Source organism: Myxococcales bacterium (assembly GCA_016716835.1).
GTDB lineage: Bacteria > Myxococcota_A > Polyangia > Haliangiales > Haliangiaceae > JADJUW01.
The window spans coordinates 1095759-1153429 of sequence record JADJUW010000001.1 but is presented as its reverse complement, the minus strand read 5'-3'; the positions used below and the strand labels follow the sequence as shown (position 1 = coordinate 1153429).

Below are 57671 nucleotides of genomic sequence, written 5' to 3'. Positions count from 1 at the left end.
GGCCTTCGTGGCTTGCCGGTGGGGCGGTAGGCACCCTCGAGCGCGCGCCGCGCTTCGTGCTTGCACAGGCCCCTGTAGCGCTTGGCGATGACCTGCGGTTGCAGTACCGCCGGGCGCCGCTGCGTGCTATCTAGCGCGCGTGTTCACCGGGCTCATTGCGGATGTTGGCGTGCTCGCCAAGGCGCACGACGCTGGGGGCGCGGTGTGCTTTTCGGTGCGCCCGCAGGCGTGGTCGGTTGGCGAGCTGACCATTGGCGAATCGATTGCCCATAGCGGCGTGTGCCTGACCGTGACGGCGATTGACGCCGCGCAAGGCACCTATGACGTGCTGCTGGGGCCCGAAACCTTGCGCTGCACTAACCTTGGTCGCGCGGCGGCGGGTGCCCGCCTGAACCTCGAACGCGCCATGCTCGCCTCGGATCGCCTCGGAGGTCATATCGTCGCCGGCCACATTGATGGCGTAGGCACCGTCACGGCGCGGCAGCCCGACGGCAGCAATCTCCGCTTTGACATTGCGCTGGCGCCCTCGCTTGCACGCTACGTCGTCGCCAAGGGCTCGATTGCTATTGATGGCATCAGCCTAACCGTCAATCGCGTCAGCGATGATGACGTCTCGGTCTCGATCATTCCGCACACCGCGGCCGCTACCACGCTCGGTCAGACCCACGTGGGCGACGTCGTGAACATCGAAGTCGATCTGATCGGCAAGTACGTCGAGCGCTTGCTCGGCGAACACCTGCCCGCCGCCACCAAAGGAGCCACGTCATGATCCTAGATCCCATCTCGCGCGTCGCCAAGGCGATCGAAGACATCAAGGCCGGACGCATGGTCATCTTGGTTGATGACGAAGACCGTGAAAACGAAGGCGACTTTGTCATGGCGGCGTCCAAGGTGACGCCAGAGGCGATCAACTTCATGGCCACCTACGGGCGCGGCCTCATCTGTTTGGCGGTAGATGGCGCCACCGTCGACAAGCTCGAGTTGCCGATGATGGTGCGCGAGAACCGCGCTAGCATGGGCACGGCGTTCACGGTTTCGATCGAGGCCCGTCATGGCGTTTCCACCGGCATCAGCGCCAAGGATCGCGCGACCACGATCTTGGCCGCGATTGCCGACGACGCGCACCCGCGCGATTTGGTCTCGCCCGGTCATGTCTTTCCGCTGCGCGCGCGCGACGGCGGCGTCTTGGTGCGCACGGGGCAGACCGAGGGCTCGGTCGATTTGGCGCGCCTAGCTGGCGAAAAGGCGGCGGGCGTTATCTGCGAGATCATGCGCCCCGATGGCGAGATGGCACGCATGCCCGAGCTCGAAGAAGTGGCGGCGACGCATGGCCTGCTCATCTTGTCGGTGGCCGACCTCATCGCCTATCGCCTGCGTCACGAACGCATCGTCAAGCGCACGCATCAATTGCAGTTGCGCCCCTCGTGGCTCGGGCCTGGCTCGCCCTACGATGTTTATATCTACGAGGCGAGCGTAGAGCCCACTGAATACGCGGCGTTCGTGCGCGGCGACGTGCATGCGGCCTCGGCGCGCGGCGAAGACATCTTGGTGCGCGTGCAAACCACAGATTTGTTAACCGATGCCATAGGTAGCCGGCGTGAGACGCAGGCGGCTTTTGCCGCGGTCGAGGCCGCGGGCATCGGGGTGGTGATGTTGGTGTCGCGCCCTGAGTTGGTGCATTTCAAGCGCTCCGCCGAAAAACTCGCCCATCCAAGCCGCGGCGCCGTGGCGACCCAGACCGCCGGCAGCGAGGCCTTGCGCGATTTTGGCCTGGGGGCGCAGGTGCTCGCCGACGTGGGTTGCAAACGCATCATGCTGCTCTCTGATGTCGAACGGCGCATTGTCGGCATCGAGGCCTTCGGCATCGAGCTCGTCGGCCGCAAGCCGCTCCTGGGCGCAGCGTAGGCCTCATCCAGACGCCCCTTTACTTTGGGAGGGCCATTGTGTAGTCACGTGGCATGCCCGCGCAACTGTCAGGAACTCAGGACGGCACCGGGCTGCGCGTCGCCATCGTCGCCAGCCGCTTTAACGACGTCGTCGTCGAAGCGATGGTCGCCGCGGCGTCGCGCACGTGCCTTGAAAAGGGCGTGAAGGCCGACGATTTGTTCGTCATTCGCTGCCCGGGTGCATGGGAGCTACCGGGCCTTGTCGGGCGTGTGCTCGATCAGGGCGGCATCGATGCCGTCGTCGCGTTAGGCGCGGTGGTGCGCGGCGGTACGCCGCATTTTGATTATGTCGCCGGCGAGACGTCGCGCGGCCTAATGGCCCTAGCGACGGGGATGGTGCCGGTGGCGTTTGGCCTCTTGACCACCGATACCATGGAGCAGGCGCTCGAGCGCGCGGGCGGCGCGCACGGCAACAAGGGTCACGATGCGGCGCTCGCCGCGCTAGAGATGGCAACGCTATATCGCGCGCTGCCGAGCGCGGGCATGGGGCGACGGCGATGAGTGACGCCACGTTATCGCGCGCGATCAAGCAAAAGGCGCGCACGTACGCCCTGCAACTGTTGTATGCGCGCGATGTCGCGCATGACGCTGGCGCGGCCGCGGTAGAAAGCGACGTGGCGCCGGCGTGGGCGGAAGGGTTTGAGGTTGACGTGCCCCCCGAGGGCGTGGCTTATGCGCAAGCCCTTTGTCAGGCGGTCGACGACCGGCGCGCTGAGATCGACGCGTCGATCGTGCAACACTCGCGGAACTGGCGGCTCGAGCGCATGTCGCGCATCGATCGCAACATCTTGCGCCTGGGCACCGCCGAATTGCTCGCCTTCGCCGACACGCCGCACGGCGTCGTCATCAATGAGGCGATCGAGCTCGGCAAGCGGTTTGGCACCGGCGAATCCGGCGCCTTTATCAATGGCATCCTCGATCGCATCGCCAAGGGCGTTGCCGGCACCGCCGTCACATAGGTGGCAGCGCCGTAATCACGTAGTCGACGCCGGAGCTGTGGCAGCTGGCGCACGAGTCGGTGCCGCGCGCCCAGAAGGCCGGGTCGCGATAGTCGCTGCCGAAAACTTCATACCAAACCCAGGCGTCGCGGCTGGCTTCGTCCCGGTCCTTGATGGCGATGGCAAAGCCGCGCAGGTCGCCATTGGCCTCATAGAGCTCTTTGACCAGCGTGCTGCCGCGTGGGTGGGTCGCGTTGCCGTCCGCCAAGGATTGTGCGACCAGCGGGTCAAAGTAGACGAGCTTGTCGCCATGGGGACCGGGACCATCCTCAATGGCCGCCTCTTTAACCCAGGACTTATAGGCGCCGTCTTCGATGAGATTGACGATCGCGTCGAGCGATGTAAGCTGTGGATCGGCGTCGTCGACCCCGACGTCGTTGTTGCCGCACCCGTAGGCGGCAATGGCAGTTAGGCAGCAGATGGTCAGTGTGTTGGCGCGCATGGCAGGTGCTACGCCGTCCGGAAGATGCGGTTACACCTTTTCGTGGCGGCCTGGCGCAGGGGTTTATGGCAACGTGTGTATGCTAACGCCATGGCAGTTCGAACAGGCCTCGACAAAGTCGCCGCCGGTGGGCTGGCGTGGCTCGCCGGCAAGCGCATTGGGCTCATTGCCAATCCAAGCGCCATCACCGCGGGCTATGTCCACGCGATCGATGTGTTGCGGGGGCAATCCACCATCGCGGCGCTATTTGGCCCCGAGCATGGCTTGCGCGGCGATGCGCAAGACATGATTTCCGTCGCGGGGGAGCGCGATCCTAAGACCGGCGGCGCCGTTCATAGCCTCTACGGTCACACCTACGAAACCCTCACGCCGACGGCCGCAGCGCTGCAAGGCCTCGACGCGCTGGTGTTTGACATCCAAGACGTCGGCAGTCGCTATTACACGTTTGTGTGGACGATGGTGCTCGCCATGCGCGCGGCGGCGGCGGCGCGCATTCCCTTTGTCGTGCTCGATAGGCCCAATCCGCTCGGTGGCGCGCGCGTCGAAGGCGGCGCCATCGCGCCCGGCTATGAGTCCTTTGTCGGCCTGGTGTCATGCGCCAACCGGCACGGCCTGACGGCTGGTGAAATCGCGCGTTGGCGCGCCGCCGCGGAACAGCTCGACGTCGACCTGCGCATCGTGGCCATGGATGGCTGGCGCCGCGCGATGTATTTCGAAGACACCGGCCTGCCGTGGGTGATGCCGTCGCCCAATATGCCCATGGTTGATACCGCGGTGGTCTATCCCGGGATGTGCCTCGTCGAAGGCACCGAGGCCTCGGAAGGGCGGGGCACCACGCGGCCTTTCGAGCTCTTCGGCGCGCCATTTTGCGACGGCGAAGATTTAGCGCGCGAGCTGACATCCTACCGCCTGCCGGGTTGCGTCTTCCGTGCCACGGGGATTCGCCCGGCCTTTCAAAAACACGCCGGCGTGGTGTGCGGCGCGGTGCAGCTGCATGTCACCGACCGCCGCACCTTCCTGCCTTACCTCACCGGCGTGGCAGCCTTGCGCGCCCTGCGCTGCGTCGGCGGCGATCGCTTTGCCTGGCGGGTCCGTGCCTATGAATTTGTCGACACGATTCCTGCCATCGATTTGCTATGCGGCAGCCCTATGGTGCGCACGTTGGTCGATGCGCGCGCGCCGCTGCAAGACATCGCCGCCACGTGGGCGGGCGAAGAAGTCGCCTATGCCGAGGCTCGCCGTGCCTGGTTGCTGTACGATTAGCGGATGCGGATAGGCTTGTTTGGCGGCAGCTTTAATCCGCCGCACGTGTGCCATCAGCTCGCCACCGTGGTCGCGCTCGAGTGTGGCCCATTTGACGAGGTGTGGTGGGTGCCAGCCTATCGCCACGCTTTGGGCAAGGACCTCGCGCCCTTTGCAGATCGGCTGGCCATGTGCCAGCTGGCCACGGCGGCGCTCGGGCCACGCGTGCGGGTACGCGAAGATGAGGCGCAGATTTTTGCCGATGGATCGCCCAGCCATACGCTGGTGCTCTTGCACCACCTGTTGCGCGCTGCCGCGGGAGGGGCGTCCAATTCATTTCGCCTGCTGATCGGTTCGGACATTTTGCGCGAGACGGCGGCCTGGCATCGATGGGATGAGGTCGCGGCGCTTGCACCGCCATGGGTCATCCCGCGGCAAGACTTTATTGCCAGCGATGACGCCACCTTGTCAGCTCACCAAGGCGCACCGGTGGCGCTGCCGGCGGTGGCGTCGCGCGAGATTCGGTCGCAATTGCAGGCGAGCGGCCGCGCCGCAGGCTTGCCGCATGGCGTGGCAGCCTATATCGTGCAACACGGGCTCTACCGGTGAAGACGAAACAACCTACCGTATTTGTGATCGGCGCCGGCGTCGTCGCTACCGCGATGGCCGGTGCGCTCCGTCGAGGCGGCGTGCCGGTGCTTGGCCTGTGGGCACGCAACGCTCATGAAGCGCGCGTTGCTGCCGCTGCTGCCGGCGTCGCGGCGTACGCCTCGCCGCCGGATCGCTTGCTTGAATGCGATGCGGTGATCATCGCGGTCAGCGATGATGCAATCGCCGAGGTTGCCGCGCGCGTCGTGGCCACCGGGCTTATCACCACACGGCACACCCTCATCCCTTGTTCAGGCGCTACCGCGGCGGCCGCCGCTTTTGGCGAGCTCGCGGCGCGCGTCGGTGGCGTCGCCACCATGCATCCCTTGGCTGCTATCGCGGCAGGTCGCGTCGGCATGACGCAACTGCACGGGCTCGCCTTTGGCGTGGAGGGCACGCCCCATGGCGTGGCGGTCGTGCATCAACTCGTCGCCGCGCTCGCGGGGCGCGCCTTGACCTTGTCGTCGAGTCAGATGGCGCGCTATCACCTCGCGGCTAGCTTTGGCTCGAATTTCGTCGTGACCTTGCTTGACCAAGCGGTTCTCCTTTTTACGCAAGCAGGCCTCGCCGCCGCTGACGCCCAACAGGCCGCCGCGGCGCTCGCGGCCGGCGCCATTGGCAATGTTCGCGACAAAGGCAGCGCGGCCGGCCTAACCGGACCCATCATGCGCGGCGACGTGCACACGGTACAGCGTCATCTTGAAGCGCTGTCGGATGCGCCCGCGGTGAGGCAGCTCTACGTCGCGCTGGCGCGCGCGACCGCGGTGCTCGCGCAGCGCGGCGGCTTGCCGCCGGCGCAGGCCGCGCAAATCGAGCAACTGCTGAGCGATAAGGCGTAGCATCAGCCCGTCTGCCCACGTACACTTGCGGCACGATGAAGCCCGCAATCTTCCGCATGTCGTCGACCCGCCCCGGTTTTTTTCGCGTGGCGGCAATGGGCCTGGCCCTGTTCTCGTTGCAGCTCGTTTGGCCCGCGCCCAGTGCGCTTGCCCAGCGCTCGCCCGAAAAAGTGTTCGGCGGTCAAGTGCTGCTCAGCGACAAGCGCTTTCCAACCGCGGACAAGAGCGTGGCCCGTTTTATCTCGCGCGTGAAGGTGAACCAGAAAAAATCAATCTGGGAAGACCCCGCGACGCAGGAGTGGTCGGTGCACATGCTGGCGTTTTTCAAGCAGGGGATGCCAGATCTCAAGTACACGGTGCATGTCTTTGACATCACGGAGCGCACGCGTCGGCTTGTCTCGTCGATGGATCAATATGCCGGCGATCGCGGCCTGATGTCGCTGAGCACCTCGCTCGTCTTGGCGCGCAAAGACCTTGGCGCCAACCGCAAGATCATGATCACCATCACGTCGGGCGGCAAAACCCTTGCGACCGGGCGCATTAACCTTCTCGGCAAAGTAATTAGGAAGGACGGCGTCGTTGATTTCAGCGACGCCGCGACGCAGCAGGCCTCGCAGTAGCACGAGGTGTAGGCGGCGGGCGCACAGCATGTCGCAGGGCCGCGGGCTCGTGACGAAGCGCCGCGTCGCCGGGTTGCAATTTATGGCAATTGCTCCCACGCTAGTAGGGTCGTGACTCGCAAGTTTCGGATCGTCGTGTGCCGCGGGCCGGAGTGCGGTGAAAAACGCGGCTCGGCTGCGATCGCTACCGCCTTCGTAAGTGCGTGCAAGCGTTTGGGCGCGCAGGATGTCGCGATGGAGTGGCAGAGCTGCTTTGGTCGCTGCAGCCAAGGCGTCAACGCCCTGGTGCGCGAAATGCCGCCCGCACCGGCTGCCGGTACGGGGCCGCGCTTTTCGCTGGCGACGCTGCCGGGCAAGAAGGGCACCCAGGCCCTCTACCAACGCCTCGACCTCGCCCGCGTCGAACGCATCGTTAAGAGCACGTCATTGGTGGCAGCATCGTGCGTGAATTTATCGAGCCGCCACCACCCGTCGTTCTGCCCCCCATCCCGTCATTTTTGCCTCCCACAGCAGCCGACGAAAGCGCCCACGATTGCGCGCCGTCAGCGGCACACGCCGACGCCGAGCGCGTTACAATTGCGCCCGACCGCCCGGCGGCAAAGGACAAATAAACGTGAAAACCTCCACTTCATTTCTTGTGGTCATCTGCCTCGTGGCCGGCCTGGCGGCTGCCGCAGGCTGCGGCAAATCGACCACTAAGCTGCAGGACACGCCCGAGACGCTGGCACGGCTCGAGACCTGTAACAAGACGCTCACCGAAGCCGAGCGGCGCATCGCCGCGCTCGAGACCTCGGCCGAGGCGGAGAGCCTAGGTGCGGGCGGCGACGTCGTCGTGCGCGTCGAAGGCGGCGATTTTGTGATCACGGCGGGACAGGGCGCTCGAGGCGGCGCCGGGCCACAACTCGATGACGCCACCTTGGCGGCGAATTCTAAGATCTTCATGGATTTCGTCAGCAAGTCGCGCACGGCGATCCAGCGTTGCTATGAGCAGGCGCTCAAGCGCAACGTCGCGCTCGGTAACAGCTCGGTCAAGCTTTCGCTCGCCGCAAATTTCTCGCCCGCGGGCGTCGTCAAGAAGTTGACGGTCAAGCCGACCGTCGATAGCGGCTTTGACAGTTGCCTCAGCGGCGTCGCCGGCAAATGGAAATTGCCGGTCGCCGTCGCCGGCTCGACCTATCAGGCCAACCTCGAGCTCCGACCCAATTAATGCGCGCGGCGTGCGTCGCGCGTCGCCCACGCTCAGCGGACCTGCATAGTCTGCCGACGTCGCAACGCGAGGCGCGCGAAGGCATTGCTCGTGACTTGCGCCAGCGCGATGAGTTCGCTGTCGCTCGGCGTGCGCGAGGTTAGTTCGGCGAGCGAAAATGCGATGGCGCGCTGGCGGAGCATGACCGGCACGATCACGACCAGTGGCATGAACTGCCCAAGCGCCTCGGCCGCAAACATTTGCGACGGTACATCGGGCAGGGGCCCGCGGTAGGGACGGCCACGCATGAGCGCGGCGCCAATGCTGGGAATCGCCGCCATCGGCGTGAAGCGCCCGGTGCTGGGATGCAGCGTGGCCGAATCGCCGCGCACCACGCAAAAAACAATATGGTCAGTGAACATCGAGCGCAAGAACTCAGCGATGGCGTCATCGCGGCTAGGCGCGGCCGCGATGGCACGCGACGCACTCGCAAGGTCGCGCGTTAGATGCTTGGTAACCGCAACGGTGGCGCGTGCGATGGCCTGGGCGGTGTCGTAGCCGACAACGGTGTCGCTGCGCGCGCGCGTGCGGCTTACCGGTGGCGGCGCGCTTGGCTCGGGGTCGTCGATGACAACGGCCGGGACGGGCGACGCGGATCCAAGCTGCTGCAAGTCGATCATGACCGGCGGCAAGTCGGTCAGCCGGCGTATGCGTGGACTCACCGCGTGGATCTCGCCGGTGCGAGGTGCCAGCTCGGTCGGGCTATTGGCGACGTCGGTAGCGACCGCGAGGCGGGTGGTCGAGACGCCGGCGCTTAGATCGGCATCGCCGCCCGCGGCCGGTCGGCGCGTCGCGTCGATGAGTTCTTCGGTAATGCGGGGGGCGCGCTTTTTGGGCAACACGAGCGGCTGCACGGTCTGCGGTGCGGGGTTCGTCGACGAGACGGTCGCCCGAGGCGTCGCCGCCATGTTGACGCTGCTGGGATCCGCGGGCACGAGGAGCGGCTCGGCCAAGGGCGTCACCACGCCATAGTATTTTGCCAGGCACCACGCAATTTGTGCCTGCATCGCGATGGTGCGCATGACATGACGGCCGGTAAAGAACGAGATTTCCTCCAGCGCCGCGTTATCGGACGGGTCTGAAAACGCCACGACCAAGTTGCCCTCGCCGTCGATGGCAAGCGGCATGACGCGAAACTCCACGGCCATATCGGCGGGCAGCGCCGCTAGCGCATCTCCTGCAATATCAGCGAGCATGGCCGGTGCCACGATTGGCAGCCGCAAGCGCTCGCGCAGCAGCAAGGTCAACGATTGATCGGAAATCGCGCCAAGCCTTACCAAGGCCTCGAGCAGGCTGCCGCCATCGCGTTGGCGCAGGCGGCGCGCATCGGCGATGCTCGGCGCCGCGATGGCGTCGATCGCGCATAGCCAGTCTGTTAGCTCGTGTCCCACGCGGTAGGCCTCTGGCTAGTTATAGCCGGTAAGGAGCGCGGGCGTGACTAGCAATTACCAGCTTATTGGTCATAATTAGGCGCTGGGCCATGCGGATCTATTTGGACTACAATGCGAGCGCGCCCGTCTTGCCCGAGGTGGTCACCGCCGTCCTCGCGGCCACCTCTCAGCTCGGCAATCCCTCCTCGATCCATGCTGAGGGACGCGCGACTAGGCAGCTCGTCGAGCACAGCCGCGCGCAGGTTGCGCAGCTTCTCGACGCCACGTCGGATGAGGTCGTCTTTACCAGCGGTGGGACCGAGGCCATTGCGCTCGGCGCGATTGGGCTCGCGCGTTGTGCGCGCGATCGCGGCGCGGCGTCGCTGGTGCTTGTCTGCGCGACCGTGCATCCAGCGGTGCGGGGCGCCCTAGCCCAACTCGCGCTGGAGGGCTTCCAGGTGCAAACGCTGCCCGTGGATGAGGCGGGCCGCTTGCAACCCTTTGCGGCGGCGCGCGCCGCCTTGGTTGCGATCTCGGCGGCGAATCACGAAACGGGCGTGGTGCAACCGTTGGCGCAGGTGCGTGCCTGGGCGGGCGATTCGCCGCTGTTTGTCGACGCGGTGCAGTGGGCGGGCAAGCGCGCCTTGAGCGAGGTCGTTGCCGTGGCCGATGCCGCGTCTATCTCGGCGCACAAGTTTGGCGGGCCCAAGGGCGTCGGCGCGCTGTGGGTAAAAGCTGGCTGGCCTCTGGCAGCGGTGATGCCAGGCGGCAACCAAGAGCGACAGCGCAGGCCCGGCACCGAGAATCTCGCGGGCATTGCGGGCATGGCCGCTGCCGCGAAGTGCGTCCCGGCGCGTTTGGCTCTGGCAGGGGAAATCAGCGCGGTCGCCGCGTCGCTGGAGGCCTCTGCTCGTGCCATCGCCGGCGCCCACATTAACGGTGGGCATGCCGAGCGGATTGGCAACACCGTCAACGTTCGCTTTGACGGTGCGCGCGGCGACGCGATCGCGATGGCGCTTGATGTCGCGGGCATCGCGGTCTCCAACGGGGCGGCGTGCACCTCGGGCTCCGTCAAGCCGTCGCCGGTTTTACTCGCCATGGGTCAGGATGACGCGATGGCGCGCGCGGCCGTGCGCTTTAGCCTCGGGCCTGGCACGACGCAAGATGACGTTCGCCGCGTGATGGAGGTGCTGCCTGGCATTGTCGCCCGCGCCCGCCAATTCGGCTGACCTCGGCGCGGTTGACGCCACCCGGGTTCGGGGGTATCCAGACCCTATGAATGACGTCGTAATTGTTGCCGCCGCGCGAACCGCGATTGGCTCGTTTTTGGGTGCCTTGACGACTGCCACCGCGCCAACGCTCGGCGCCGCGGCGATCAAGGGTGCCGCGGCGCGCGCGAAGCTCGCGGCCGCTGAGGTTGGCCTTGTGCATATGGGTTCGGTGCTGCAAGCCGGCCTGGGACAGGCACCCGCGCGGCAAGCGTTGATCAAGGCAGGCTTGGCGCAAAGCACGCCGGCGGTGACGGTCAACAAGGTGTGCGGCTCGGGTCTCGAAGCCGTGATCTCGGCGGCGCGCGCGATCGCGCTCGGCGATGTTGCGGTTGCCATTGCGGGCGGCATGGAGTCGATGTCGAACGCGCCGCACCTCGTGGCCGGCGCGCGCAGTGGCTTTAAGATGGGAAATTTTCAGGCGGTCGATTCCATGGTGCACGATGGCCTGTGGGATCCGTACAACAATCAGCACATGGGAAATTGCGGCGAGCTGTGCGCCAAAGAGCACAACATCACGCGCCAGGCGCAAGACGAATTCGCGGCCGAGAGCTATCGCCGCGCGCTCGCCGCGCAAAAAGATGGGCGGTTTGCCGGTGAGATCGTGCCGGTCGCCATTGCCAGCAAGGCCGGCGAGGTCGAGGTAGTTCTCGACGAGGAGCCTGGTCGCGGCAACATCGAAAAGCTCCCGGGCTTGCGCCCCGCGTTCGCCAAAGACGGCACCATCACCGCCGGCAATGCGTCGTCGCTTAACGATGGCGCGGCGGCCTTGGTCTTGATGTCGGCGCAGGAGGCGGCGCGCCGCGGGCTGCCCGTGCTGGCAAAAATCGTCGCGTCGGGTTACCACGCGCAAGCGCCCGAATGGTTCACCACGGCGCCGGCCGCGGCGATTAAGTCTGCGCTGACCAAGGCAGGCTGGGACGCCGCCTCGGTCGACCTGTGGGAAATCAACGAAGCCTTCGCGGTTGTGTCGCTGATCAACAATCAGATGCTTGCGCTCGACCCGGCCAAAGTCAACGTCTGGGGCGGCGCGGTCGCGCTCGGGCACCCCATCGGCGCCTCCGGCGCGCGCATCTTGGTGACCCTGCTATCGGCGATGGCGCAACGCGGGGTGAAGCGCGGTGGCGCCTCGCTTTGCATCGGCGGCGGCGAAGGCATCGCGCTACTTGTGGAGCGCCCGTGAGCGCGCAAATCAGCAAGCTCGGCGTCGTCGGCACCGGCCAGATGGGGCAGGGCATCGCGCAGGTTGCGGCGCAGGCCGGGCTTGACGTCATCATGGTTGATATCTCACCGGAGTTGGCGCAGGCCGCGGTGAGCAAGCTCGGCAAGACGCTGGCGCGCCTGGTTGAAAAAGGCAAACTCACGGCGGAGCTTGCCAGCGCCGCCACGGCGCGCGTGACCGCGGGGCAGGGCCACAGCTCGCTGTCGGCCTGCGACTTCGTCATTGAGGCCGCACCCGAAAACGAAGCGCTCAAGCTCGAAATATTTGCCAGCCTTGGCCGGTTGGTGCGCCCCGAAGCCATCTTGGCGTCAAACACCTCATCGATTTCGATCACTAAATTGGCCGCGGCGTCAGGCCGGGCCGACCGCGTCATCGGCATGCATTTCATGAACCCGGTGCCACTGATGAAATTAGTCGAAATCGTCCGCGGCTTGCCAACCAGCGACGCGACGTTTCACACCACGGAGGCGCTCGCGGCCCGCTTCGGCAAGACCTCCATTTCGGCGCGCGACATCCCCGGCTTCATCGTCAACCGCGTGCTGATTCCGCTCATCAACGAGGCGTGCTTTGGCTTGTACGAGGGCCTCGGCAGCGCCGCTGACATCGATACCGGTGCGCGCCTGGGCCTCAATCACCCGATGGGGCCGCTCGAGCTCGCCGACCTCATCGGCCTCGATACGGTGCTCGCGATCGCCGAGGTGCTGCATCACGAACTCGGCGACACCAAGTATCGCGCGTGTCCGTTGCTGCGGCAGTACGTCGCCGCGGGATGGGTCGGCAAAAAGGCCGGCCGCGGCTTCTACCGCTACGACGAAAACGGCCAGAAAATCGGCTGAAGCACCCCCTGCGGTCCCCAAAAAGGCGGCCATGGGCTATAAACCCATGGCTATGTCATACGCCAATATCTTGGTTGAGGTTCATGGGCCGCTTGGCGTGCTAACGATCAATCGGCCCGCGCAACGCAACGCGCTGTCTGCCGCCGTGCTCGCCGAACTTGAAGCCGGCGTGATCGAGCTCGAAGCTAACCCAGCCGTGCGCGTCGTCGCCTTGGCTGGCGCGGGGCCCAAGGCCTTCGTCGCGGGCGCGGATATCGCAGAGATGGCCGCCATGAATAGCGAGCAGGCGCAGGCGTTTTCGCAACGCGGCAGTCAGCTCGGCAAGGCCATCGAGCGCTCGCGCGTGCCCTATGTCGCGCTCGTGCATGGCGTCGCGCTCGGCGGCGGCTGCGAGCTGGCGCTGGCTTGTGACTTTATCTATGCCACGCCCGCTGCCAAATTCGGCCAACCCGAGGTCAAGCTCGGCGTGATTCCTGGCTTTGGCGGCACGCAGCGCCTGCTTCGCCGCGTTGGCCTCGCCAAGGCCAAGGAACTCTGCCTCACCGGCGACGTCATCACCGCCGAAGAGGCGTTGCGCATCGGCCTCGTCGATGCGTTGGTGCCCGACAGCGAGCTGCGCACGGCCGCGGACGCGCTCGCCGCCCGCATCGCGCTCAATGCGCCACTGGCCGTCGCGGCCTGCAAGCGCGTGCTCGATAGCGGCCAATCGATGGCGCTCGACGAAGGCCTGCGCGTCGAGACGCAGGCCTTTGGCCATTTGTTTTCCAGTCGCGATCAACGCGAGGGCATGGCGGCGTTTCTCGAGAAACGCGTGCCCGCCTACACCGGGTCGTAAGGAGCGCCTATGCAGTTTACCCTGACCGAAGATCAAGCCATGGCGCAGGCGACCGCGCGGCAGTTTGCGCGTGCCGAGGTCGCGCCCAAAGCCGCGGAGATCGATCGCAATCATCGCCATCCCAAAGAACTTGTCGCCGCGATGGCGGAACTCGGTTTCATGGGCATGGCGGTGCCCGAAGAATTTGGCGGCGCTGGGCTCGATACACTTAGCTACGCGCTGGCGATGGAGGAAATCTCGGCCGCCTGTGCCTCTACTGGCGTCATCATGAGCGTCAACAACTCGCTGGTGTGTGATCCCATCTTGCGTTTCGGCACGCCGGCGCAAAAGGCGACCTATCTCACGCCGCTGGCGTCGGGAGGGCTGCTCGGCTGCTTTGCGCTCTCTGAACCCGAAGCCGGCAGTGATGCCGCTGCGCAGCGCACCACGGCCGAGCGCGATGGCGATGGTTGGATCATCTCGGGGACCAAAAATTGGATTACCAACGGCCCGGTCGCCGACATCTGCGTGTTGTTTGCGATGAATGACAAGGCGCAGGGCCATAAGGGCATCACCGCCTTTATCTTGCCCATGGACGCCAAAGGCGTGCGATGCGGCCCACCTGATGACAAGCTCGGCATCCGCGGCTCGAAGTCGTCGCAAATTTTTCTCGACGACGTGCGGCTGCCCAACGCAAATCTGCTTGGCGAGGTTGGCGGCGGCTTTAAGGTCGCCATGTCGACGCTCGATGGCGGACGCATCGGCATTGCGGCGCAGGCCCTAGGCATCGCGCGCGCATGCCTCGATGACTCGCTGGGCTATGCGACCACGCGGCGCACGTTTGGCAAGGCGATTGGCCAGCACCAGGCCATCGGCTTTAAGCTAGCCGACATGGGCACCGAACTCGCCGCGGCGCGGCTGCTCACGTGGCGCGCGGCGTGGCTGAAAGACAAAAAGCAGCCGTTTACCAAGGAGGCGGCGATGGCCAAGCTCTACGCCTCCAAGATCGCCAATGATGCCGCGCGCGAGGCGGTGCAAATCTTTGGCGGCAACGGCTTTGTCACCGAGTATCCCGTGGAACGACATTTTCGCGATGCCAAGATCACGGAAATTTACGAGGGCACCAGCGAAATCCAGCGCATCGTCATCGCGGCGCAGCTGGCCAAAGAGGTGACGCCATGAACGGCGTCAAAGCCTTCGTCGTAGGCGCGGTCGCGTCGCTGGCGCTGGCTTGCGGCAAGCCCGCGGCCAAGGCGCCGGTCGGTGAGGTCGCGACAGAGGCTGAACCAACGCCAGCGTCAGCGGACGAACTCATCGCGCCCGAGAAGCTCGAGGCCGTCAACACGCTGCTGGCGCGCAAACGTTTCTCGACCTCGCGCTGCGTGCAAGCGGCGCAAGACGCGGGCGAGCTTAAGCCCTCGCAAAGTGTCAAAATCTCGTTGTCGTTCATGGTCGGCACGGCCGGCAAGGCGCACACATCAAAGGTGATCAGCGGCGCCGGCACGTCGAAGCTGCTCGAGACCTGTCTCATCGAATTTATCGAAGGCTTGCAATTCGAGGCCCTGCCGCGGGATGTCGAGTTCTCACAAACCTATTACTTCGCAGGCGTGTAAGGAACGATATGAACAGGCCTGGCGCAATCGCAGTGATTATTTTTGCTTTTGGCGGCTGCGGCAAGCCGGCGCGCGTCGCCGCACCCGCGCCCGTCGCCGATCGGGGCCCAGCGCAGGCACCCTATGAGGCGTCGCCGTCGGAAGAAGAGTTCGAAGTCATCTCTGGCGTCGGCACATTGTCTTCGGAGCAAGTGCTCGAGACCGTGGAGCCGCACGTCAAATCGATCACCGCGTGTGTCTACGCCCAAGCGTACGAGGCGCCCTGGCTGGGTGGCGACATTGAACTGCAGTGGGAGGTCGCACCTACCGGCGAGGTGACCACGGCGATCTTGCGCAAGAGCACGCTAGGCTCGTGGGCGGCGGAGACATGCATCCTCACCTTGGCGTCGCAGCTGTCATTCCCCAAGCCCAAAGGAGGTCCGGCAACGGTCGCGCTGCCGATGGAAATTCCCGCCGTCAAGCGGCCGCTAACACTTGATCCGTTGCGCGTGCGCGGCGCGCTCATCCTAGGGCTCATCAAGCTGGGAAAAACCTGGGGTGACCAAAGCGACGTGACGGCGACCGCCTACGTTGGCGGTCGTGGGCAGGTCTTGTCGGTTGGGTTTTCCCGCGCGCAACCGATTGATGCCACGTGGGCGGACTGTGCCGCCACGGAAATCGCCGCGTGGGTGATCACCGCCAATCGCGGTTACACCAGCAAAGTAGAATTTACCGCCGCGCCGTGAGCCGGCGCCATGTGAGGAGCCCGTATGCAATTTGAACTTTCGGAAACCCAGCAGCTCGTACAAGCAACGGCCCGTCAATTTGCCCAGCAGAAACTCGCGCCGCGCGCCATCGAGCGCGACATCCACAGCACGTTTCCCGTGGCTGAGTTGGCGCAGGCGGCCGAGCTAGGCCTGCTCGGCGTTGCGGTGCCGGAGGCCTACGGCGGCACCGGCGCGTGTGCCATCGCCTACGCGCTCACCATGCAGGAGCTCGCGGCCGCCGACGCGGCGGTGTCGGTCGCCATTGGCGTCACCAACATGGTCGCCGAGCTCATCGCCGCGGTTGGCACCGAGGCGCAAAAGCAAGCGCACGTCACCAAGATCGTCAGTGGCGGATATTGCGTAGGCGCGTTTGCCTTATCAGAAGCCCACGCGGGCTCAGACCCTGCAAGCATGAAAACCACGGCGGTGCGCCAAGGCGACGCCTGGGTCATCAATGGCACCAAGCAGTGGATTACCAGCGGCGATCGCGCGGGCCTGTTTGTGGTGTGGGCCGTCACCGATCCGGCTGCGGGCGCGCGCGGCATTTCGGCGTTCCTGGTGCGAGGCGGCACGCCGGGGCTTTCGGCCGGCAAGCCCGAAGATAAGATGGGCCTGCATGGCTCGACAACTGTGCCGCTCGCGCTCGACGGCGTGGTCGTGGGTGACGACGCGCTGCTCGGCAAGCTCGGCGACGGCTTCAAGCTCGCCATGATGGCGCTCGATGGCGGGCGCATCGGCATCGCCGCGCAAGCCGTGGGTATCGCGCGCGCAGCGCTGCGTCGCGCGACCGTGTATGCCACCGAGCGTCAGCAATTCGGCGTGCCGATTATTCGCCATGGCGCCATCATTGAAATGCTGGCGGATGCGGCGACCGAGCTTGAGGCGGCGCACTGGATGGTCATGCTCGCCGCCAGCAAAAAGTCGGCGGGGCAGCCGTTCAGCAAGGATGCGGCCATGGCCAAGCTCTTTGCCACCGAAAGCGCGGGCCGCATTTGCGACGTCGCGCTGCAAGTTCACGGCGGCTACGGCTACACGCGCGACTACGAGGTGGAGCGGGCCTGTCGCGACGTGCGCGTCACCCGCATCTATGAAGGCACCAGCGAGATTCAGCGCATCGTGATTGCGCGCCAGCTCTTGGCCGAAGCAAGCGTGGTATAAGGCCCCATGAGCAGCGAAACGCCTGTGACGCCCGGCGCGGCCAATTCTCGCAAGATTCGCATTTTGGTGGCCAAGCCGGGGCTAGACGGCCACGACCGCGGCGCGAAAGTCGTCGCGCGCGCCTTGGCCGACTCGGGCTATGAAGTGGTCTACACCGGGCTGCATCAAACGCCCGAAATGATTGCCGCCACCGCGATGCAAGAAGCCGTCGATGCGGTGGGGCTTTCGATTATGTCGGGTGCGCACATGACGCTTTTCCCCGCGGTGCTCGAAGCCTTACGCGCCAAGGGCCTAGGGGATGTCTGCGTCTTTGGCGGTGGTATCATTCCCAAGGCCGACATTGTGGCGTTGCATGCGCTTGGCATCGCTAAGATTTTTACGCCAGGTGCGAGCACGCAAGAGATCACAACATGGGTCGAGACCGAGCTACGGCCGCGGCTGCCGGCGTAGAGGCCTCCCCATGAGGCAGCCCTGCAATGTTTCGCTGTTGTCGCTAGGCGTGGCGCTCGCGGTCGCCGCATGCGGCGGTCGCGCCGGCACGCCGCGTTCACAAGCGCAGACCGCCGTCGACCCATCGGCCGATCTGCGCCCGAGCGATACCGCCAAAGACGTCGAGGCGCGCAGCGAAGATCAGCTCGTCGCCCTCGAGTTGGCGGTCAATCAATTGCGGCCCATTGTCCATCAATGCTGGGCCGCGGCGGCCGCCGACGACTATCAACTGCGCGGCGAGCTGACGTTGCGGTTACAATGGCCAATTGGCAAACCTGGCTTTCCATTTTCCAAGGTGCCCGAAGTAGATATTGGGGCGGACACCACCAAGGACAAAACGCTTTCCGCTTGCGTCATGGCGGTCGTGCGAGCCTATCCATGGACGGCGACCATGCGCGGCGCGGCGTTTGACCTCCCGTTTGCGTTTGCCGCGCCCTCAGGCCAGTACGCCGTCGACCGCCGCTTTGTCGGAAGCAAACAAGGCGCCGTCATGGGCATCGCGACGCTGCTCGACGCCAAAAATAGTGGGCAGCGCGCCGCAACCATGGTCGAGGTGACCTTGGACGCAAAGGGCGACACGGGGTGGGGCATGGCCGATCGCCACGAGGCCTGGGTCGCGCTTACCCCGGGACAGTTCGTCGTCGGCGGCCACAAAAGGTCGCTTGGCGCAGGCGACGTCGTATTGCTTGCGCCAGGAGAGTTTCGTCGCTTTGTCGCCGACAAGGCCGCGTCGTTTGCCGTCGTGCTGGCGCCCGGCGGCATCGAAGGCACCTTGCGCGCCGGCGCCATGCCGTCGCGGACGTTTGCAAGCGCACCAAAAAAGGAAACGCCCATTCGCCACGTTCGTGTGGGCGACCCCGACCACGCGCCCTTTGACATCGCCGTGCTCCGTTTGCCCGCGGGCAAGAAAATCGAATCCCATGTCAATGCACCCGGCGTGACCGAATTGCTCTATCTGCAACAGGGCACCGGGCAGCTCACCGTCGGCAAGGTGACGCAGGACATCGGCCCATTTCATGTCGTGCAAATTCCCGCGGGCGTGAGCCACGCGTTTGTCGCAACCAGCGAGGTGCAAGCCTTGCAGTGGCTTGTCACGGGGGGCGTCGCCAAGTGAGTGACGTCGCCGCGCCCAGGACCATAGACAGCCTCGTCGCCGATATCCTCGCCGGCAACGTGCGGGTCGCCTCGCGCCTCATGCGCGATATCGACGATCGCCAGCCGCACGTCACGGCGGCGCTCAAGCAGCTCTATCGCGCCAGCAGCGGCGCCTACATCGTTGGCATCACCGGCAATCCTGGCGCGGGCAAGTCCACCGTGGTCGACGCCCTCATTAGTTTTTATCGCGCGCGCGGCGAGCGCGTCGCGGTCATCGCGGTCGATCCAACCTCGCCGTTTACCGGCGGCGCGATCCTCGGCGATCGCATCCGCATGAACCGCCACGCCCTCGACGCGGGCGTGTTTATTCGCAGCCTCGCGACGCGCGGCCACATGGGCGGGTTGTCGCGCGCCACCTTCGACGTCGCGGTCGTGCTCGACGCCATGAAGTACGATCGCATCCTGATCGAAACCGTCGGCGTTGGCCAGGACGAGGTCGACGTCATGCGCGCGGCCCACACCTCGGTGGTGGTCACCGTGCCGGGCCTGGGCGATGACATCCAGGCCATCAAGGCCGGCATTCTGGAAATTGCCGACGTGCTGGCGATCAATAAGGCTGATCGCGAAGGCGCCGAACGCACCGAGCGCGACCTCTTGCACATGCTCGATCTGCGCGCGCCAGGCGAACGCAAGGATGTGGAAATTATCAAGACCATTGCCTCCAAAGGCCTAAGCGAAGGCTCCGGCGTGGCGCAACTCGCCGCCGCGATCGACGCGCATCGCGACTTACAAAACGCCTCGCCCGCGCGCCGCGAGCAACGGGCCGCGCAACACGCCCTGGCCCACGTGCGCGAGCTCATCCGCGCCGGCCTCGCCCAGCGCGTCGAACAGCTCTTTGCCGAGCAAGGCACCATCGCCGAAGCAACCGCACGCCTCGCCGCGCATCGCGACGATCCGTACGGCGTTGCGGAAGCCGCCTTGGCAACGCTCATGCCCCCAGCTAGTGGCGCCTAGGAATGACATGTCGATCGTCACGCCGCTAACCACCCCCGGTTTTTCGTTTGAGCTGCTCGCCACCCACGGCCACGCGCGCGCCGGCATCTTGCACACGCCGCGTGGCAGCATCCCAACGCCCGTGTTTATGCCCGTAGGCACACAAGGCGTCGTCAAGGCCATGACGGCGCGCGAGCTATCGGCCCCGGCGCCAAGCGGCAGCGTCGATGCCAAGATCATTCTCGGCAACACGTATCATTTGTATCTACGACCCGGGCTGGAGATTATGCAGCGCTTTGGCGGCCTGCATCGCTTTGCGGCTTGGGACCGTCCGATTCTCACTGACTCGGGCGGCTTCCAAGTGTTTAGCCTCGCCGGCATTAACAAGATCGACGACGACGGCGTGACCTTTCAAAGCCACATCGACGGTTCGCGCCATCGCCTCACGCCCGAGCGTTCCCTCGAAATTCAAGGCATCCTCGGCTCCGATATCGCGATGGCGTTTGATCAATGTCCCGCCGGCGATGCCGACGCGCGGGTGCACGATCTGGCTATGCGCCGCACCACCGCGTGGGCCGCGCGCTGCCTGCAAGTCGCAAGGCCGGCAGGGCAGGCGCTGTTTGGCATCGTGCAGGGCGGCACCGATGTCGCGCGACGCGTCGCACATCTTGCCGAGCTTGCCGCGATGCCATTTGACGGCTTTGCCATCGGCGGCCTCTCAGTCGGCGAGCCGATCCCCGACATGTACCGCACGCTCGATGGCTTCGCGCATGTCATGCCGGCGAACAAGCCGCGTTACCTCATGGGCGTCGGCACGCCGGCCGATCTCTCGGCCGGGGTCGCCGCCGGCGTCGATATGTTCGATTGCGTGATGCCAACTCGCAACGCGCGCAACGGCTGCCTATTTACCGCCACCGGCAAAGTGCTTATCGCCAACGCGAAATACAAAGATGACACCGGCCCGGTGGAAGAGGGCTGTCCTTGCGAGGGCTGCCAGACCATTTCTCGCGGCTATCTGCGGCATTTGTATCGGGCCAAAGAGCTCACCTACGCGCGCTTTGCCACGCTGCACAACCTCACCTACTACGCGCGCCACATGGCGGGGCTGCGTGCCGGGATCTTGCGTGACGGTGTCCCGGCTACCTAACTGAACTGGCTTCGCGGAAATCCCCTTGCGCCAAGTCCAGGCCGGTGGTACCCCGCCGGCCATGCAAGCAGCTAGCCCACTTCTAATGATGGCCGTCATGTTCGGCATCTTCTACTTCCTCATGATCCGCCCACAGGTTAAGAAGCAAAAAGAGCACCAAGCCATGCTCGCCAAGCTCGGCAAAGGCGAAGAAGTCGTCACCCGCGGCGGCCTCATTGGCAAGATCGTCTCGGTCGAATCCGACGAGGTTATCGTCTTGGAATTCCAAGACAAAGCTAAGGCGCGCCTGCATCGCTCGTACGTCGACGCCAAGTGGGACGGCCTAGGTAAGAAGGCCGAAGCCTCGGGCCGCAAGCCTGCCGACGCCACCGGCTCTGAATCCGCCAGCGCCTAAATTCTTTGCAAGGCCCAAGTAGGCCCGATATTCGTGCCCCATAAGGTAGTCGCGCGGGACCGCTTTCGGTAAGTTCCGCCGCCCATACTGGTGGGTTTGTCTGACTGCGTGGCCGCTATTTCGCGGCGTATTGATTGAGGAATTATGGATCGAAGTCTCAAATTTCGTTCGATAGGTTTGGCGATAATCGTGGCGCTCTGCGGCCTCACGTTGCTGCCGTCCCTGGTTGGCCCCGAGAATCTCCCGAGCTGGGTGCGCGCCATCTTTGACAAGCGCTTCAACCTCGGCAGCGATTTGCGCGGCGGCGTGCAATTTGTTTACTCGATCGATCTCAACGAGGCGGTGCGTGACAAGGCCGCGGAGATCAAGCGCAACCTTGACGAAGCGTTTGCCGAGAGCGAACGCACGGCAGGCAAGGTGGCGCTCACCACCCCGCAAACCCAGATTGGCGTCGTCAATGCGAGGTTTGCCGACGCGGCCCTCAAAGACGAAGTGGTTGCCCGCTTCGCTGCCGCCGAGTATTCCTCGGCCATCGTTGAGACACCTTGCACCATGGCGGCTGAAGGCATGACGCAGGTTTGCTTTCGCGTCTCGGTCGAATTCGCCGAGCGCACGCGCAAGGCGGCGCTAACGCACGCGGTGGAAACCATCCGCGAGCGGATCGACGCCAATGGCCTCGCCGAGCCTAACGTGGTCGCCAAGGGCGACGACATCATCGTCGAGCTACCGGGCCTCGCCAAAGAAAAAGTCGCGAGCGTGCGCGAGACCATCGCGCGCACCGCCAAGCTCGAGTTTCGCATTGTCGACGAAAACGGGCCGTTTCTGCTCAAGCTCTACCAGCATCTCAACATTGTCGACCGCGCCGCAGGCGTGCCGACAGAACCCACCGCGGCCGCCGCAGGCATCAAGGGCTTCTTCTCCGAGCGCTCCGACGCCAACGGCCAGACGGTAAACTCGGTGTCCTTTACCGCCGAAGATCGCAAGGAATCAGTCGCGGTCGAGCAGGCCAGGGAGCAAGAGCTCAAGTGCGAGCGCGATCCGGCGACCAACGCCTATATCATCAAAAATGGCCTCGTCCTGTGCAACATCACCGGCCGCATGGTGATCGAGCGCTATGTCGCCGGCCTCGCCGCCGCTGACCCATCGTTTGCAGTCCCGGACGACCGCACCTTAGGCTTTGAGCTACAGAGCGCGGCCGGCAAAGAAACCTGGCGCACGATCTACATGGAAAGCAACGTCAGGCTCACCGGCTCGTCGGTGTCTGATGCCGCGGCCTCGTTTGATCCGCAAACCAACCAACCCGAGGTTATCGTCCAGTTCAATCGCATGGGCCAGCGGCTCTTTGCCGATACCACGGGCAGCAACGTCGGCCGCCTGATGGCCATCGTGCTTGACGGCCGCGTGCGTTCCGCGCCGCAGATTCAGCAGCGCATCTCGACGCAGGCCTCAATTAGCGTCGGCTCGGGCACCCCAGATGAGCGCATGGCCGAGGCCAACGGCCTGGTCGTCGTGCTCAAGACGGGCTCCCTCGCCGCGCCACTCAAAGAAGAGTCATTCTCAGAGTTCGGCCCAACCCTAGGCAGCGACGCCGTGGAGAAGGCCAAGCTGTCGTTCGGGCTTGGCATCCTGCTCGTGATCGGCATCATGGTCTACTACTACCGCTTCAGCGGCTGGATCTCGATCGTCGTCGTCTTCCTCAACGTCTTCATGATGCTGTCGGCCATGGCCGCCTTTGGCGCCACGCTGACCCTGCCCGGGATAGCCGCCTTGGTGCTCACGATCGGCATGGCGGTCGACGGCAATATTCTGATCTACGAGCGGATTCGCGATGAACTCTTGGAAGGCAAGTCCGTGCGTGGCGCGGTCGATGCCGGCTTCTCGCGCGCCTTCTCCGCCATCCTCGACGGCCAACTCACCAGCGCCGCCGCCGGCTTTGTCCTCTACAGCTTTGGCTCGGGCCCAATTAAGGGGTTCGCGGTCATGTTGCTCGTCGGCATCGCGACGTCACTGTTCACCACCACCTGGGTTTCACGTCTGTTCTTCGACTGGTATCTCGCGAAGAAGAGCAACCCTGCCGAGATTTCGATCTAAGGAGCCATAGCGATGTCTAGCCCAAGCAAATTTAACTTTCGCTATCTGCTGCGACCTGGCACTAACTTTCAATTCGTCAAGCATGCGCGGACGTGGGTGAGCATTTCGCTCCTCGTGATCGCGGCGCTTATCGCGTTGCTTTTTTACAACAAGTCGGCGCGGGGTCAGTATCTCAACTGGACCATCGATTTTTCCGGTGGCACCGAGATGGTCTATGCCTTTAAAGACAAGGCCAATCCAGGCGCCTATTTTTCGCCAGACCTAGGCGAGGTGCGCAGCGCGATTAAGACCGTCGACAGCTCATTTGATATCACCGACATGACGTGGACCGAGCAGACGCCGCAAGGCGACGTCAAGGTCAAGGGCGTCGTCGTGCGGACACCACGCTTTGGCGCGGTTGCGCCGGAGACGCAGGCGCAGGCCATCGCCGCCATCGGCACCGCCCTCGCGTCGTCGCAGATCACGCGCAGCTCATGGTCCGGCGATAGGTTGTTTGTCTACTCCAAGGCGCCAATCGAGGAAGCGGCCGCTGGGGCCGCGCTCGCGAGCGTGAAACTCGAGATGAAGCCGTGGGGTGGTGAGGTCAAGGAATTCCACAAGCTCGACGACGTAACCGGCGAATACAAGGCAGCCTTGGCGGTGCAGGGCATCGCGCGCCAGTACGAGCTAGCCATCGAGCAGGCCATGGGCAACGTCGATGTCCAGGTGATGCAGTCCTACGGGGTCGGTGCCAAGGCTGGCGACAAGCTGCGCGATGATGCCATCAAGTCGCTATTCTACGCGTTCTTGCTCATCACGCTCTACCTGGCGTTTCGCTTCGATATCCGCTACGCGCCGGGCGCCATCTTCGCCACGCTGCACGACGCCGTCATGGTGATCGGGGTCTTTGCGCTAACCTGGACCGAGGTGTCGCTCACCAGCGTCGCCGCGCTGCTCACCGTCATCGGTTACTCAACCAACGATACGGTTGTCATCTTCGACCGCATTCGCGAGAACATCGACAAGCATCCCGACAAAAAACTCGAGCGCATCATCGACCTCTCAATCAACGAAACGCTGTCGCGCACCATCCTGACGTCGGTGACGCTGTTTACGGTTACGCTCGTGCTCAATATCGTCGGCGACGGCTTGGTGCGCAACTTTGCCTTCGCCATGAACATTGGCGTTATCTCGGGCACGTATTCGACCATCTTTATGGCGACGCCACTGTTCCTGTGGATCTCCAAGCGCTTCTACGGCGGCGCGTCGGCCAAATCGACTGGCCGCACGCTCGCCGAAGCCTAAAGACCGCGCGGAGCCGATCTCCAACGGCACGCGCTGCGTCAGGGTGGCGTGCTAGCAAGCAGGCGTGTTCACTGCGCCGTCTGTCGATCCAAACGCCGTGGCCAAGGTGCGCGATACGTTGCGCGTCACCGCCGCGACCGCCAAGATCTTGGTCGCCCGTGGCCTTGATGACGATGCCACGCTCGCGGCCTTCATGTCGCCGCGGCTAGGCCAGCTGCGCCGTCCCGAGGGCCTGCCGGATTTTGAGCGCGCCGTGTCGCGGCTGCGCCAGGCCGTCCTTGCGCAAGAGCGCGTCGGCGTGTTTGGCGACTACGATGTCGATGGCGTAACCTCGAGCGCGTTGGTCGCCGGGTTTTTGCGCCAACTCGACGCCGACGTCATCGTCGACGTCGCGGCGCGCGATATGGGCTATGGCCTAAGCGTGGCCGCAATGCAGGCGCTGCTTGATGCCGGTTGCAAGGTCGTGGTCGCCACCGATTGCGGCACCAGCGATCATGAGGCGCTGCAGCTCGCCGCCGCCGCTGGGGTCGACGTCATTATTATCGATCACCATACGGTGCCACCTGCCGACGAGGCGCATCCAAGTTATGCCTTGGTCAACCCGCGGCGCCTCGACTCAACCTTTCCGTTTACCGGCCTCGCGTCGGTTGGTCTGGCGTTCTACGTGATGGCGGCACTGCGCACTGCCTTGCGCGACGAGTCTGCCTTTGCAGGGCGATCATTGCCCGATGTCCGCGAGTGGCTCGACCTCGTCGCCATCGGCACCATCGCCGATTTGGTGCCAATGGTCGGCGAGAACCGCGTGCTGACCTCGCTTGGCCTGGCAACGCTGGCGCGGGGCCAGCGCCCTGGACTGGCGGTGCTCATGCAGGCGGCAGGCCTAACGCCAGGTGGCGCGGTGACCTCGAAGCAAGTCGCGTTCAAGTTGGCGCCGCGCATCAACGCGCCAGGCCGTATTGGCTCGGCGAGAGCGTCACTCGAGTTAATGCTCGCAACCGACCTTGTGGCCGCGACCGCGCTCGCCGGTGAACTCGAAGCGGCGAATGTCTTGCGGCGAAGCTGGCAAGACGCGGTGGAAGGGCAGGCCAAAACTCACGCGGCGGCATACGCAGAGGCGGCCTCGCTCGTCGTCGCCGGCAGCGGGTGGCAGCACGGCGTGGTCGGCATCGTCGCCGCGAAGCTGGTCGATGCCTACGGCAAACCGGCGTTTGTGATCGCGATCGATGAAGCGGGTGTTGGGCGTGGGTCGGCGCGTTCGGCCGGCGGCGTTGACGTCTATGAGGCGCTGGTGGCCGCCGCGCCGTGGCTGACGCGCTTTGGCGGTCATCGCGCCGCGGCCGGTTTTACGGTTGAGCCGCAACATATTGATCAGGTACGCGCCGCCATTGAAACCTACGTCGCGTCTGCGCCACGCAGCCACGTCCGCATGGCCTGTGATGCCGAGGTCTCGCTGCGCGACATCGACGAGCGGCTCGTCGGCGAGCTCGAGGCCTTAGCGCCGTTTGGACCGGAGCATCCAGAGATTCGCCTCGTGTTGCGGACTGCAACCGTCAAGGGGGCCCGCCGTGTTGGGGATGGCAGCCATCTCAAGCTCGAGCTTGCTGATGCCTCGGGCGCCATTCGAACCGCGATTGCGTTTGGCCAGGGCGCTCAGGCTCCTGAGGTCGGTGCCCTCGTCGACCTCATTGCCACGCCGGTGCGAAATGTTTGGCAAGGTCGCGTACGGGTTGAGCTCGAGGTCACCGCGATCGCGCCCTCGTTGGCGGTCCTGGCTGAAATAGGGTCACCGCTTGCCCAAGCCGCGTTGATCGGTTAAGCAGCCTCATGCCACGCCGCCGCGCTCGACCGGCTATCGACCAGCCTCGTCGCCCCTGGTGGCAGGGGCCGGCCATGTTTCGCGTCCTCATGACGGCCATGCTGTTGTTCGTCGTCATCCGTTTTCGCCAGCCCTGCGCCGACGCAGTTGGCCAATTTGTCGCAGGGTACGACGAACAGCAGCAGCCGACGCCGCCGGAGACCCAAGCCGGTCAGGTGACGCCCCAGCCTGGGGGGCAGGGGTTCATCGAGATCACCCCTGATATGTCAGACAAAGATATTGAGAAAGCATTTCAAGAGCTTAAGGCGCAAGCGGCGCAGCGCAAGGCAGCGAGTCCAGCTGCGCCGGCCACGGTTACCCCGCCAGCAACCCCATGAAAGGCTTGCTCTTGGCTGCCGGCGGTGGTAGCTAACCGGCGTTGTCACTCGCAAGGGTGGGCCTGAACAGCCCGCCCTTTTATTTTAGCAAAATCGCGCACCGCATCATGTCTGTCGAATCCATCGCCGCCAAAACGCTCGCCCTTGCGGGCCCAGCCTGTGCCGCCGCTGGCTATGAATTGGTCGACACCCGCTTCACCATGGATATGGGTGGCTGGGTTTTGCGGTTGTATATCGATCGTTTGATCGAAGGGCCCTTGCCCGATTTATACGAGCCGGGCTCGGCCACGGTAGACCTTGCGGCGTGCGAACGCATCAGCAAGGAAGTATCCGCGCTGCTCGACGTCGCGGATTTTATCCCGCAGGCGTACAGCCTCGAAGTGTCTTCGCCCGGCATCGATCGGCCGCTGCGTACGGCCGCGCATTTCCGGCGCGTGATTGGCCACGAGGCCAAGATTTCATTGCACGAGCCCATCGACGGTCGCAAGAACTTTCGCGGGCTCGTTACCGGGGTCACCACCCTGCCTATGGGCGGCGACGCCGTCGCAATCAACTGCGATGGCACCGCGTTCACGTTGGTCATTGCCGACATCGACCACGCCAAGTTCATGCCCGATTGGGACATCGTCATGCGCCCGGGGCAGCGTGCCCAGGGCAAAGCCAACCACCAGCAAAAACCAGCAAAAGCCAAACCGTCACACCAACAAGCAAGCGCCGAATCCGTTGAATCGGCGCGGAAATAACAGAAGAGGCGACAAATGGAAAACCTCAGCGCAATCCTCGATGCCGTAGGCAAAGAAAAGAAAATCGACAAGGCCGTGCTCGTGGAGGCCCTCGAACAGGCCATCCTCACCGCGGCCAAGCGAACGTTTGGCATGGCTCGCGAGATGGAAGCCAAGTTCAACCTCGAGACGGGCGCCGTCGACTTATCGCTCATCATTGCCGTCGTCGAAGACGACGAAATCCTCGGGCGCGAAATCACCGTCGAGCAAGCCGCCACGGCGGGCCTCGCCGCCGAACTCGGCGACGAGCTGGTGTTTCGCATCTATTACCGCGCCGAGGACTCGGCGCTGGGCGCCAAGCAAGACGCCGATTTCGGCGATGTCATCGATCTCAAGCAGGCCCACAAGCAGTTCGGCCGCATCGCCGCGCAGACCGCCAAGCAGGTGATCATGCAGCGCGTGCGCGATGCCGAGCGCGACAACGTTTTTGCCGAATTCAAAGACCGCAAAGGCGAGATTGTTATTGGCACGGTGCGGCGCTTCGAGCGCGGCGCCATCGTCGTCGAGCTAGGCCTTGCCGAGGGCATCATGCCGGTTCGCGAGCAGGTGCCGCGCGAGTCCTATCGCGTCGGCGACAACGTCCGCTGCCTGTTGGTTGACATCGACCGCACCGCCCGCGGCCCGCAGCTCATCGTCTCACGCGCCCACAAGGGCTTCCTCGAGAAGCTCTTCGAGCAACAAGTGCCAGAAATCGTCGAGAAGATCGTGCGCATCGAATCGAGCGCGCGTGAGCCGGGTGCGCGATCCAAGATCGCCGTGTCGTCGCGCGATGGCGACGTCGACCCCGTCGGCGCCTGCGTCGGCATGAAGGGCGCGCGCGTTCAGGCCGTCGTGCAGGAAATGCGCGGCGAAAAAATCGATATCGTGCCGTACGATCCAGATCCTGCGCGCTTCGTGTGCAACGCGATCGCGCCCGCCGAAGTCTCGCGCGTTATTATCGATGCCGAAGGCCATCGCATGGAGCTGGTCGTGCCCGACGAGAAGCTATCGCTCGCGATTGGCCGCAAGGGTCAAAACGTGCGGCTGGCGTCGCAACTAACCGGTTGGCGCATCGACATCCACTCCGAATCCAAGATCCAAGACCTCGAGCGCCGTGCGCGCGAGCAAATCGCGGCAATTCCAGGCATGACGCTCGACGTCGCCGACGAGCTATTTCGTCTCGGCTGGCGCTCGGTGGGCGATGTCGCGGTGGCCGTGCCCGAGGAGCTGGCGCAGGTGCATGGCATCGGCGGCGTCGCCGGCGCGCATCGCATTATCGAGGCCGCGCAAAACGTGTTCGAGGCTTCCAAGGTGCAATCCGACGACAACGTCAAAGAGGCCGAGCGTCGGTCGCAAATGTCAGGGCCGCAGCAGCTGCTCGAGATTCCCGGCGTCGACGAAGAGGTGCTTGGCATCCTCGCCGAGGCCAACGTGCGCTCGCCGCAAGATTTGGTCGCCAAGCCCATCGACGAGATGGCGGCGGCCACCGGCATCGACATGGGCGATCTCGCCAAGCTGCGGCAGCGCGCGGTCAACTGGATCTCAGAAACCGGAGAGCAGGCCTAGTGCACCAGCCGCGCCGCACCTGCATCGTTTGTCGCCAAACCAGCGACAAGACGGCCTTGCTGCGTGTTGCGCGGGCGCGCGCCGCCGCCGCCGAAATCCGGCCGTACGCTGGGTTTGCCGTTGGGCGCCTTGCCCCTGGGCGCGGCGCGTACGTTCATGGCAGCGCGGCGTGCGTCGACCGGCTCGATGCGCGGCACCTGATCGCCGCGTCCACCAGCAGCCGCCAGAGTGCCGGGCGCGCCAGCGTCGCCCAGCAGTTGGGCGGCAGCACGCTCATCGAGCTGCGCACGGCCTTGAAGGCCCTGGCTCATCAATCTTTATCGTCACCCCTGCAGTCTGGGAGTACCGCCACCAACTAACCGTGGTGGAAAGGTCCCAAGGAGAAGAATATGCGCGTTTACGAAATTGCCCGCGAAATCGGAATTCCGAACAAGGAGCTCCTGGTCAAGCTTAAGACGCTTGGGCTTGAAGTAAACAATCACATGTCGTCGCTCGGTGATGACGATGTTGCCAAGGTGCGCCAGTCATTTGGCAAATCCGGAGCGCCCGCGAGCGCTGCGCCATCCAAGCAGGCGACTGCCGCCGCGGCCGCGCCCGCCGCGCCGTCCGCGCCGCCACAGGTGCGTCGTCGTATGACCAAGGCCGACGACTTGGTCGCCGCGCCGCCTGCCGCGCCCGCCATCGCCGCAGATTCCCCGCCGCCGGTGATCCGCCGCCGCGTTGCCGCCGATGCGCCCGCTCCTGAAGCGCAAGAATTTGCGGCAGCGATGCCGCCATCGCCCGTTGCGTCGCCTGCGGCTGCCGTGGTCACGCGCAGCGCGGCCGTTGTCGTCGAACAACCGAGTGAGCCGGCCCGCATGCCGCCGAGCGCGGCGCCGATCCTTCCCGCGCCGGTTGCGGCTGCGCCGACCGTGACAACGCGCTCGCGCGTCGTTGTCGAGGGACCCGCCTCCGTGCGCATCGCGGGCGCTGCGGCCGCCGTGCCGCAACGCCAGGTAAGCGCCATCGGCAGCGCGCCGACCGCGCAGTCGCCTTCGGTCACGGTGCGCACGCCGTCGGCAATGCCACCCCCCGTCGCCCCACCGCCCGCAGGCACCGAGGTGTTTGGCAATGCGCGCGATCGCTTTGAAGCCGAATTGGCCCGCGCCCGCGCCCGCGTCGCCGAACGCGAAGCGGAAGAGCGCGATCGCCTGACCATGGAGGCGGCGCCTCCACCGGTGGCGGCCGCACCGGTCGACCCGAATCGCGATCCGAGCCGACCCGCGGTCGGCACGATTATCAATCTGCCGCCTCGCATTCGCATCACCGAGCGCCCGATCCCCCGCCAAACCACCGGCGGCGCCCCTGGCCTGGCGGCTTGCAGATGCGCGGCCGGTTTACCTCGCAGCCGCCGCTGCGCCCAGGGCAACGCCCGGGCCAAATGGGCGCGCGTCGCCTCGCGCTGCCGATGAAAAAAGGCAAACAGACGCAGGTTACGACGCCTGCCGATCACAAGCGCGTCATTCGCATCGAAGACACCACCAGGGTGTCGGATTTGGCGCGCAACATGGGCATTAAGGCCCCTGACGTGCTTAAGAAGCTGTGGTCGATGGGCATGGTCGGCGTCAACATTAACGCGTCGATCGACCTCGATACCGCGCAGCTGCTTGCCGGCGAATTTGGCTACGAAGTGCAGAACATGGCCTTCCAAGAGGCCGATGCGTTCACCACCAAACATAAGAGCGAAGGCGAATCGTTGCCGCGCTCCCCGGTCGTTACCGTCATGGGTCACGTCGATCACGGCAAGACCTCGCTGCTCGATACCATCCGCAAGGCGCGCGTCGCCGCGGGCGAGGCGGGCGGCATTACGCAACACGTGGCGGCCTACAAGGTCGCGGTGCCAGGGCACGGCGACGTCGTGTTTCTCGATACCCCAGGCCACGAGGCGTTTACCGAAATGCGTGCACGCGGTGCGCAGGCCACCGACATCGTCGTGCTGGTCGTTGCGGCCAACGACGGCGTCATGCCTCAAACCGTTGAGGCGCTCAGCCATGCCAAAGACGCCAAGGTTGCGATCATCGTCGCGGTCAACAAGTGCGATCTGCCTGATGCGCAGCCCGAGCGCGTGCGCCAGCAGCTCGCCGATCACGGTCTCATTCCTGAAGAGTGGGGCGGCGATACGATTTATGTCAACGTCTCGGCGCAACAGGGCACGGGCGTCGACAAGCTGCTCGAATCCATCGCGGTGACCGCCGAGATGAAGGAGCTGCGCGCCAATCCCGACACCGTCGCGTCGGGCCTCATCATCGAGGCGCGCCTCGATCGCAGCCGCGGCCCGATGGCCACCGTGCTGATCCAGGAGGGCACCCTGCGCATGGGCGACATCGTGGTTGCCGGCCAAACCTACGGCAAGGTCCGCGCCATGCTCGACGATCGCGGCAACAGCGTGCTCGAGGTTGGCCCTTCGACCCCGGTCGAACTGCTTGGCCTTGATGGCGTGCCCGATGCCGGCGATTCCGTCAACGTCGCCGAAGACGATCGCGTCGCCAAGACCGTGGTCGAGCATCGCCGCCAGCAATGGCGCAAGAAGGAACTCTCGGCCAAGACCCGCGTCTCGCTCGAGAACATGATGGAACGCATCTCGGACGACGGCGCCAAAGAGGTCAAGATTGTCCTCAAGGCCGACGTCCAAGGGTCAGCCGAGGCGCTCAAGGCCGCGTTGGTCAAGCTCAGCACCGACAAGGTGAAGGTCAACGTGATCGCGGCTGGCGTCGGCGGCATCACCGAATCCGACATTCGCCTCGCCAAGGCTGGCGGCGCGATTGTTGTCGGCTTCCACGTGCGTCCCGCGGGCAAGAGCTCGACGCTCGCGGAGCACGAAGACGTTGAGATTCGCCTCTACGACATTATCTACAACGCGCTTGACGACGTTAAGTTGGCGATGGCGGGCCTCTTGGCGCCAATTCGCCGCGAGGTGGCCATGGGGACCGCCGCGGTGCGCGACACCTTCACGATTCCAAAGGTCGGGATGGTCGCGGGCTGTATGATGACCAGCGGCAAGATCACCCGCAAGGCGCTGCTGCGCGTCGTGCGCGACGCCGTCCAGATTTACGAGGGCCGCGTTGGCAGCTTGCGTCGCTTCAAGGACGACGTCAGCGAAGTCCAAAACGGCTACGAGTGCGGCATCATGGTCGCGGGCTACAACGACCTCAAGGTGGGCGACGTCATCGAAGCCTACGAAGTGGTCGAAGAAGCCGCGAAGCTGTAATGCAGGAGGAGCGAGCGTCGTGAGCCGAAAGCTGCGCCTGGCCCAGTCGCTGCGGCGCCTCGTCTCCGAGGCGCTCCAGCGCGACGTCCGCGATGCGCGCCTTGAGGGCGCGATGGTTTCGGTCGCGTCGGTCGAGCTCAACGCCGACATGAGCGTCGCCACCGTGTGGGTGTCGATGCTGGGGGAGGGCGGCAAGCCCGATCAGGTGATGGCCGCGCTGGCCTCGGCCGCGCCATTTATGCGGCGCATCGTCGGGCAAAATTTGCAGATCCGGCAGGCGCCCGAGCTGCGTTTTTTGCTCGACACCTCGCCAGAATTTTCGGTGCGCCTGCGCGGCATCTTGTTAGACGATGAACGCAAGGCCCGCGAGGCTGGCCGCGAGCCCGGCGCGACTGCCGCGCCTGCCGAAGCCGCCACGCCAGCCGCTGAGCCCGGAGCTGACGCCACCAAGCCACCAGCTTGATTAGCTGCGGGCTCTCGGGTGAGGCTGGCCGTATACTCGCCGCTTACGGAAGCGAGGTAGGCGACGCGTCATCGCGCGCGATCTTTAGGCCCCGCAGCTCCTGCTGCAAGCCCGCTTCGTGAATCTCTACCGCGAGCGTGTTTTGCGGCGTAACGACGCCACGCTTGATGAGTTCGGCGGCGTGATATGGGGCGATGTTCTCCCTCGTCGTGGCAGGGGGACGGTTAAAGGTATTTTCTGGATTAATATAGTCGTCAACCAAGGGGTAGTAAATCAGCACTCCCATGAGGGCGACACTCGCCATGGAAACTAGGGGCTCATTCATGAGGTTCCCCGCGACGGCAAAACCGCCTGAGGCCGCAAGGATATAGGTCCTCATGGGGTTAAAAAAGGTGACAATATTGCGGGCAAACCATTGCTCGAAAATCAGGCGCTCCGTCGAACGCGTGCCTAACTTTGCGGCATAGGCGGCGCGGCGCGCGTCGAGATTAACCTTGGCTTGTTTAGCCTTGGACAGACGGTAGGCTTGCTTGGCCCGCAGCTTCACGCCGCGGCTTGTTGCGCGAGCGATCTTTGTGTCGAGGCGAATCGCCTGCGGATCGCTTGCCTGCAATTGGGCCCTCTTGGCGGTTAGCTTCCTGACTTTATTGTCGCTTCTATCGACTTTTTTCTCGATGAGGTAGTTGGGTAACTTATCGTAGAAGGGCTTCGCCGTTACCCTTGCGCGTTGAGGCGCTGCCTGGGAGACGGCGGGGGCAGCTGTCCACAGCACGCAAGCGCTGAGGAGGATGTTACGTAGGGCGGATCTGGTCATGCTGGTAGGTAATGCACAGGCCATGCCATAGGACAACCACTTGGAGTTGTTGAGTTTGCTGGATCAACCGGACGCCCCCACGCCTGGGTCTGGCGACTGCAATCCCCTTAATTATACCAGTATGTGCGAGGCCACTTGTCTCCACACGCTGGGTACGATAGCGCTCACGTAATGGCGATGAGGGCTGCCGTTGCTAGCGAATCCAGTTGCTTACGTTGGCTCAGTCTTTGCTCTACAGCTACAGATGGCCAAATCAGCGACCGCACCAGGTAACTTCATCACGCGCTCGATACGGCCCGCAGCCGGTGCGCTTCTCGCGGCGTTGGTTGGGGCGCCGCTAGCGCTCGTCGGCTGCATTGCCGAGCCTGGGGGCGCTGCAACTAGCGAATCGCACGCCGAAGCCATCATTGGCGGCCAGCAAGCCAAGGCCGGTGACTTTCCCACCATCGTCGGCATTTATGACGAAGGGAGGAGCACTATTTGCAGCGGCACGCTCATCGCCCCCAATGCCGTGCTAACCGCAGCGCATTGCGTCGAATTTGCCGGCGACGCCGACCGTCAACGCATGATCGCCGAAATGGTTGTTTTCGTAGACACGCTATCGATGTACACGCCCGTGACCACAATTTCGGTCGCCGACATCGCGGTTCACCCAGGGTACGTCAAGCTCGAGGAAGACCCAGACAATCTCGGTAGGCAAGACGTCGCGATCATCATGCTGAAAACACCGGTGGCAGATCGACGTGTCGCGCACGTCAGCCGCGAATCCATCGCCGCGTTTGCCGAGGCAAGCTACACCATGGTTGGCTATGGCATCTATGATGAAAATGGCAACTCCGGCAAGCTGAACTCAACGACAGACAGCAACATCGATTGCGCGTTGCATGGTGTGCCCAACGGGCGTTTTTTCTGTTTTGATCGCGAGGACGGCACGGGCTCATGCGCCGGCGATAGTGGCAGCCCACTTTTTTATACAACCGCGAGCGGCGTCCCGGCCGTCGTCGGCGTGCATTCATGGGGCAGCGCCGGCGGCGTGTGCACAGGCATCGGCGCCGACACCAAGGTTTCGGGCGCGCTCGCGTTTATTACCGATCAACTCGGCGACGAATTTACGTGCGCCTCTGATGGCGTGTGTGATGACACGTGCGGCGACGATGACGTCGATTGCTCCGGCATGCCAGACGCGGCGTGTGCTGGTGACAATGATTGTGCGCAAGGCTTTCGATGCGATGCGGGCACGTGCCAGCCGATAGATGGTGAACCACTCGTCACCGACCCAGCTCAGCCGGACGCCGGCGGCGGTTGCAGCGCGCAGGGCGAGGCGGGCGCCGGCAGCCGCGGCCTGCCGTTGGTCCTAGCTGGCATGCTACTAACGGTTGCGCGTCGTCGACGTCGGGGTTAGTCGTGACATATGCCGCAGGCGAGGGGCCCTACCCATCGCCTAAAAAGTTGGCCTCATGGTACCTTCGGCTCATGGCGCAAACCACGAACTCTCGCGCGCTAGGCTGGGCACTTGGCGTAGTACTTGGCTGCGCGCTCTTCGTTGGCTGCGACGACGGGGCGTCGGCCTGCGAAGGCGATGCGTGCCTGCCCGATGCAAACACTGATGCCCCGCTCGACGTCGACCCGGTTTCGGAGTTGCTGCCGGCATACCTGTCTGAGACGGGCCTCTATGCCGAGGTAGCCAGCGACGTCATCGCCGACGGCGTCATGACGTACACGCCGCGTTGGCAGCTTTACTCCGACGGGGCGGCCAAACGGCGATGGCTAAAGCTTCCCGCCGATGGTGCCGACCTCGTGCCGATTGACACGACCGACATGGATCATTGGATCGCGCCGGTGGGCACCAAGGTGTGGAAAGAATTCTCGGCGGGCAGCACGCGAGTTGAGACGCGGTATTTTGTTAAGGGCGAGCTTGGGTGGGAAGGCGTCTCGTACATTTGGCTCGCCGACGGCAGCGATGCGGTGGTCGCGCCAGACGGCAAGGTCAACGCGGCGGGCACCGAGCTCAACGTGCCCGATATGGCGAGCTGTCGCCAATGTCACGATCGCGCCGGCGATGCGCTGCTTGGGCTCGATGCCTTGCAACTCGATACAGACGCACTCGGCGGTGATGAAACCCTCACTACGCTCGCGGCCGCCGGCGCGTTTTCGACGCCACCCATCGGCACGACGCCGTTTTTTCCAGTGGGCGGTACCACGCAGGAAGTTGCCGCGCTCGGCTACCTGCACGTCAACTGCGGTACCTGTCACAACGCGACGTCGGATTTAAATTATCTGCCGGTCGAGTTTCGTATGCTGACCGCGACCGCCGCTACCCCGGCGCAATCGCCAACCTACCAAACCGCCATTGGCACCATGGCGTCCATGCAAATTTGCGACGGCTCGCCGGTGACTTGCGCCGAGCTCGTCATCGCGCCCGGCGATCCCGCCGCCTCCGTGTTGTATCGCCGCTTCGTCACCAATAACCCCGCGCGCCACATGCCGCCACTTGGCACCGAGATCCTCGACGAGTCGGGCCGCGCCTTGCTGTTTGCGTGGATCACCGCGCTCGACCTGCCATAGGGGCGCCGCTGGTAGGTCCTATGCAACGAGTCGACGGCGTCCTCGTACTTGATAAACCGTATGGCATGACCTCGGCCGATGCCGTCGCCATCGTCAAGCGGCGCTTTGCGGCGTCGCGCGTCGGGCACACCGGCACGCTCGATCCGCTCGCTACGGGCGTCCTGCCGATTTGCCTCGGCGAGGCGACCAAGATCGCCGGCTATATGCTCGCCGACGACAAGGTCTACGAAGCGGGCCTCACGCTTGGTCAGGCAACGGCGACCTATGATTGCGAGAGCCCGGTGACGATGCGCAATGAAGCGCGCGCGCAGGCGCTCACGGCGGGGGGCATCGCCGCCGTGCTCACGCAATTTGTCGGTGAGCTGGCGCAAGTGCCGCCGCAGCACTCGGCGATCAAGGTGGCGGGCAAGCCACTCTTTGAATCCGCACGGGCAGGCAAGTTGGTGGAGGTGGCACCTCGCAAGATTTTCATTAAGCGCCTTGAACTAAAGAGTTACGACTATCCGCGCCTCGAACTCGAGGTCGCGTGTTCTAAGGGAACGTATATTCGCAGCCTCGCGCACGATATCGGTTTGGCGCTCGGCTGCTATGCCCATCTATATTCGTTGCGCCGCACGCAAAGCGGCGCCGTGCGCATTGACGACGCCATCGGCATTGCGGCGCTCGATCGCAAATCGGCGGAGCTGCCGCCGTTGGCGCGCATCGACGACGTTTTGTCGTGGCCGATTGCCGAGGTGCCTGCGTCCTGGATTGCGCCCATTCGCGTTGGGCGGCCGATGCCCGTCGGCGAGGCCACCTGGCGCAGAGGCAGTGCGCCCGCGCCTCGGGATCCGCAGCAACCACCACCAGCAAATCCTTCGCCGGAAGGCATGTGCTTGCTCGCCGGAGGCGGCGAGCTATTGTCGATGGCTCGCATTGAATCAGGCTCATTCGTGCTCGAAAGAGGCTTTGTCGAGGGCTTGACCGTGGGGCCAAATTCCTTCATGGTGCGCCCCTAAGACCGTAGCTTGGTTGTCGGCAAAGGGCCGGCGACGAGGGTACTGGAGGCAAAAACAATGTCCGTATCACCAGTTCGCAAACTCGAAACAATCACGAAATTTCGCACCCATAGCTCCGACACCGGGTCGCCCGAAGTGCAAGTCGCCTTGCTTTCCGAGCGGATCTCGCACCTCACCGAGCACCTTAAGGGCAACCACAAGGATCACCACAGCCGCCGCGGCCTGCTCAAAATGGTCGGTCAGCGCCGGGGCCTGCTCGACTACCTAAAGACCACCGATGGCGATCGCTACAAAAAGCTTATTGAAACGCTCGGCCTGCGCCGCTAATTGACGCATTTCGCGTCCGCCGAAGGGCGCGATTGGGTGGCACGCCCGCCCAGTTTGAGTTATGTTACCGCCGTGAACGGGCTCCATTCCACCCTTCGGCTGGCGGCGATTTGCGTCTTCGGGCTCGCCGGCATGGCTGCTTGTGCTTATGAAGACGACGTCGAGACAGCGCCGTTGTTGTCGATTTCTGAATGGCCCAGCGGGCTGGTCGGGCCAACCACAGGGATCCACGCCGTGGTCGCTGCTTCGACCGACGCGGAATTGGCGCCGTACGCCACGTTTGCGCTGGACGACGTTCACATCGATATTGCCGGCAGCGCGCTTCAATTGAGCTTTGTCCTTCCGCAGGGGCTCACCGGGGAGGCGACCAGCATCCTCCTTGAAGGCGGCCGCGACGGCGATCTGGTGATTTTACGTAGCCACGATGGTCAGGTCGCCGCAACCTGCGAACTGGGCGCGACGATGTTTTGCGAACTCGACTACGGCGATATCGTCGTCAGCGATCAAGCCGTGGCAGCCTATTGGAATGAAGCCGATCCCGTCGCCCAGGACGCCCATTTGCGGGTCTCGGCCGCCTTTGCCGCCCAGCCTTCCGGCACCATGGATATTTTGCTGCGCCGGTAGCGCCGCAGGTCCTAATCGGCTATATCCCGGCCTGCTGTAGGACCATGGTCTAGCAAAAAGCGTTGATCTTTCTATTGAGTCTGCGGCTCCGGCCGTTGCCTGAATCGAGGGAGCAACCGCAAAGCCATCTGCAGCACCTAACCCGGCCCATCTCTCGAGGGCCTTCGAGGCGCAAGCCAAAGGAGCAGTATGGCATTCGTTACAGAAACCGCAGTTGTAGGCAATAAGACGATTACGTTAGAGACCGGCAAGTGGGCCAAGCAGGCCTCCGGCTCGGTCGTAGTTCGCCTCGGCGACACCATGGTGATGGTGGCCGCCACCGGCAGCAAAGAGCCTCGCGAGGGTCTCGATTTTTTTCCGCTGACCTGTGAGTACCAGGAGAAAATGTACGCCGTCGGGAAAATCCCAGGCAGCTTTTTTCGCCGCGAAGGTCGCACCACCAACGAAGAAATTTTGATCTGTCGCTTGATGGATCGCCCGATGCGCCCGCTGTTTCCCAAAGGCTGCACCATCGATACGCAAATCATCGCCAACACGGTGAGCTTTGACAAAGAAAACCCCGCCGACGTGCTCGCCATTATTGGCGCCTCGGCGGCGGTTCACATTTCCGATCTCGTGTTCAACGGCCCGATCGTCGGCATTCGCATCGGCCGCATCGACGGCCAGTTCGTCGCCTTCCCAACCTTTGAAGAGCGCGCCAAGTCCGACATGGACCTCATCGTCGCCGTCTCCAAAGACGCCATCATGATGGTCGAAGGTGAAATGGAAAACATGGCCGAGAACGTCGTCATCGACGCGCTGTTTTACGCGCTCGAGGCGTCGCAGCCGCTGATCGCCGCGCAAGAGCGCCTGCGCGAAAAAGCCGGCAAGGAAAAGCGCATTTTCGTGCCCCCCGCCGTCGATGCCGAGCTGCAGGCAGCGGTCAAGAAGTTTGCCTGGGACCGCATTGGCGCTGCCATGTCGATCAAGGAAAAGAAGGCGCGCAGCAACGCTATTTCCAAGGCGCATGCCGACGTCATCGCCGAGTTTGATGGCGAAGGCAAAGCGTATGCCGGTCGCCGCAAGGAGCTTGACGCGGCGTACTCCAAAGCCTCCAAGACGTGGGCGCGCCAGCACACGCTGTCCACCCGCACTCGCATCGACGGCCGCAAGCCCGACGAGATTCGCAAGATTTCAGTCGAGGTCGGCGTGTTGCCGCGTGCGCACGGTTCGGCGCTGTTTACCCGCGGCGAAACCCAGGCCCTCGTGGTCGCGACGCTCGGCACCAAGTACGACGAAAAGCGCATGGACAGCCTGATGGGCGACGTCCACAAGCAATTCTACATGGACTACAACTTCCCTCCATTTTGCACCGGCGAAGTAAAGATGCTGCGCGGCCAATCGCGCCGCGAAGTCGGCCACGGCTTTTTGGCCGAGCGCTCGGTCGAGAGCATCGTCCCGCAGTACGAGGACTTTCCGTACACCATCCGCGTCGTCTCTGAAATTTACGAATCCAACGGCAGCTCGTCGATGGCCTCGGTGTGTGGCGGCAGCCTCGCGCTCATGGACGCCGGCGTGCCCGTGACCGACCCGGTTGCCGGCATCGCGATGGGCCTGATGAAGGAAGGCGACGATTTCGTCGTGCTCTCGGACATCTTGGGCGACGAAGATCACCTCGGCGATATGGACTTTAAGGTCACCGGCAACGCCCGCGGCATCGCGGCCTTGCAGATGGACATCAAGGTCGACGGCCTCACGCGCGACATTCTCGAGCAAGCGCTCGAGCAGGCTCGCCGCGGCCGCTTGCACATTTTGGAGAAGATGGCCGACGGCATCGCCGCGCCGCGCGACGAAGTCTCGCAATACGCACCGCGCATCGTCACCATCCAGGTCAAACCCGACCGCATCCGCGACGTGATCGGACCAGGGGGCAAGACCATTCGCGCCCTCGCCGAGCAAACCGGCGCCAAGATCGACGTCAACGACGCCGGCGTGGTGTCGATTGCCTCCAACGATATGCGTGCGATCGAGCAAGCCAAGCAGCTCATCTCGGGCCTCATCGTCGAGCCCGAGGTCGGCGCGTTCTACAATGGCGTGGTCAAGCGCATCATCGAAATCGGCGCCTTCGTTGAAATCCTGCCGGGCACCGATGGACTGCTGCACGTCAGCGAAGTCTCCAAAGAGCGCATTCGCGCCGTGGAAGACGTGCTCAAGGAAGGCGACGAGGTCGTCGTCAAGTGCATGAAGATCGATCGCGACGGCAAGATTCGCCTGTCGCGCAAAGAGGCGCTGGAGAGCAATCCGGCGCCCGATGAAATCAACAATTTCATCATGTAGATCATCTGCCTCGACGAGGCAGCGCTCGCGGGACACACCCCGCGTTTAGGGGTATAGTCGCGGCCATGAACGGTCCGACGGTGCTATGCCGCAAGCTCAGGCCAGATGCGCAGCTGCCGGCGCAAATGACTGCGGGCGCGGCGGGGTTTGACCTCTGCGCGGCGCTCGATGTGCCGATGAGCCTCGCCCCTGGTGCGCGGGCGTTGGTTCCAACCGGCTTGGCGCTGGCGATTCCCGCCGGGTTTGAAGGCCAAGTCCGGCCGCGCTCGGGGTTGGCGCTAAAGCACGGCGTCACCGTGCTAAACGCCCCGGGCACCATCGACGCCGATTATCGCGGTGAGCTGGCGGTGATTTTGGTGAACCTCGGCACCGCCGACGTTATCATTGCCCATGGCGATCGCATCGCGCAGATCGTGTTTGCCGCGGTGGCGGCGCCCAGCTTGCAAGTTGTCGAGGCGCTGCCGGCGACGACGCGCGGCGCGGGCGGCTTTGGTTCCACCGGCGAGATGCCGACGGCAGGAGCGGCCCAGTGATTACGCGGTATGCGCGGCCGGCGCTGGTGGCCGTTTGGTCAGATGCGACGCGGTTTGATACGTGGTTGTCGGTTGAGCTGGCGGTGTGTCGCGCCATGGAGCGTGCGGGCACCGTGCCGGCTGGCACCGCGGCGGTAGTGGAAGCGGCAAGCCGCGGCAAGTTAGACGCCGCGCGCATTTTGGAAATCGAAGCGACGACGCGCCACGATGTCATCGCGTTTCTCACTCATGTGGAAGAGCTCGCCGGCGCTCCGGCGCGCTGGCTGCACTTAGGCATGACGTCTTCGGATGTGCTCGACACCTCGCTCGCGCTACAATGCGTGCAGGCGCTCGATCAGATTCTCGTAGGTGTTACCGCGCTGGCTGCCTCGCTTGGCGAAAAGGCGAGGGCGCATGCGGGGACCCCGATGATTGGCCGTTCGCACGGCATGCACGCCGAGCCAACCGCGGCAGGGCTTACGTTTGCGAGGTGGCGCGCCGAGTTGCTGCGGGCGCAGGCGCGCGTGGTCGCGGCACGCCGCGGCATCGCGGTCGGCAAGATCGCCGGCGCGGTGGGCGTCTACGGCAATATCGAACCGACCATCGAGGCCGAGGCGCTCGGCGAGCTTGGCCTTGCCCCGGAAACCGTCGCGACGCAAATCGTCGCGCGCGATCGCCATGCCGAGGTGCTCGGCGCGCTGGCGCTGCTGGGTACGGCCATCGAACAGATGGCGCTTGGCGTGCGGCATTGGCAGCGCAGCGAGGTCGGCGAAGCGGAAGAGGGTTTTGGCAAAGGCCAAAAGGGCTCGAGCGCGATGCCGCACAAGAAGAACCCGATTTTGTCGGAAAACTTGTGTGGCCTGGCGCGGCTGCTACGCAGCTACGCGCAGGCGGGCCTCGAGAACGTCGCGCTGTGGCATGAGCGCGATATTTCGCATTCGTCGGTCGAGCGCGTCGTGCTGCCCGATGCGACGATCCTCGCCGACTTCATGGTCGCGCGCGCGACGCAGCTCATTGATGGCCTGGTGGTGCGCAGCGATCGCATGGCGGCAAACCTGGCCGCCGCTGGTGGCATGTGGGCCTCCGAAGGCGTGCTGCTCGCCCTGGTCCGGGCCGGCATCCCGCGGCAACAAGGTTACGTTTACGTGCAACGCTGCGCGATGGCCGCGCATGCGGGCACCACGACGTTCCGCGACGCGCTGGCGCAGGACCCCGATATCGCCAAGCTGCTGACGGCGCCGACGCTAGAGGCTTGTTTTGATTTGCAACATCATCTCCGCCACGCCGAATTTATCTTGGCGCGCGCGCTGCAGCTAACCCCAGGCTCAGTCGACCACAAGTAGGCACCCATGAACGATAGCGAGCTTACCGCGGCCCTAACTTCGGTGCTCTCGCGAGCGCTCGGCGAGCCGATTTCGGCGGCCGACGTCGCGGCGGCGGGTGGCTACGACGATTTGCGGCTCTATGAGGGCAAGGTGCGCGATTGCTATATTAGCGCGGCGCGCGGCCATCGCATCTTGGTGGCCAGCGATCGCCTCAGCGCGTTTGATCACGTCATTGATACCATTCCGTGCAAGGGCCAAGTGCTCAACCAGCTCGCGGCGTTCTGGTTTGAGCAGACGTCGCACCTGGTGCCCAATCACGTGCTGTCGGTGCCCGACGCGCAAGTCACCATCGGCCGCGAGCTGGTGCCGATTGCCGCCGAATTCGTGGTGCGCGCGTATCTCACCGGCGTCACCTCGACCTCGATTTGGCGGGCCTATGAACAAGGCCACCGCGAATTTGCCGGCCATGCGCTGCCCGATGGGTTGGTGAAAAACGCTAAGCTGCCGCACGCCATTGTCACGCCGTCAACCAAGGCGGCGCACGGCGATCACGACGAGACCGTGTCGCGGGCGCAATTGCTCGCGCGTGGCGAGGTGACCGCCGAGGTCTTCGATCGCGCCGCGGCGCTGGCGCTGACGTTGTTTGCGCACGGGCAGGCCTATGCGCTGACGCGTGGACTGATTCTCGCCGACACCAAGTATGAATTTGGCCTTAATGCGGCGGGCGAGGTGGTGGTGATGGATGAAATCCACACCCCAGATTCGTCGCGCTATTGGTTCGCCGACGATTTTGCGGCGCGACATGCCGCCGGCGATGAGCCGCGCAGCCTGGATAAGGAATTTGTCCGCCGCTTTCTCGCCGAGGAGCTCGGCTATCGCGGCGATGGGCCGTCGCCGCGCCTGCCCGATGCGGTGCGCGTCGAGGCGGCGCTGCGCTACGTACGCAACTACGAAATGGTCACGGGGCGAGAGTTCGTGCCGGATTTGACCGACCCGCGGACGCGTATTTTGGCGGCGCTGCGCCAGGCGAAGGCGATGCCATGAAAGCGCCCTTGATGTGGTGGACAAACGAGCCGGTGCCGATGGCCGCCGAAGCCGCCGGCGTGCTGGCCGGGGCGACCTCGCGCTTTGTCTATCTAGTTTTTGCAAATGACGACCTCGACGCGGCGGCGCATGGCGTGTTGGCGAGCCTGCTTGGCCCAAACACGGACGAGCCAAGTGCGGCGGCTTATGCGCGCTTCGTCGTGCCACGCGCCGGTATGCAGACGCCGTGGTCGTCTAAGGCCACCGATATCTTGCGACGTTGCGGGCTCGCGGTGAGCCGCATCGAGCGCATCGCGGCGTGGCAGTTCGTGCAGACTCCCGCTGATCAAGCGGCCCTGCACCTAGCGCTGGCCGATCGCATGACGCAGCAAGTGGTAAGCGGCGAGGAATTACCCACCGTGTTTTTGCCAAAACCGCCCGGCGCGCTGCGCTCGGTTGCGCTCGGCGGCGATGAGGCACAAGCGGGGGCGGCGTTGCGCGAGGTGAACACAGCGTGGGGCCTTGCGCTGTCTGACGATGAGATTTCTTACCTCGCGGCGCAGTACCGTGAGCTTGGCCGCGATCCGACCGACTGCGAGCTCATGATGTTCGCGCAGGCCAACAGCGAGCACTGCCGCCACAAGATCTTTAACGCGACGTTTGAATTTGATGGCGTGGCCGCTGACGCCTCGCTGTTCGGCATGATTCGCCAAACCACAGCAGCTGCGCCCGGCGGCGTGCTCTCGGCGTATAGCGACAACGCCGCGGTGCTCCAAGGCGCCGCCACCGCGCAGGTGATGTGGCCGGATGGCGATGGCATCTATCGCGCGCATGCCGAGCCGTCGCACATCGTGCTCAAGGTCGAGACGCACAATCACCCGACGGCGATTTCGCCGTATCCTGGCGCCGCCACCGGTTCGGGCGGCGAGTTGCGCGACGAGGGAGCCACCGGCCTGGGCGGCAAACCCAAGGCCGGCATGGTCGGCTACGCGGTAAGTGATTTGCATTTACCTGACGCCGCGCAACCGTGGGAGACGGCACCTGGCAAGCCGGAACACATCGCCAGCCCGCTGCAAATCATGATCGAGGCGCCGCTGGGCGCGGCGGCCTACAATAACGAATTCGGCAGGCCCGCGTTGGCAGGATTTTTCCGCACGCTCGGGCTGCCTCGCGACGAAAACTCGACTTGGGGTTTTCACAAGCCGCTGATGATAGCCGGTGGCATTGGCTCGATCCGCCAATCAAATGTTCACAAGCGCGCGGTGGAGGCGGGCGACGCGCTCATCGTGCTCGGCGGGCCGGGCATGCTAATTGGGCTGGGCGGTGGCGCCGCGTCGTCGGTGGGGCAAGGGCAGTCGCAAGCCGCCCTCGATTTTGCCTCGGTGCAGCGCGACAACGCCGAGTTGCAGCGCCGCTGCCAGGAAGTGATCAGCACTTGCGCGCAGCAAGATGCCAATCCCATCGTCAGCGTGCACGACGTCGGCGCCGGCGGCCTCGCCAACGCCTTGCCGGAATTAGTCCACGCCGATCGCCTCGGCGCCCGCATCGATCTCGACCAGGTGCCAAGCGCCGATCCGTCGCTATCGCCGATGGAATTGTGGTGCAACGAATCTCAAGAGCGCTACGTCATCGCCTTGCGCCCCGCAGACGTCGCGGCCTTTGCCGCCATGTGCGAACGCGAGCGTTGTCCCTTTGCGGTCGTAGGTCACGCCACTGGCGACGGCCAGCTCACAGTGTTGCGGCACGGCGCGCCGGTGGTTGACGTGCCCTTGTCGCTAATCCTTGGTGCAACACCCAAGATGCTTCGCAGCCCGGTTCGGCCCGCGCTTCCCTTGGTGCCATTGAGTGAATTCAATGATCTTGGGGCCTGCCTGGAACGCGTGTTGGCGTTGCCCTCCGTCGCTGACAAAGGGTTCCTCGTTACCATTGGCGATCGGACGGTTGGCGGGCTAACTGCCCGCGATCAGATGATCGGCCCAAGACAGGTGCCCGTCGCGGATTGCGCGGTCACCGCGGTCGATTTTCATAGCTACGCCGGCGAGGCGTTTGCCATTGGCGAACGCCCCGTGGTGGCCACCATCGATGCCGCGGCGTCGGCGCAACTGGCCATCGGGGAAGCGTTGACGAACTTGGCCGCGGTCGATTACGGCGCGCGGCACAATATTAAGCTGTCATGTAACTGGATGGCCGCGGCGCACGTGCCCGAACAAGACGCCGCCTTATATGACGCCGTCGCTGCCGCAGTGGCGCTCTGTAAAGCGGTGGGGGTCGCGGTTCCGGTTGGCAAAGATTCGCTGTCAATGGCAAGCCGATGGCGCGACGCCGCCGGCGAACACCATGTGGTTTCGCCGGTGACGTTGGTGGCAACGGCCGCTTCGCCCGTGGCTGATATCCGAAAGACGCTAACGCCACTTTTGTTGGACGCTCCGTCAGCGTTGTGGTTGTTTGATTTGGCACATGGTGCCCCGCGCCTTGGTGGGTCCGCTCTGGCACAGGTGTTTGGGCAGCTTGGCGATCAAACGCCACAGGTCGATGCCGCGATGCTCGCGGCATTTCTCGATGTGATCTCAACCTTGTCAGGGCGCGGGCTGATTACCGCGTATCACGACCGTTCGGATGGCGGCGCCGTGGTGACAGCGTTTGAAATGGCTCTTACCCGCAACGTCGGGCTCACCATTGAGGCCTCGTCTCTATGCGCGGCGCAGGGCGACGTTATCGCGGCGCTATTTAGCGAAGCCCTCGGCGCCGTGGTGCAAGTGCCGCTGGATAGGGAAGCGGCGTTTTTACAGGTTGTTGCCGCCGCGGGGCTTGCCGCACACTGCCATCGTTTTGGGGTGCCTCAAGCGCGGCAGCCGGAATTGGTCGTGACGTTTAACGGCGCAGAGATCATGAAGCGCGACATGATGTTGCTGCGTTCGCGTTGGTCTAGCCTAACGTATCGCATGCAAAGGTTGCGCGATAATCCGGCGTGCGCCGACTTCGAGCATCTAACGCGCCAACGAGGCGACGCCTTGGTGCATCCGAAACTGCCTGAAGAAATTGAAGCCGGGCGCTCATGGCGTCGCAGCGCGTCGGTCGCGACGACGCGGCCGCGTGTCGCGGTGCTGCGCGATCAAGGGATTAATGGCCAGACCGAAATGGCCGCCGCTTTCACCCGCGCCGGCTTTGACGCCATCGACGTCCACGTTTCGGATTTGGAGCATGCGCGCAAGACCTTGCGCGACGTGCAGGGGCTCGCCGCATGTGGCGGTTTTTCATATGGCGACGTGCTCGGGGCCGGCCAAGGCTGGGCCAAGTCGATGCGCTATGTCGCGGCGGTCAAGGCCGAGCTCGCGCAGTGGTTCGCCCGTCAAGATCCGTATTTTGTCCTCGGCGTATGCAATGGCTGCCAGATGTTGGCGGGCCTGGCCGATCTGATACCCGGGGCCGCTGGATGGCCCTTGTTTGCGCACAACGAATCGCGGCGCTACGAGGCGAGATTGGTGACGATCAAAATCGAAGCATCCCCATCCTTGCTGCTCGCTGGCATGGCGGGGTGGCGTTTGCCGGTGGTGGTATCGCATGGCGAAGGGCGTGCAGACTATCGCCACCTCGGTGTTGACACGGCGGGGCACGAGCTGGTGGCCGCGCGATACGTCGATGCCGCGGGCGACGTCACCATGGCCTATCCGTATAATCCAAATGGATCCGTCGCCGGCGTCGGCGCGGTGACCAATCGCGATGGGCGCGTTACCATTTTGATGCCACACCCAGAGCGCGTGTTTCGCTTGTCGCAAATGTCGTGGCATCCGCCTCAGTGGCGCAGCGAGGCCGCCGACGCCGACGATAGCAGCCCGTGGATGCGCCTCTTTGACAACGCGCGCGCCGTCGTATCGTAAGCGCGGCGCGGTTACATCACGCCGATCGCCATCGCCAGGATGACGAGCGCGACAGGAGCTAGGATATGGGTGGTGTGCCGAAAGGCATTGCCAAGCCCCATGAGCTCGCCGAGCAGCGGGCCGACCCGCATGGAGGACACCACGCCTGGCACGGCAAGCAGGCACGTCGCGAGCAAGCACGCGTATTCGAGGTTGGCAACCGGCGACTGGGCGTACAGCGTCGGCGCCCAAACGAACATCATCGCGCCATCAAGCACGCACAGCAGCGGCAAGGCCCAGCGATGCCCCGCGATCACGGCCACGGCGATGATCGCTAGGATCGCGCTGACGTCGGGGCTCGCGCCCAGCGTGGGCAACGGCAACGACACCAGCGCGGCCAGCAGGCCTGTAATCGCGACCACTAGCGCGAGGCGGCGAATGGCGAGTTCATCGCGGTGCTGACGGTCAGCGTCAGCAGACGAGATTTTCCCAAATAGCCCCATAATTTCATCCTAACGGAAATGTTTGCAATGTCTACATGTTTGTAACCATTCCGATACAAAGCTGTGTCTATGCAAATAAAACCGGCTAGATAGCCGTTGCTGCGCGGCCCTGGTCGTGGCACTGCTGGCGCAATTGGTCTACGTGTCGGCGTCGCTGGCGTCATCGACGCTGGCCAGCGTGCGCACCAGCTGCCGCGACTCTTCGGCAAAACCCGAAGCGTCGCGCAGCGCCTGTCGTATCAGCTCATAAGAGGCGCGCGGCAACTCAGCGGCGTACTGATCAAACTCGTCTGACGCCGCCATGAGTTCTACCCGCAGGCTCGCCAAGACGTCCTGCAGCTGGAGGCTGGCCGTGGCCGCGGTTTGCATGACCCAGGCGGCGCGCTGCATGGCTTCATCCTTAGCTCGTTCATCGACTTGCGCGTGCAGGCGTTCAATTTGTTCGCGCAGCCCGTCGCGATCGCTGGTGACCGCGAAAAGCTCGGCTTCAAGGTCCCCCAGGCTCTGGGCCTGTTCGGCGCTCATTTTGCTTGCCCTTAGATTGCGCAATTCGAGCTGCAGCTGTTCCACCCGGCGGCGCAGCAACCGTATCTCTTGCGCGGCCTCGTCGCCAATAGCCGGCGCACCGTGGCCTGGTGATGGTGATGCCGCGTCTGGGCGCGACTGCTCTGGCAGAGTTTCTGGCGCTGAGGCCGACGAGGGTCCTGACGACGGCGTCGACGCGGCGGGCAGCGCTACCCTGCGGCGGCGCGAGCACCATCGTGCCGCGCACGCCCCGCGCCGGCGGTGATTTGGCGGCGGGTTCGCGCGCCCCTTCACCCTCGACAAAGCGAATCCACAGGCTGCCACAGCGCACGGCATCTCCATGGCTTAAGTGGTGAGAATTGACTTGGCGTTCGTCAAAGAAAATGCCGTTGGCCGAGCCGAGGTCTTCGACGACGTAGCCCGCGCCCTTGCGCACGATGCGCGCGTGATAGCGCGAGACCATGCCATCTTCGGTGCAGATTTCGCAATCAGCGGCGCGCCCAATGCGCACCTCCAGCCGCGTCAAGATGACCGTGCCTTCCTTGCCTTGAGCATCTCGCCACAGCACGCGTGCCATCGGGTCCTAGCTTACACGGGCCGCGGATCTCAGGGGCCCGCGCATATTTATCCGGTCGCTCTCGCGGCGGATGCATCCCGTATCGCGTCGTTGCTCCTCGGTCTCGTACCTACGGGTACGCTCCCTCGTCGCGCCTCGCGCTCCGGGCGCCTCCCCCACGAGTTTCGACCGAATAAGCCATGCGCGCGCCCTTGGCGATGCGCGCGCGGCAGTCTTGCAGCCGGCGGGGAGGTGGCGCCATTTGGAGGCATGTGGTACCCCTACGCCATGTGCGGCGTGTTTGGAGTATTTGGTCACGACGAAGCCGCCAACCTGACGTATCTGGGGCTGCATTCACTGCAGCATCGCGGTCAAGAATCCGCCGGTATCGTGGCGCTGGAGGCTCCGGCTGGGGCGTCGCCGGTCATGCGCCACCATGCGGCGATGGGACTGGTTTCCGACATCTTTACCCGCAGCACGCTCGACCGCTTAGTCGGCCGCGCCGCGATCGGCCACGTCCGCTATTCCACCTCGGGCTCCTCTGAATTGCGCAACGCGCAGCCGTTTCTCATCGAATATAAGAGCGACGTGGTGGCCATCGCGCACAACGGCAATTTGGTCAACGCGATGGCGCTGCGCGCCGAGCTCGAGCGCAACGGCTCAATTTTTCAGACGTCGAGCGACACCGAGGTGATCGTTCATTTGATGGCGCAATCGCCCGCCGCGGATGTCGTCGGTCGGCTGCAAGACGCGCTGGGCAAGGTTACCGGCGCGTTTTCAATCACCATGCTGACGCGCGGGGGTCAGCTGATCGCCGCCCGCGATCCGCGAGGTTTTCGCCCGCTGGCGCTGGGACGGCTCAAATCGGGTTACGTGGTCTCCTCGGAGACCTCCTCGTTTGATCTGATTGAGGCCGATTACGTACGCGACGTCGAGCCTGGTGAAATCCTCGTGATCGACGACACGGGGCTTACCAGCCGAAGGCTAGCGCCAGCGTCAGGGCGACCGTGCGTGTTCGAGTACGTCTACTTCGCGCGGCCCGACAGCGTCATCGATGGCGCCGGGGTTTATTCCGCGCGCATCGCGATGGGTGAACGCCTCGCCACCGAGGCGCCGATCGAGGCCGACGTCGTGATTCCGGTGCCCGACTCTGGGGTGCCGGCGGCAATTGGCTTTGCCCGGGTGTCGGGCATCCCGTTCGCCATGGGGCTCATTCGTTCGCACTACGTGGGGCGGACGTTCATCGAGCCGCAGGAGTCGATCCGGCACTTCGGGGTACGCCTAAAGCTCAGCACCGTGCGCGCGGTGGTCGATGGCAAGCGCGTGGTGGTGGTCGACGACTCCTTGGTGCGCGGCACCACCTCGCGCAAGATCGTCAAGATGCTGCGCGCGGCGGGCGCCACCGAGGTGCACCTGCGCATCTCCGCGCCGCCCACCACGCATCCCTGTTTCTACGGCATCGACACGCCCAGCCGCAGCGAGCTCGTGGCCGCGACCCATACCCCCGCCGAAATCGCGCGCTACATCACCTGTGACTCCCTCCTATATCTCTCGCACGCGGGCCTCGTGGAATCGGTCGATGCGGCGAGGATGCCACCGAGCGCGGCCCCGACCGCGTTTTGCGACGCGTGCTTCACCGGGCACTATCCCGTCGTGCCGGCGTCTGAAGACCAGGCGCATTTGGTGACGTTGCGCAGCCGAAAGCCGCTCCCGCTGGGCACGCCCGTGATATAAGGCGCGCACCATGGGCCTTGAAGCTTTTGACGTTAACGCGGTGCGAACCGCCCTAAAGGAGTTGTCGGCCAAGACCGATGAGCTCCGGAGGTATCCTTGACCTCGACGAAAAACGCCTCCGCATCGAAGAGCTAGATTCGCTATGTGCCAAGCCCGCGTTTTGGGATGACCCCAAGGCGGCGCAGACCCTGCTGAAGGAAAAAAAGGGTCTAGAGACGCTCGTCGGTGGCTATGACGAGCAAGTGCGCGGCCTCGCCGACGCGCAGGTGTTCCTGCAGATGGCCGAGGAAGACGGCGACGTCGAATCGGCGAATGAAGCGGCCGCCGCGATCGCGCGCGTGCGTGCCGCGCTAGAGGCGATGGAATTTCGCCGCATGCTCTCGGGTGAGATGGACCAGGGTGGCGCCGTGGTGCAGGTTCAGGCCGGGGCCGGCGGCGTCGAGGCGTGCGATTGGGCGCAAATGCTCGTGCGCATGATCTTGCGCTATTGCGAGCGCAAGGGCTGGACGACCGAGCTCGTCGACGAGCAGCTCGGCGAAGAGGCTGGCATCAAGAGCGTCACGTTTCTCGTGGGCGGCGACTACGCCTACGGCCACCTCCGCGCCGAGAACGGCGTGCATCGCTTGGTGCGCATCTCGCCCTTTGACGCCAACGCGCGCCGCCAGACGTCATTCGCGGCCGTCTCGGTTTCGCCCGACGTCGACGACGACATCGAGATCGAAATCAACGAAGGCGATCTGCGGATCGATACCTATCGCGCCGGCGGCGCGGGCGGGCAACACGTCAACAAGACGGACTCCGCGGTGCGCATCACGCACCTGCCCACCGGCATCGTCGTGCAATGTCAGAACGAGCGCTCGCAGCACAAGAACAAGGCGCAGGCCTTTCGCCTCTTGCGCGCCAAGATGTACGAATTTGAGCTCGCCAAGCAGCAGGCCAAGAGCGCCGAGGCGGCCAAGGAACGCCTCAAGATCGAGTGGGGCTCGCAGATTCGCTCCTACGTGCTGTTTCCCTATCAACAGGTCGCCGACCACCGCACCGACATAAAACTCTCTAACGTCAATGGCGTGCTCGATGGCGAGCTCGATGCCTTGGTGCGCGCGTACTTGCTCGCCGCCTCCGAGGGTAAAGCCTAAACAGAAGCGCATTGCGTGGGGAACTTGCGGTGTACGGCTTCGCGAGCCTCGTTACATCCAGACGGATGCGCCTCGGCATCGCTGCAGGCGTGCACCACAATTTCCTCCACCCACTGCGTTCTGTTCTCCGCCCCTTTTGGAACTTGAATTATGCGTTTCTGATAAAGCGCTAGGGCTGCCGTTGGCCAACGCCGGACAGCAGGCGGTGCATCTCGGTGATTTGGGCGACGTCTTGTTGGGTCGCGGGTGCGGCAGTGAGCGCGGCCAGGTGGAGTTCGCGGGCCTGCCGCAGCGCGGTGGCATCATCTTGCTCGGTGGCAATGTCGATGAGCAGCTTGGAGATGCGCGTCTTGCGCACGCCGTAGCCTAGCTTGTAGGCGGCCATGGCGTATTGGTGCGCCAGCGCATAGTCCTTGGCTTGCAGGTAGATCCAGGCCAGGCGATGGGGTGGGTCGTACTCGGTTGGCGGGTCGGCCATGCTTTTTGTCAGCGCATCTACTAGTTCGCGCGGCACGCCTAGATACGGATAGGCCTCGGCGCGCGGCCAATTGTAGGTCATCGCGATCTTCGGCGCGCTCGCCTTGTCGGCGGCATCGTCGAGCAGCTTGCGTTGTTGCTGCGCGAGCGCAACGGCCTCTTCGTGGCGGCCGTCCTCATCGAGCAGGCCACGCAGATTCATCATCGCATCCGAGACGTCGTCGATGGTCATAAGTCGGTTGGCCGCGCCGGCCTTGATGAGCCCGCTCAGCCGCGCAATGGCGGCTTGCCGAAACGCCGTCACCGCGGGGGCATTTGCCCCGCGCTTGCCCAGGCCGGTGACGCACATCCTGCCCACGGCGATAAAATCCGCCGCACTCGCCGACGACCCGGTATAAGGCAGCTGCTGGGTTGCGTACGCGAGGCAGTCGGCCCACTTGCCGGCGCGACGCATGGTCGATAGCAGAGACACCATGGCATCAGGGCGACGTGGCCAGTCCGCCGGCGCGGTCGCCAGGGCGGTGGTTAGCGCGATTTGCGCAGCCTCCCATTCCGACCGATTTGCCGCTTGCTCGGCCGCGCGCAGGAGTCCCGACGGCGAGGCCGGATCAAGCGCGGCCTTGCTAACAAAGCCCGTCTCGCCTTCGCGCAAAAACGCAATGAATTGGCCCGTGCTCGCCGAACCGACAAAGCGCGCCTGGATCGCATTGGTCAGCGGGTCGACGACAAAAAACGTCGGCCACGCGGCGGGTGAAAATAGCTCCACCGCAGCGGCGTTGCCCGGCCGATCGGTGTCGAGCGCCAGCCAAACAAAGCGCTGGGCATAGGCCGCCAGCGCGGGGTCGCGCAAGACGGTGGCTTGCATAGACAGGCACGTGTGGCACCAGGGTGCCCACATATCGATGACCAGCGGCAGCCCCTTGGTTTGGGCACATGCCGCCGCGGTGTCATACTCATCGTGAAACCACGCCAGGGGGCCGTCGCTGCGCGCCAGGTCGCAGAGGTTGGTCTTGCTATCGAGCTCCAGGTCGGCGGTCTTGTCAGCGGGCGTCGTAGCGGCCTTATCACGGCAACCCACGGCCACCAGCGCGATCGCAAGCGGCACCAGCAACCGACAAAATTTCGTCCATGCCATGCGAGTTGATAGCATAAAACGAAGCCATGCCTGTATAGTCCGCCACCCATGGCTCACGACCCACAAACCGCTGGCGAGGCCCCAGGCGGCCCCGTCGAAAGTACGCTCGATCGCATCATCGAAGAGCGTCGGATCAAGGGCCGCAAACTGGCCGAACTCGGCAGCGCGCCGTACCGCAACGACCTGCGCCCGACGCATACGATTGGCCAAGTTCGCGTGGCCTACGAAACCAGCAAGCCCGCGCCGCCGGCGCCCTCCGCACCCGGCGAAGCCGCGGCCGCCAAAAAAAGCGACGGCATCACGCCCATCGATGGCAAGCAAGTGCTCGTCGCCGGGCGGCTCATCGCGCGCCGCGGCTTTGGCAAGACGGTGTTTGCGCCGATTCGCGATGCTACCGGTGACATCCAACTGTATCTCAGCGTCGAGCACCTCGCGGCGAGCGATTTTGAGCAAATTCTGCCGCAACTCGATGTCGGCGATTTTGTCGCGGCGCAAGGCACGGTGTTTTGGACCAAGCGCGGCGAAATGTCGGTGCTCGCCGAGCGCCTCTACGTCGTCACCAAGTCCCTGCGGCCCCTGCCAGACAAGTGGCATGGCCTAACCGATATCGATCTGCGCTATCGCCAGCGCTACGTCGATCTGGCGGTATCGCCCGACGTGCGCGAGGTCTTCGTCAAGCGCTCGCGCATCGTGCGCGGTATTCGCGAATTTTTTGATGCGCGGGGGTTTCTCGAGGTCGAGACCCCGATGATGCATCCCATCGTCGGCGGCGCCGCGGCGCGGCCGTTTGAGACTCATCACAATGCGCTCGACATGCAGCTTTACATGCGCATCGCGCCTGAGCTCTATCTCAAGCGTTTGCTGGTGGGCGGGCTCGACCGTGTCTACGAGGTCAATCGCAACTTCCGCAACGAAGGGTTGTCGCGTCGGCACAACCCCGAGTTCACCATGCTCGAGTTTTACTGGGCGTATCACAACGTGGGTGATTTGATGGACCTCACCGAGGAACTCGTGGCAGGCCTCGCGCGCAGCGTTTGTGGCACGACGGACCTGGTGTGGGAGGGCACGCCAATCGCGCTAGGGGGGCCGTGGACGCGCATCACCGTGCGCCAGGCGGTGGCACAGCATGCAGGGCTTGCCGCCGCCGACGCCGCCGCGCTCTTTGAAGACCCGGCCCGCGCCGTCGAGCTCGCGCTAACATGCGGCGTCGCGGCTGGCGCCGTGGTCGACGCGCTAATGCATCGGCTGCCCGCCGAGGTGGCGCATCGCCCCGCGCTCGTCACCGCCATCAAGGGCTTTGCCGATGCCGCGGCACGGCCCGGCATCGTCGCGCAGATCGTCGCCAGCTACGCCGAGCCCGAAGACGCGCGCGTCGTCGCCGGCCACCTGGGGTTCCTCGTGTTCGAGGCCAAGGCCGAAGCGCACCTGGTGCAGCCGACGTTTCTCACCGAGTTTCCGCTCGCGGTTTCGCCCCTGGCGCGCCGCAACGAGGCCGATCCGGCATTTTGCGATCGCTTCGAGTTGTTCGTTTGTGGCAAAGAAATCGCCAACGGGTTTTCCGAGCTCAACGACCCCGACGACCAACGCGCGCGCTTTACGGCGCAAATTGCGGCCAAGGCCGCCGGCGCCGGCGAGACCATGGACTACGATCACGACTACTGCAATGCGCTCGAGGTCGGCATGCCGCCGACGGCGGGCGAGGGCATCGGCATCGATCGCCTGGCGATGATGCTCACTGATCAAGCCTCGATTCGCGACGTCATCTTGTTTCCGTTGATGCGCCCCGAATGATCTAGGCGCGGTCTGTCAAAGCCATCGCGTTCTGGTACAACGCCCGCGCATGGCCGGTTTTCAGTCACTCGTGGCGTGGCGCTATCTGATGGCCAATCCGCGCAAAATGGGCTACCTGGCGTGGATCGGGCTGGTCTTGGCGCTCGGCGCCTTGCCTTTGGTCGTCGCGGGCCAGTTTGGGCTCGCCTTGCCCCAGGCTTGGCTGCAGCGTCTGCTCGAGGCGGGCATGGAACCCGGATTTGTCCTGCCGTGGGTTGCCGTGACGGCAACTGCTAGCTTTCTTTTTTTTCTAGCTGTGGCGGCCTACGGCTACTATTTTACCTTTTCGACGGCGGTGCCGCTGAGCGGCCTGACGCTGGGCTCGATGTCGCTCGTCTTGATCATGTCGGTGATGAATGGGTTTGAAGCTGACCTGCGCAGCAAGGTGCTAGGCAATACCGCGCATATTCGCATCACGCTGCATGACGGTCCCTTGCGCAGCTGGCAGGACGTGCAGGCCGCCATCGACAAGACCCCCGGCGTGGCGGCTTCGATGGCCTATCTGGAGACCGAAGGCGTGGTCGGCGCTAACCGTCAGTTCATCGCCGTGCTATTTCGCGGCATTGAGCCGCGCAAGGTCGCGCAGGTTAATCAGATCGCGCGCAGCCTCGAGGATCCCGAGGCGCTGGGCCGCATGCTGCCGCTAGTCGAGGATCCCAACGTTGTGCCGCTGGCCCCCAGCGAGGCACCAACACCGCAGGGCGCGGCCGTCGATCCGGCCCCGGCGGATCTCATGGAGATCGAGCCGAAGGACTTTTCGGCTGACGCGGCACCGCCTGCCGCCGCGTCACCAACGGCCGAGGTTGAGCCGCCGCCACTGGACCTGCGCGTGCAAGACCACGAGTTCGCCACCTCGGGCGATGCCGCAAACCGCGCCGCGGCCGCCGCTGGTGCAGATCGCGGCGGTTTCGTTGCGGATCCCGACTCGTTGCGCCGCGCCGACATGTTGCCGGGCATGCTAGTTGGGCGAGAGCTGGCCCGCACGCTCGCGCTTTATACCGGCCGCGAGGTCACCGCGGTGTCGCCGCTTTCTGACCCCGCCAATCCCGACGCCAACGGCAATCCCATCCCATTTAATCGCGATTTCCGCGTCGCCGGCGTCTTTCACTCGGGCTACTACGAATACGACTACCAGTTGGTCTACGTCACGCTGGAGGCGCTGCAGTCGTTTCTCGATTTAGACGACCAAATCGATGGCTTTGAGGTCCGCGTCGAACGCTTAGAAGACGTCCCCGCGGTGGCCAAAAAATTGGCAGGCCAGCTAGGTCCCGGCTTCCGCGTGCAATCCTACCAAGAGATCAACAAGAGTCTTTTCTCGGCGCTCAAGGTCGAGAAGATCGGCATGTTTCTCATCGTCGGCCTCATCATGCTGGTGGCGGGCTTTGCCATCGTCGGCAACCTCTACATGGTGGTCGTGCAGAAGGCGCGCGAGATTTCACTCCTCAAGGCGGTCGGCGCCACCGATACCAGCATCGTGCGGGTCTTTCTAACGCAAGGGCTTATTATCGGCTTGCTCGGCGCGGGCGTCGGCGTCGCGATTGGGCTATGGACCTGTCGCGATATCGCGGTGCTTAAGCCACGTATTTCGAGCGAAGTTTACTACATGGATTTTATGCCGGTGCACGTTGACTATGCGTCGGTCGCGCTGGTGTTTGTTGCCGGGCTGCTCATCAGCATGGCAGCCACGCTCTACCCGGTGTGGCTGACGACACAAAACAATCCGGCCACCGGCCTCAAGCGCTTCTAAACCGCGCGGCGAGATCCGCCTGGTGAACGCGATTTACTTTGACCGGGGCAACGGATGGCCGGAGCGGCGAGTCCAATCGCGTTGACAGCATCATACCTCACAAGTAAGTTGCCGACTCTTTTGGAAAAACCCGTGACCCTCGGCTCGACAGACCTTCCGCCCACCGCGCCGCAAACGCCGCCGGCACCGCCCCCCGGCATCGGTGGCAGCGGGGCGACGCTCGATATCGTGAATCTTGGAAAAAGTTACCAACATCACGGGCGTCTGCTGCCGATTCTTTGGGACGTGAATCTATCCTTGGCCGCCGGCGAGATGGCCTCGATCGTCGGTTCGTCGGGCGTGGGCAAGTCGACATTTTTGCAGGTGCTGGGCACGCTGGATCTTCCCACCACCGGTTCAATTTTATTTAACGGCCGTGACGTCAGCCGGTTGTCGAAAGCCGCCCTCGCGCAATTTCGCAACCGCAACATTGGCTTTGTCTTCCAGTTCCATCATTGCTGCCGGAATTCACGGCGCTCGAAAACGTCATGATGCCATGCCTCATCGCCGGGCTGACCAGGCCCGAGGCCAGCGCAAGCGCGACCGCGCTTCTCGCCCGCGTTGGCCTGGCGCATCGCCTCGGCCACAAGCCTGGCGAACTCTCGGGTGGCGAACAACAGCGCGTCGCGATCGCGCGGGCGCTCGTCATGAAGCCGCCCCTGGTGCTCGCGGATGAACCCACCGGCAATCTCGATCCGCGTACCGGCCACGAGATTCGCGATTTGTTTGTCGAGCTCAATCGCGAGGTTGGCTCGACCTTGCTGGTGGTGACCCACAATGTTGAACTTGCGAGGATGATGCCGCGCTGCCTGCGGATGACCGAAGGCGGCCAGCTAAGAGAAGACGCGCCCCCCAGCGCAGAAGGTGATCTGTCGTGAAGCTTAATTTGCGGCGCCT

At 64.2% G+C, this 57671-nt stretch carries 55 protein-coding genes and 1 pseudogene (2 of these 56 cut by a window edge); 49 read left to right on the top strand and 7 right to left on the bottom strand.

Annotated features, from left to right (window positions below; translation table 11 throughout):
* The 5 genes in view from ribD to nusB are tightly spaced (at most 53 nt apart) and all read left to right on the top strand, a layout consistent with a single transcriptional unit that may run on beyond the window.
* Positions 1-134 carry the end of a bifunctional diaminohydroxyphosphoribosylaminopyrimidine deaminase/5-amino-6-(5-phosphoribosylamino)uracil reductase RibD gene (gene ribD / locus IPL79_05150; GenBank protein ID MBK9070376.1) on the top strand. The gene continues 1024 nt to the left of window position 1, outside the view, so the window shows 134 of its 1158 coding nt (coding positions 1025-1158); its start codon lies beyond the left edge, outside the window; it ends in the stop codon at positions 132-134.
* Positions 135-139: 5 nt separating this feature from the next.
* Complete coding sequence (locus IPL79_05145; GenBank protein ID MBK9070375.1) at positions 140-769, top strand: riboflavin synthase; 630 nt, start codon at positions 140-142, stop codon at positions 767-769.
* Positions 766-1905, top strand: coding sequence for a 3,4-dihydroxy-2-butanone-4-phosphate synthase (ribB, locus tag IPL79_05140; GenBank protein ID MBK9070374.1), 1140 nt, complete (start codon positions 766-768; stop codon positions 1903-1905). The genes IPL79_05145 and ribB overlap by 4 nt, the downstream gene beginning before the upstream one ends.
* Before the next feature lie 53 nt (positions 1906-1958).
* The gene (locus tag IPL79_05135; protein MBK9070373.1) at positions 1959-2447 is read left to right on the top strand and encodes a 6,7-dimethyl-8-ribityllumazine synthase; all 489 of its coding nucleotides are present in this window, start codon (positions 1959-1961) and stop codon (positions 2445-2447) included.
* Positions 2444-2905, top strand: a complete 462-nt coding sequence (nusB, locus tag IPL79_05130; GenBank protein MBK9070372.1) for a transcription antitermination factor NusB — start codon at positions 2444-2446, stop codon at positions 2903-2905. Before IPL79_05135 ends, nusB begins: the two co-directional genes overlap by 4 nt.
* On the opposite strand, the gene IPL79_05125 is transcribed toward nusB, so the two are convergent.
* A complete protein-coding gene (locus tag IPL79_05125) occupies positions 2898-3386 on the bottom strand; it encodes a cytochrome P460 family protein (protein MBK9070371.1) in 489 nt (162 codons plus the stop codon). The genes nusB and IPL79_05125 overlap by 8 nt on opposite strands.
* A 90-nt stretch (positions 3387-3476) precedes the next feature.
* Here IPL79_05125 and IPL79_05120 point away from each other — a divergent pair, with 90 nt between their 5' ends.
* From IPL79_05120 to IPL79_05100, 5 genes are all read left to right on the top strand, one after another.
* The gene (locus IPL79_05120; protein ID MBK9070370.1) at positions 3477-4649 is read left to right on the top strand and encodes a DUF1343 domain-containing protein; all 1173 of its coding nucleotides are present in this window, start codon (positions 3477-3479) and stop codon (positions 4647-4649) included.
* Between the two features lie 3 nt (positions 4650-4652).
* Positions 4653-5237, top strand: a complete 585-nt coding sequence (locus IPL79_05115; GenBank protein MBK9070369.1) for a nicotinate-nicotinamide nucleotide adenylyltransferase — start codon at positions 4653-4655, stop codon at positions 5235-5237.
* On the top strand, positions 5234-6115 hold the full coding sequence (locus IPL79_05110) for a DUF2520 domain-containing protein (GenBank protein MBK9070368.1): 882 nt from the start codon (positions 5234-5236) through the stop codon (positions 6113-6115). The genes IPL79_05115 and IPL79_05110 overlap by 4 nt, the downstream gene beginning before the upstream one ends.
* A 35-nt stretch (positions 6116-6150) precedes the next feature.
* On the top strand, positions 6151-6735 hold the full coding sequence (locus IPL79_05105) for a hypothetical protein (protein ID MBK9070367.1): 585 nt from the start codon (positions 6151-6153) through the stop codon (positions 6733-6735).
* Between the two features lie 613 nt (positions 6736-7348).
* Complete coding sequence (locus tag IPL79_05100; GenBank protein MBK9070366.1) at positions 7349-7942, top strand: hypothetical protein; 594 nt, start codon at positions 7349-7351, stop codon at positions 7940-7942.
* A 32-nt stretch (positions 7943-7974) separates the two neighbouring features.
* On the opposite strand, the gene IPL79_05095 is transcribed toward IPL79_05100, so the two are convergent.
* The gene (locus IPL79_05095) at positions 7975-9372 is read right to left on the bottom strand and encodes a hypothetical protein (protein ID MBK9070365.1); all 1398 of its coding nucleotides are present in this window, start codon (positions 9370-9372) and stop codon (positions 7975-7977) included.
* 89 nt (positions 9373-9461) lie between these two features.
* Here IPL79_05095 and IPL79_05090 point away from each other — a divergent pair, with 89 nt between their 5' ends.
* The 23 genes from IPL79_05090 (at position 9462) to rbfA (ending at position 32731) form a co-directional block, all read left to right on the top strand.
* A complete protein-coding gene (locus IPL79_05090) occupies positions 9462-10580 on the top strand; it encodes a cysteine desulfurase (GenBank protein ID MBK9070364.1) in 1119 nt (372 codons plus the stop codon).
* Positions 10581-10626: 46 nt separating this feature from the next.
* On the top strand, positions 10627-11802 hold the full coding sequence (locus IPL79_05085; GenBank protein ID MBK9070363.1) for an acetyl-CoA C-acyltransferase: 1176 nt from the start codon (positions 10627-10629) through the stop codon (positions 11800-11802).
* Positions 11799-12677 carry a 3-hydroxybutyryl-CoA dehydrogenase gene (locus IPL79_05080; GenBank protein MBK9070362.1) on the top strand — a complete coding sequence of 293 codons (879 nt, stop codon included), beginning with the start codon at positions 11799-11801 and terminating at the stop codon, positions 12675-12677. Before IPL79_05085 ends, IPL79_05080 begins: the two co-directional genes overlap by 4 nt.
* A 52-nt stretch (positions 12678-12729) precedes the next feature.
* Positions 12730-13512 carry an enoyl-CoA hydratase/isomerase family protein gene (locus tag IPL79_05075; GenBank protein ID MBK9070361.1) on the top strand — a complete coding sequence of 261 codons (783 nt, stop codon included), beginning with the start codon at positions 12730-12732 and terminating at the stop codon, positions 13510-13512.
* Between the two features lie 9 nt (positions 13513-13521).
* Positions 13522-14673, top strand: a complete 1152-nt coding sequence (locus IPL79_05070) for an acyl-CoA dehydrogenase (protein ID MBK9070360.1) — start codon at positions 13522-13524, stop codon at positions 14671-14673.
* Entirely contained in the window at positions 14670-15104 is a 435-nt protein-coding gene (locus IPL79_05065) for a hypothetical protein (GenBank protein ID MBK9070359.1), read from the top strand. Before IPL79_05070 ends, IPL79_05065 begins: the two co-directional genes overlap by 4 nt.
* An 8-nt stretch (positions 15105-15112) precedes the next feature.
* On the top strand, positions 15113-15829 hold the full coding sequence (locus IPL79_05060) for an AgmX/PglI C-terminal domain-containing protein (protein MBK9070358.1): 717 nt from the start codon (positions 15113-15115) through the stop codon (positions 15827-15829).
* 24 nt (positions 15830-15853) lie between these two features.
* Positions 15854-17008, top strand: a complete 1155-nt coding sequence (locus tag IPL79_05055) for an acyl-CoA dehydrogenase family protein (GenBank protein MBK9070357.1) — start codon at positions 15854-15856, stop codon at positions 17006-17008.
* Between the two features lie 6 nt (positions 17009-17014).
* Complete coding sequence (locus IPL79_05050) at positions 17015-17458, top strand: cobalamin B12-binding domain-containing protein (GenBank protein ID MBK9070356.1); 444 nt, start codon at positions 17015-17017, stop codon at positions 17456-17458.
* Between the two features lie 10 nt (positions 17459-17468).
* Positions 17469-18611, top strand: coding sequence for a cupin domain-containing protein (locus tag IPL79_05045; GenBank protein MBK9070355.1), 1143 nt, complete (start codon positions 17469-17471; stop codon positions 18609-18611).
* A gap of 80 nt (positions 18612-18691) precedes the next feature.
* Entirely contained in the window at positions 18692-19606 is a 915-nt protein-coding gene (meaB, locus tag IPL79_05040) for a methylmalonyl Co-A mutase-associated GTPase MeaB (protein MBK9070354.1), read from the top strand.
* A gap of 7 nt (positions 19607-19613) precedes the next feature.
* Entirely contained in the window at positions 19614-20732 is a 1119-nt protein-coding gene (tgt, locus tag IPL79_05035; protein ID MBK9070353.1) for a tRNA guanosine(34) transglycosylase Tgt, read from the top strand.
* 61 nt (positions 20733-20793) lie between these two features.
* Entirely contained in the window at positions 20794-21126 is a 333-nt protein-coding gene (yajC, locus tag IPL79_05030) for a preprotein translocase subunit YajC (GenBank protein MBK9070352.1), read from the top strand.
* 189 nt (positions 21127-21315) lie between these two features.
* Positions 21316-23217: a protein translocase subunit SecD gene (gene secD / locus IPL79_05025; protein MBK9070351.1), complete on the top strand. Its 1902-nt coding sequence runs from the start codon at positions 21316-21318 to the stop codon at positions 23215-23217.
* Between the two features lie 12 nt (positions 23218-23229).
* Positions 23230-24501: a protein translocase subunit SecF gene (secF, locus tag IPL79_05020; protein ID MBK9070350.1), complete on the top strand. Its 1272-nt coding sequence runs from the start codon at positions 23230-23232 to the stop codon at positions 24499-24501.
* Between the two features lie 64 nt (positions 24502-24565).
* Positions 24566-26317 carry a single-stranded-DNA-specific exonuclease RecJ gene (gene recJ, locus IPL79_05015; GenBank protein MBK9070349.1) on the top strand — a complete coding sequence of 584 codons (1752 nt, stop codon included), beginning with the start codon at positions 24566-24568 and terminating at the stop codon, positions 26315-26317.
* 74 nt (positions 26318-26391) lie between these two features.
* Positions 26392-26694 carry a hypothetical protein gene (locus tag IPL79_05010; GenBank protein MBK9070348.1) on the top strand — a complete coding sequence of 101 codons (303 nt, stop codon included), beginning with the start codon at positions 26392-26394 and terminating at the stop codon, positions 26692-26694.
* A gap of 107 nt (positions 26695-26801) precedes the next feature.
* The gene (locus tag IPL79_05005) at positions 26802-27437 is read left to right on the top strand and encodes a ribosome maturation factor RimP (GenBank protein ID MBK9070347.1); all 636 of its coding nucleotides are present in this window, start codon (positions 26802-26804) and stop codon (positions 27435-27437) included.
* Positions 27438-27452: 15 nt separating this feature from the next.
* Positions 27453-29021, top strand: a complete 1569-nt coding sequence (gene nusA / locus IPL79_05000) for a transcription termination/antitermination protein NusA (protein ID MBK9070346.1) — start codon at positions 27453-27455, stop codon at positions 29019-29021.
* Positions 29021-29380, top strand: coding sequence for a DUF448 domain-containing protein (locus IPL79_04995; GenBank protein ID MBK9070345.1), 360 nt, complete (start codon positions 29021-29023; stop codon positions 29378-29380). Before nusA ends, IPL79_04995 begins: the two co-directional genes overlap by 1 nt.
* Positions 29381-29410: 30 nt before the next feature.
* Positions 29411-30472, top strand: coding sequence for a translation initiation factor IF-2 N-terminal domain-containing protein (locus tag IPL79_04990; protein MBK9070344.1), 1062 nt, complete (start codon positions 29411-29413; stop codon positions 30470-30472).
* Entirely contained in the window at positions 30442-32268 is a 1827-nt protein-coding gene (infB, locus tag IPL79_04985) for a translation initiation factor IF-2 (GenBank protein MBK9070343.1), read from the top strand. Before IPL79_04990 ends, infB begins: the two co-directional genes overlap by 31 nt.
* A 19-nt stretch (positions 32269-32287) precedes the next feature.
* Positions 32288-32731 carry a 30S ribosome-binding factor RbfA gene (rbfA, locus tag IPL79_04980; GenBank protein MBK9070342.1) on the top strand — a complete coding sequence of 148 codons (444 nt, stop codon included), beginning with the start codon at positions 32288-32290 and terminating at the stop codon, positions 32729-32731.
* A gap of 43 nt (positions 32732-32774) precedes the next feature.
* On the opposite strand, the gene IPL79_04975 is transcribed toward rbfA, so the two are convergent.
* Entirely contained in the window at positions 32775-33581 is an 807-nt protein-coding gene (locus IPL79_04975) for a hypothetical protein (protein MBK9070341.1), read from the bottom strand.
* Between the two features lie 208 nt (positions 33582-33789).
* Here IPL79_04975 and IPL79_04970 point away from each other — a divergent pair, with 208 nt between their 5' ends.
* The 10 genes from IPL79_04970 to purL all read left to right on the top strand — a co-directional run bounded on the left by IPL79_04970 (position 33790) and on the right by purL (position 47113).
* Entirely contained in the window at positions 33790-34947 is a 1158-nt protein-coding gene (locus tag IPL79_04970) for a S1 family peptidase (GenBank protein ID MBK9070340.1), read from the top strand.
* 71 nt (positions 34948-35018) lie between these two features.
* Positions 35019-36110: a hypothetical protein gene (locus tag IPL79_04965; protein MBK9070339.1), complete on the top strand. Its 1092-nt coding sequence runs from the start codon at positions 35019-35021 to the stop codon at positions 36108-36110.
* Positions 36111-36130: 20 nt separating this feature from the next.
* Positions 36131-37108 (top strand): tRNA pseudouridine(55) synthase TruB, encoded by a 978-nt coding sequence (gene truB / locus IPL79_04960; protein MBK9070338.1) that lies wholly within the window; start codon positions 36131-36133, stop codon positions 37106-37108.
* 57 nt (positions 37109-37165) lie between these two features.
* On the top strand, positions 37166-37435 hold the full coding sequence (gene rpsO / locus IPL79_04955) for a 30S ribosomal protein S15 (GenBank protein MBK9070337.1): 270 nt from the start codon (positions 37166-37168) through the stop codon (positions 37433-37435).
* Positions 37436-37507: 72 nt separating this feature from the next.
* Complete coding sequence (locus tag IPL79_04950; GenBank protein MBK9070336.1) at positions 37508-38059, top strand: hypothetical protein; 552 nt, start codon at positions 37508-37510, stop codon at positions 38057-38059.
* Positions 38060-38248: 189 nt separating this feature from the next.
* Positions 38249-40375 (top strand): polyribonucleotide nucleotidyltransferase, encoded by a 2127-nt coding sequence (gene pnp / locus IPL79_04945; protein ID MBK9070335.1) that lies wholly within the window; start codon positions 38249-38251, stop codon positions 40373-40375.
* Between the two features lie 65 nt (positions 40376-40440).
* Positions 40441-40908 (top strand): dUTP diphosphatase, encoded by a 468-nt coding sequence (dut, locus tag IPL79_04940; protein MBK9070334.1) that lies wholly within the window; start codon positions 40441-40443, stop codon positions 40906-40908.
* Complete coding sequence (locus IPL79_04935) at positions 40905-42230, top strand: adenylosuccinate lyase (GenBank protein ID MBK9070333.1); 1326 nt, start codon at positions 40905-40907, stop codon at positions 42228-42230. Before dut ends, IPL79_04935 begins: the two co-directional genes overlap by 4 nt.
* A gap of 6 nt (positions 42231-42236) precedes the next feature.
* Positions 42237-43256, top strand: coding sequence for a phosphoribosylaminoimidazolesuccinocarboxamide synthase (locus tag IPL79_04930; protein ID MBK9070332.1), 1020 nt, complete (start codon positions 42237-42239; stop codon positions 43254-43256).
* Complete coding sequence (gene purL, locus IPL79_04925) at positions 43253-47113, top strand: phosphoribosylformylglycinamidine synthase (protein MBK9070331.1); 3861 nt, start codon at positions 43253-43255, stop codon at positions 47111-47113. Before IPL79_04930 ends, purL begins: the two co-directional genes overlap by 4 nt.
* Before the next feature lie 11 nt (positions 47114-47124).
* Here the strand turns inward: purL and IPL79_04920 are convergent, their stop codons facing one another.
* From IPL79_04920 to IPL79_04910, 3 genes are all read right to left on the bottom strand, one after another.
* Positions 47125-47595, bottom strand: coding sequence for a hypothetical protein (locus tag IPL79_04920; protein MBK9070330.1), 471 nt, complete (start codon positions 47593-47595; stop codon positions 47125-47127).
* Positions 47596-47733: 138 nt separating this feature from the next.
* Positions 47734-48120, bottom strand: coding sequence for a hypothetical protein (locus IPL79_04915; protein ID MBK9070329.1), 387 nt, complete (start codon positions 48118-48120; stop codon positions 47734-47736).
* Positions 48083-48697: an FHA domain-containing protein gene (locus IPL79_04910; protein ID MBK9070328.1), complete on the bottom strand. Its 615-nt coding sequence runs from the start codon at positions 48695-48697 to the stop codon at positions 48083-48085. The genes IPL79_04915 and IPL79_04910 overlap by 38 nt, the downstream gene beginning before the upstream one ends.
* Before the next feature lie 267 nt (positions 48698-48964).
* Here IPL79_04910 and IPL79_04905 point away from each other — a divergent pair, with 267 nt between their 5' ends.
* Both IPL79_04905 and prfB read left to right on the top strand, forming a co-directional pair.
* A complete protein-coding gene (locus IPL79_04905; protein MBK9070327.1) occupies positions 48965-50410 on the top strand; it encodes an amidophosphoribosyltransferase in 1446 nt (481 codons plus the stop codon).
* A 77-nt stretch (positions 50411-50487) separates the two neighbouring features.
* Entirely contained in the window at positions 50488-51546 is a 1059-nt protein-coding gene (prfB, locus tag IPL79_04900; protein MBK9070326.1) for a peptide chain release factor 2, read from the top strand.
* 169 nt (positions 51547-51715) lie between these two features.
* Here the strand turns inward: prfB and IPL79_04895 are convergent, their stop codons facing one another.
* On the bottom strand, positions 51716-53158 hold the full coding sequence (locus IPL79_04895) for a thioredoxin family protein (protein MBK9070325.1): 1443 nt from the start codon (positions 53156-53158) through the stop codon (positions 51716-51718).
* Between the two features lie 48 nt (positions 53159-53206).
* Here IPL79_04895 and IPL79_04890 point away from each other — a divergent pair, with 48 nt between their 5' ends.
* From IPL79_04890 to bamA, 4 genes and pseudogenes are all read left to right on the top strand, one after another.
* Positions 53207-54949 carry a lysine--tRNA ligase gene (locus IPL79_04890; protein ID MBK9070324.1) on the top strand — a complete coding sequence of 581 codons (1743 nt, stop codon included), beginning with the start codon at positions 53207-53209 and terminating at the stop codon, positions 54947-54949.
* Positions 54950-54998: 49 nt separating this feature from the next.
* Positions 54999-56735: an ABC transporter permease gene (locus IPL79_04885; protein MBK9070323.1), complete on the top strand. Its 1737-nt coding sequence runs from the start codon at positions 54999-55001 to the stop codon at positions 56733-56735.
* Between the two features lie 54 nt (positions 56736-56789).
* Positions 56790-57652 (top strand): annotated as a pseudogene (locus IPL79_04880) (ABC transporter ATP-binding protein).
* A protein-coding gene (gene bamA, locus IPL79_04875) for an outer membrane protein assembly factor BamA (GenBank protein ID MBK9070322.1) crosses the window boundary here: on the top strand, positions 57649-57671 show its beginning. It continues 2500 nt past the right edge of the window; only the first 23 of its 2523 coding nucleotides appear in the window; the start codon lies at positions 57649-57651; the stop codon falls past the right edge of the window. Before IPL79_04880 ends, bamA begins: the two are co-directional and overlap by 4 nt.

Coding starts and splice junctions, on each gene's coding strand:
- ribB (MBK9070374.1), top strand. CDS start 766: ATGATCCTAGATCCCATCTCGCGCGTCGCCAAGGCGATCGAAGACATC.
- IPL79_05135 (MBK9070373.1), top strand. CDS start 1,959: ATGCCCGCGCAACTGTCAGGAACTCAGGACGGCACCGGGCTGCGCGTC.
- nusB (MBK9070372.1), top strand. CDS start 2,444: ATGAGTGACGCCACGTTATCGCGCGCGATCAAGCAAAAGGCGCGCACG.
- IPL79_05125 (MBK9070371.1), bottom strand. CDS start 3,386: ATGCGCGCCAACACACTGACCATCTGCTGCCTAACTGCCATTGCCGCC.
- IPL79_05120 (MBK9070370.1), top strand. CDS start 3,477: ATGGCAGTTCGAACAGGCCTCGACAAAGTCGCCGCCGGTGGGCTGGCG.
- IPL79_05115 (MBK9070369.1), top strand. CDS start 4,653: ATGCGGATAGGCTTGTTTGGCGGCAGCTTTAATCCGCCGCACGTGTGC.
- IPL79_05105 (MBK9070367.1), top strand. CDS start 6,151: ATGAAGCCCGCAATCTTCCGCATGTCGTCGACCCGCCCCGGTTTTTTT.
- IPL79_05090 (MBK9070364.1), top strand. CDS start 9,462: ATGCGGATCTATTTGGACTACAATGCGAGCGCGCCCGTCTTGCCCGAG.
- IPL79_05085 (MBK9070363.1), top strand. CDS start 10,627: ATGAATGACGTCGTAATTGTTGCCGCCGCGCGAACCGCGATTGGCTCG.
- IPL79_05075 (MBK9070361.1), top strand. CDS start 12,730: ATGTCATACGCCAATATCTTGGTTGAGGTTCATGGGCCGCTTGGCGTG.
- IPL79_05070 (MBK9070360.1), top strand. CDS start 13,522: ATGCAGTTTACCCTGACCGAAGATCAAGCCATGGCGCAGGCGACCGCG.
- IPL79_05065 (MBK9070359.1), top strand. CDS start 14,670: ATGAACGGCGTCAAAGCCTTCGTCGTAGGCGCGGTCGCGTCGCTGGCG.
- IPL79_05060 (MBK9070358.1), top strand. CDS start 15,113: ATGAACAGGCCTGGCGCAATCGCAGTGATTATTTTTGCTTTTGGCGGC.
- IPL79_05055 (MBK9070357.1), top strand. CDS start 15,854: ATGCAATTTGAACTTTCGGAAACCCAGCAGCTCGTACAAGCAACGGCC.
- IPL79_05050 (MBK9070356.1), top strand. CDS start 17,015: ATGAGCAGCGAAACGCCTGTGACGCCCGGCGCGGCCAATTCTCGCAAG.
- IPL79_05045 (MBK9070355.1), top strand. CDS start 17,469: ATGAGGCAGCCCTGCAATGTTTCGCTGTTGTCGCTAGGCGTGGCGCTC.
- meaB (MBK9070354.1), top strand. CDS start 18,692: ATGCGCGATATCGACGATCGCCAGCCGCACGTCACGGCGGCGCTCAAG.
- tgt (MBK9070353.1), top strand. CDS start 19,614: ATGTCGATCGTCACGCCGCTAACCACCCCCGGTTTTTCGTTTGAGCTG.
- yajC (MBK9070352.1), top strand. CDS start 20,794: ATGCAAGCAGCTAGCCCACTTCTAATGATGGCCGTCATGTTCGGCATC.
- secF (MBK9070350.1), top strand. CDS start 23,230: ATGTCTAGCCCAAGCAAATTTAACTTTCGCTATCTGCTGCGACCTGGC.
- IPL79_05010 (MBK9070348.1), top strand. CDS start 26,392: ATGTTTCGCGTCCTCATGACGGCCATGCTGTTGTTCGTCGTCATCCGT.
- IPL79_05005 (MBK9070347.1), top strand. CDS start 26,802: ATGTCTGTCGAATCCATCGCCGCCAAAACGCTCGCCCTTGCGGGCCCA.
- nusA (MBK9070346.1), top strand. CDS start 27,453: ATGGAAAACCTCAGCGCAATCCTCGATGCCGTAGGCAAAGAAAAGAAA.
- IPL79_04990 (MBK9070344.1), top strand. CDS start 29,411: ATGCGCGTTTACGAAATTGCCCGCGAAATCGGAATTCCGAACAAGGAG.
- infB (MBK9070343.1), top strand. CDS start 30,442: ATGGGCGCGCGTCGCCTCGCGCTGCCGATGAAAAAAGGCAAACAGACG.
- IPL79_04970 (MBK9070340.1), top strand. CDS start 33,790: ATGGCCAAATCAGCGACCGCACCAGGTAACTTCATCACGCGCTCGATA.
- IPL79_04965 (MBK9070339.1), top strand. CDS start 35,019: ATGGCGCAAACCACGAACTCTCGCGCGCTAGGCTGGGCACTTGGCGTA.
- truB (MBK9070338.1), top strand. CDS start 36,131: ATGCAACGAGTCGACGGCGTCCTCGTACTTGATAAACCGTATGGCATG.
- rpsO (MBK9070337.1), top strand. CDS start 37,166: ATGTCCGTATCACCAGTTCGCAAACTCGAAACAATCACGAAATTTCGC.
- pnp (MBK9070335.1), top strand. CDS start 38,249: ATGGCATTCGTTACAGAAACCGCAGTTGTAGGCAATAAGACGATTACG.
- dut (MBK9070334.1), top strand. CDS start 40,441: ATGAACGGTCCGACGGTGCTATGCCGCAAGCTCAGGCCAGATGCGCAG.
- IPL79_04930 (MBK9070332.1), top strand. CDS start 42,237: ATGAACGATAGCGAGCTTACCGCGGCCCTAACTTCGGTGCTCTCGCGA.
- purL (MBK9070331.1), top strand. CDS start 43,253: ATGAAAGCGCCCTTGATGTGGTGGACAAACGAGCCGGTGCCGATGGCC.
- IPL79_04920 (MBK9070330.1), bottom strand. CDS start 47,595: ATGGGGCTATTTGGGAAAATCTCGTCTGCTGACGCTGACCGTCAGCAC.
- IPL79_04915 (MBK9070329.1), bottom strand. CDS start 48,120: ATGAGCGCCGAACAGGCCCAGAGCCTGGGGGACCTTGAAGCCGAGCTT.
- IPL79_04910 (MBK9070328.1), bottom strand. CDS start 48,697: ATGGCACGCGTGCTGTGGCGAGATGCTCAAGGCAAGGAAGGCACGGTC.
- IPL79_04905 (MBK9070327.1), top strand. CDS start 48,965: ATGTGCGGCGTGTTTGGAGTATTTGGTCACGACGAAGCCGCCAACCTG.
- prfB (MBK9070326.1), top strand. CDS start 50,488: ATGAGCTCCGGAGGTATCCTTGACCTCGACGAAAAACGCCTCCGCATC.
- IPL79_04895 (MBK9070325.1), bottom strand. CDS start 53,158: ATGGCATGGACGAAATTTTGTCGGTTGCTGGTGCCGCTTGCGATCGCG.
- IPL79_04890 (MBK9070324.1), top strand. CDS start 53,207: ATGGCTCACGACCCACAAACCGCTGGCGAGGCCCCAGGCGGCCCCGTC.
- IPL79_04885 (MBK9070323.1), top strand. CDS start 54,999: ATGGCCGGTTTTCAGTCACTCGTGGCGTGGCGCTATCTGATGGCCAAT.